The 55,986-nt window shown below is 63.9% G+C and carries 53 protein-coding genes and 1 other RNA gene (1 of these 54 cut by a window edge); 30 read left to right on the plus strand and 24 right to left on the minus strand.

Annotation, left to right across the window (positions count from 1 at the left end; all coding sequences use genetic code 11):
* Window positions 1-559 carry the 3' portion of an MFS transporter gene (locus LB551_RS15855; RefSeq protein ID WP_224627263.1) on the plus strand. It extends 650 nt beyond the left edge of the window, so 559 of the gene's 1,209 nt are visible here — the last part of the coding sequence; the start codon falls outside the window, past its left edge; it ends in the stop codon at window positions 557-559.
* 12 nt (window positions 560-571) lie between these two features.
* Here LB551_RS15855 and LB551_RS15860 read toward each other — a convergent pair whose 3' ends face one another.
* Complete coding sequence (locus tag LB551_RS15860; protein WP_224627265.1) at window positions 572-2,044, minus strand: MATE family efflux transporter; 1,473 nt, start codon at window positions 2,042-2,044, stop codon at window positions 572-574.
* A 168-nt stretch (window positions 2,045-2,212) separates the two neighbouring features.
* Entirely contained in the window at window positions 2,213-3,703 is a 1,491-nt protein-coding gene (locus LB551_RS15865) for an esterase-like activity of phytase family protein (protein ID WP_224659793.1), read from the minus strand.
* Between the two features lie 309 nt (window positions 3,704-4,012).
* On the opposite strand from LB551_RS15865, the gene LB551_RS15870 reads away from it, so the two are divergent.
* From LB551_RS15870 to LB551_RS15880, 3 genes are all read left to right on the plus strand, one after another.
* The gene (locus tag LB551_RS15870) at window positions 4,013-6,424 is read left to right on the plus strand and encodes an FAD-dependent oxidoreductase (protein WP_224659794.1); all 2,412 of its coding nucleotides are present in this window, start codon (window positions 4,013-4,015) and stop codon (window positions 6,422-6,424) included.
* Between the two features lie 12 nt (window positions 6,425-6,436).
* Window positions 6,437-7,990 (plus strand): trimethylamine methyltransferase family protein, encoded by a 1,554-nt coding sequence (locus LB551_RS15875; RefSeq protein ID WP_224627269.1) that lies wholly within the window; start codon window positions 6,437-6,439, stop codon window positions 7,988-7,990.
* 123 nt (window positions 7,991-8,113) lie between these two features.
* Window positions 8,114-8,428, plus strand: coding sequence for a hypothetical protein (locus tag LB551_RS15880; protein WP_140553149.1), 315 nt, complete (start codon window positions 8,114-8,116; stop codon window positions 8,426-8,428).
* Between the two features lie 39 nt (window positions 8,429-8,467).
* On the opposite strand, the gene LB551_RS15885 is transcribed toward LB551_RS15880, so the two are convergent.
* Complete coding sequence (locus LB551_RS15885) at window positions 8,468-11,128, minus strand: ATP-dependent helicase (RefSeq protein WP_224659795.1); 2,661 nt, start codon at window positions 11,126-11,128, stop codon at window positions 8,468-8,470.
* 182 nt (window positions 11,129-11,310) lie between these two features.
* Between LB551_RS15885 and LB551_RS15890 the strand changes: the two genes are divergently transcribed.
* Window positions 11,311-13,626, plus strand: coding sequence for a glucose/quinate/shikimate family membrane-bound PQQ-dependent dehydrogenase (locus LB551_RS15890; RefSeq protein WP_224659796.1), 2,316 nt, complete (start codon window positions 11,311-11,313; stop codon window positions 13,624-13,626).
* A gap of 31 nt (window positions 13,627-13,657) precedes the next feature.
* On the opposite strand, the gene LB551_RS15895 is transcribed toward LB551_RS15890, so the two are convergent.
* Both LB551_RS15895 and LB551_RS15900 read right to left on the minus strand, forming a co-directional pair.
* Window positions 13,658-14,092: a hypothetical protein gene (locus LB551_RS15895; RefSeq protein ID WP_140553153.1), complete on the minus strand. Its 435-nt coding sequence runs from the start codon at window positions 14,090-14,092 to the stop codon at window positions 13,658-13,660.
* A gap of 9 nt (window positions 14,093-14,101) precedes the next feature.
* Window positions 14,102-14,251, minus strand: a complete 150-nt coding sequence (locus LB551_RS15900) for a hypothetical protein (RefSeq protein WP_224659797.1) — start codon at window positions 14,249-14,251, stop codon at window positions 14,102-14,104.
* Window positions 14,252-14,491: 240 nt separating this feature from the next.
* Here LB551_RS15900 and LB551_RS15905 point away from each other — a divergent pair, with 240 nt between their 5' ends.
* A complete protein-coding gene (locus LB551_RS15905) occupies window positions 14,492-15,391 on the plus strand; it encodes a dienelactone hydrolase family protein (RefSeq protein WP_224659798.1) in 900 nt (299 codons plus the stop codon).
* 8 nt (window positions 15,392-15,399) lie between these two features.
* Here the strand turns inward: LB551_RS15905 and LB551_RS15910 are convergent, their stop codons facing one another.
* Entirely contained in the window at window positions 15,400-16,302 is a 903-nt protein-coding gene (locus tag LB551_RS15910) for an EamA family transporter (protein WP_224659799.1), read from the minus strand.
* An 88-nt stretch (window positions 16,303-16,390) separates the two neighbouring features.
* Between LB551_RS15910 and LB551_RS15915 the strand changes: the two genes are divergently transcribed.
* Entirely contained in the window at window positions 16,391-16,897 is a 507-nt protein-coding gene (locus tag LB551_RS15915; protein WP_224659800.1) for an Lrp/AsnC family transcriptional regulator, read from the plus strand.
* Between the two features lie 27 nt (window positions 16,898-16,924).
* Here the strand turns inward: LB551_RS15915 and LB551_RS15920 are convergent, their stop codons facing one another.
* Together LB551_RS15920 and LB551_RS15925 are read right to left on the minus strand one after the other, a co-directional pair.
* Window positions 16,925-17,122: a hypothetical protein gene (locus LB551_RS15920; RefSeq protein WP_013894716.1), complete on the minus strand. Its 198-nt coding sequence runs from the start codon at window positions 17,120-17,122 to the stop codon at window positions 16,925-16,927.
* A 254-nt stretch (window positions 17,123-17,376) separates the two neighbouring features.
* Window positions 17,377-17,856, minus strand: a complete 480-nt coding sequence (locus tag LB551_RS15925) for a thioesterase family protein (RefSeq protein ID WP_224659801.1) — start codon at window positions 17,854-17,856, stop codon at window positions 17,377-17,379.
* 221 nt (window positions 17,857-18,077) lie between these two features.
* Here LB551_RS15925 and LB551_RS15930 point away from each other — a divergent pair, with 221 nt between their 5' ends.
* From LB551_RS15930 to LB551_RS15940, 3 genes are all read left to right on the plus strand, one after another.
* Window positions 18,078-19,493, plus strand: a complete 1,416-nt coding sequence (locus LB551_RS15930) for an FAD-binding oxidoreductase (protein WP_224659802.1) — start codon at window positions 18,078-18,080, stop codon at window positions 19,491-19,493.
* Window positions 19,494-19,691: 198 nt separating this feature from the next.
* Window positions 19,692-20,321 (plus strand): glutathione S-transferase family protein, encoded by a 630-nt coding sequence (locus LB551_RS15935; protein ID WP_224659803.1) that lies wholly within the window; start codon window positions 19,692-19,694, stop codon window positions 20,319-20,321.
* A 107-nt stretch (window positions 20,322-20,428) separates the two neighbouring features.
* Window positions 20,429-20,950 (plus strand): hypothetical protein, encoded by a 522-nt coding sequence (locus LB551_RS15940; protein ID WP_224627301.1) that lies wholly within the window; start codon window positions 20,429-20,431, stop codon window positions 20,948-20,950.
* A gap of 111 nt (window positions 20,951-21,061) precedes the next feature.
* Here LB551_RS15940 and LB551_RS15945 read toward each other — a convergent pair whose 3' ends face one another.
* On the minus strand, window positions 21,062-22,045 hold the full coding sequence (locus tag LB551_RS15945) for a Dyp-type peroxidase (RefSeq protein ID WP_224659804.1): 984 nt from the start codon (window positions 22,043-22,045) through the stop codon (window positions 21,062-21,064).
* A 224-nt stretch (window positions 22,046-22,269) separates the two neighbouring features.
* On the opposite strand from LB551_RS15945, the gene LB551_RS15950 reads away from it, so the two are divergent.
* A complete protein-coding gene (locus tag LB551_RS15950) occupies window positions 22,270-26,142 on the plus strand; it encodes an AsmA family protein (RefSeq protein WP_224659805.1) in 3,873 nt (1,290 codons plus the stop codon).
* A gap of 38 nt (window positions 26,143-26,180) precedes the next feature.
* Here the strand turns inward: LB551_RS15950 and LB551_RS15955 are convergent, their stop codons facing one another.
* The 4 genes from LB551_RS15955 to LB551_RS15970 all read right to left on the minus strand — a co-directional run bounded on the left by LB551_RS15955 (window position 26,181) and on the right by LB551_RS15970 (window position 28,400).
* Entirely contained in the window at window positions 26,181-27,068 is an 888-nt protein-coding gene (locus tag LB551_RS15955; protein WP_224659806.1) for a sigma-70 family RNA polymerase sigma factor, read from the minus strand.
* 31 nt (window positions 27,069-27,099) lie between these two features.
* Entirely contained in the window at window positions 27,100-27,405 is a 306-nt protein-coding gene (locus tag LB551_RS15960; protein ID WP_140554435.1) for a hypothetical protein, read from the minus strand.
* A 263-nt stretch (window positions 27,406-27,668) separates the two neighbouring features.
* Entirely contained in the window at window positions 27,669-27,914 is a 246-nt protein-coding gene (locus LB551_RS15965; RefSeq protein WP_140554437.1) for a DUF982 domain-containing protein, read from the minus strand.
* Between the two features lie 33 nt (window positions 27,915-27,947).
* Window positions 27,948-28,400: a MarR family winged helix-turn-helix transcriptional regulator gene (locus tag LB551_RS15970; RefSeq protein ID WP_140554438.1), complete on the minus strand. Its 453-nt coding sequence runs from the start codon at window positions 28,398-28,400 to the stop codon at window positions 27,948-27,950.
* Between the two features lie 148 nt (window positions 28,401-28,548).
* On the opposite strand from LB551_RS15970, the gene LB551_RS15975 reads away from it, so the two are divergent.
* Window positions 28,549-30,342 (plus strand): chloride channel protein, encoded by a 1,794-nt coding sequence (locus tag LB551_RS15975; protein WP_140554440.1) that lies wholly within the window; start codon window positions 28,549-28,551, stop codon window positions 30,340-30,342.
* 12 nt (window positions 30,343-30,354) lie between these two features.
* Here the strand turns inward: LB551_RS15975 and LB551_RS15980 are convergent, their stop codons facing one another.
* The 4 genes from LB551_RS15980 to LB551_RS15995 all read right to left on the minus strand — a co-directional run bounded on the left by LB551_RS15980 (window position 30,355) and on the right by LB551_RS15995 (window position 32,156).
* Entirely contained in the window at window positions 30,355-30,576 is a 222-nt protein-coding gene (locus LB551_RS15980) for a ribbon-helix-helix domain-containing protein (RefSeq protein WP_140648729.1), read from the minus strand.
* Between the two features lie 7 nt (window positions 30,577-30,583).
* Window positions 30,584-30,781, minus strand: a complete 198-nt coding sequence (locus LB551_RS15985; RefSeq protein WP_140639163.1) for a DUF4169 family protein — start codon at window positions 30,779-30,781, stop codon at window positions 30,584-30,586.
* A gap of 18 nt (window positions 30,782-30,799) precedes the next feature.
* Window positions 30,800-31,333: an SspB family protein gene (locus tag LB551_RS15990; RefSeq protein ID WP_140554444.1), complete on the minus strand. Its 534-nt coding sequence runs from the start codon at window positions 31,331-31,333 to the stop codon at window positions 30,800-30,802.
* 133 nt (window positions 31,334-31,466) lie between these two features.
* A complete protein-coding gene (locus tag LB551_RS15995; RefSeq protein ID WP_224659807.1) occupies window positions 31,467-32,156 on the minus strand; it encodes a TetR/AcrR family transcriptional regulator in 690 nt (229 codons plus the stop codon).
* A gap of 187 nt (window positions 32,157-32,343) precedes the next feature.
* Here LB551_RS15995 and LB551_RS16000 point away from each other — a divergent pair, with 187 nt between their 5' ends.
* On the plus strand, window positions 32,344-33,549 hold the full coding sequence (locus LB551_RS16000) for a multidrug effflux MFS transporter (RefSeq protein WP_224659808.1): 1,206 nt from the start codon (window positions 32,344-32,346) through the stop codon (window positions 33,547-33,549).
* 47 nt (window positions 33,550-33,596) lie between these two features.
* On the opposite strand, the gene LB551_RS16005 is transcribed toward LB551_RS16000, so the two are convergent.
* Together LB551_RS16005 and ssrA are read right to left on the minus strand one after the other, a co-directional pair.
* Window positions 33,597-34,148 (minus strand): AAA family ATPase, encoded by a 552-nt coding sequence (locus LB551_RS16005; protein ID WP_224659809.1) that lies wholly within the window; start codon window positions 34,146-34,148, stop codon window positions 33,597-33,599.
* A gap of 115 nt (window positions 34,149-34,263) precedes the next feature.
* Window positions 34,264-34,624: a transfer-messenger RNA gene (ssrA, locus tag LB551_RS16010) on the minus strand.
* 168 nt (window positions 34,625-34,792) lie between these two features.
* On the opposite strand from ssrA, the gene LB551_RS16015 reads away from it, so the two are divergent.
* The 6 genes from LB551_RS16015 (at window position 34,793) to LB551_RS16040 (ending at window position 39,974) form a co-directional block, all read left to right on the plus strand.
* A complete protein-coding gene (locus LB551_RS16015) occupies window positions 34,793-35,104 on the plus strand; it encodes a DUF2853 family protein (RefSeq protein WP_140554449.1) in 312 nt (103 codons plus the stop codon).
* Window positions 35,105-35,441: 337 nt separating this feature from the next.
* Window positions 35,442-36,236, plus strand: a complete 795-nt coding sequence (locus LB551_RS16020; protein WP_224659810.1) for a thymidylate synthase — start codon at window positions 35,442-35,444, stop codon at window positions 36,234-36,236.
* 680 nt (window positions 36,237-36,916) lie between these two features.
* Entirely contained in the window at window positions 36,917-37,711 is a 795-nt protein-coding gene (gene modA, locus LB551_RS16025) for a molybdate ABC transporter substrate-binding protein (protein ID WP_224659811.1), read from the plus strand.
* A 15-nt stretch (window positions 37,712-37,726) separates the two neighbouring features.
* Window positions 37,727-38,431 (plus strand): molybdate ABC transporter permease subunit, encoded by a 705-nt coding sequence (gene modB, locus LB551_RS16030; protein WP_224659812.1) that lies wholly within the window; start codon window positions 37,727-37,729, stop codon window positions 38,429-38,431.
* Window positions 38,428-39,540: a molybdenum ABC transporter ATP-binding protein gene (modC, locus tag LB551_RS16035; RefSeq protein WP_224659813.1), complete on the plus strand. Its 1,113-nt coding sequence runs from the start codon at window positions 38,428-38,430 to the stop codon at window positions 39,538-39,540. Before modB ends, modC begins: the two co-directional genes overlap by 4 nt.
* Window positions 39,541-39,632: 92 nt before the next feature.
* Window positions 39,633-39,974, plus strand: a complete 342-nt coding sequence (locus tag LB551_RS16040; RefSeq protein WP_140554456.1) for a winged helix-turn-helix domain-containing protein — start codon at window positions 39,633-39,635, stop codon at window positions 39,972-39,974.
* Window positions 39,975-40,040: 66 nt separating this feature from the next.
* Here LB551_RS16040 and cobF read toward each other — a convergent pair whose 3' ends face one another.
* Window positions 40,041-40,805, minus strand: coding sequence for a precorrin-6A synthase (deacetylating) (gene cobF / locus LB551_RS16045; RefSeq protein ID WP_140553534.1), 765 nt, complete (start codon window positions 40,803-40,805; stop codon window positions 40,041-40,043).
* A gap of 124 nt (window positions 40,806-40,929) precedes the next feature.
* Here cobF and LB551_RS16050 point away from each other — a divergent pair, with 124 nt between their 5' ends.
* From LB551_RS16050 to LB551_RS16075, 6 genes are all read left to right on the plus strand, one after another.
* Complete coding sequence (locus LB551_RS16050) at window positions 40,930-41,940, plus strand: DUF4424 domain-containing protein (RefSeq protein WP_224659814.1); 1,011 nt, start codon at window positions 40,930-40,932, stop codon at window positions 41,938-41,940.
* On the plus strand, window positions 41,940-42,458 hold the full coding sequence (locus LB551_RS16055; protein WP_224659815.1) for a dihydrofolate reductase: 519 nt from the start codon (window positions 41,940-41,942) through the stop codon (window positions 42,456-42,458). Before LB551_RS16050 ends, LB551_RS16055 begins: the two co-directional genes overlap by 1 nt.
* Before the next feature lie 166 nt (window positions 42,459-42,624).
* Window positions 42,625-43,746: an FtsH protease activity modulator HflK gene (hflK, locus tag LB551_RS16060; RefSeq protein WP_140495337.1), complete on the plus strand. Its 1,122-nt coding sequence runs from the start codon at window positions 42,625-42,627 to the stop codon at window positions 43,744-43,746.
* Window positions 43,746-44,711, plus strand: coding sequence for a protease modulator HflC (gene hflC / locus LB551_RS16065; RefSeq protein ID WP_224659816.1), 966 nt, complete (start codon window positions 43,746-43,748; stop codon window positions 44,709-44,711). The genes hflK and hflC overlap by 1 nt, the downstream gene beginning before the upstream one ends.
* A 6-nt stretch (window positions 44,712-44,717) precedes the next feature.
* The gene (locus LB551_RS16070) at window positions 44,718-44,906 is read left to right on the plus strand and encodes a DUF2065 domain-containing protein (protein ID WP_224659817.1); all 189 of its coding nucleotides are present in this window, start codon (window positions 44,718-44,720) and stop codon (window positions 44,904-44,906) included.
* Window positions 44,907-45,050: 144 nt separating this feature from the next.
* The gene (locus LB551_RS16075; protein WP_140495341.1) at window positions 45,051-46,565 is read left to right on the plus strand and encodes a DegQ family serine endoprotease; all 1,515 of its coding nucleotides are present in this window, start codon (window positions 45,051-45,053) and stop codon (window positions 46,563-46,565) included.
* A gap of 39 nt (window positions 46,566-46,604) precedes the next feature.
* Here LB551_RS16075 and LB551_RS16080 read toward each other — a convergent pair whose 3' ends face one another.
* Together LB551_RS16080 and serB are read right to left on the minus strand one after the other, a co-directional pair.
* The gene (locus LB551_RS16080; protein ID WP_224659818.1) at window positions 46,605-47,177 is read right to left on the minus strand and encodes a GNAT family N-acetyltransferase; all 573 of its coding nucleotides are present in this window, start codon (window positions 47,175-47,177) and stop codon (window positions 46,605-46,607) included.
* Complete coding sequence (gene serB, locus LB551_RS16085) at window positions 47,174-48,061, minus strand: phosphoserine phosphatase SerB (RefSeq protein WP_224627365.1); 888 nt, start codon at window positions 48,059-48,061, stop codon at window positions 47,174-47,176. Before serB ends, LB551_RS16080 begins: the two co-directional genes overlap by 4 nt.
* Here serB and miaA point away from each other — a divergent pair.
* A complete protein-coding gene (gene miaA / locus LB551_RS16090) occupies window positions 48,045-49,016 on the plus strand; it encodes a tRNA (adenosine(37)-N6)-dimethylallyltransferase MiaA (protein ID WP_224659819.1) in 972 nt (323 codons plus the stop codon). The two genes, serB and miaA, sit on opposite strands and share 17 nt — an antisense overlap.
* Window positions 49,017-49,122: 106 nt before the next feature.
* Window positions 49,123-49,914, plus strand: a complete 792-nt coding sequence (locus tag LB551_RS16095) for a GGDEF domain-containing protein (protein WP_224659820.1) — start codon at window positions 49,123-49,125, stop codon at window positions 49,912-49,914.
* Between the two features lie 222 nt (window positions 49,915-50,136).
* Here LB551_RS16095 and LB551_RS16100 read toward each other — a convergent pair whose 3' ends face one another.
* The gene (locus tag LB551_RS16100) at window positions 50,137-51,969 is read right to left on the minus strand and encodes an ATP-binding protein (protein WP_140553686.1); all 1,833 of its coding nucleotides are present in this window, start codon (window positions 51,967-51,969) and stop codon (window positions 50,137-50,139) included.
* Window positions 51,970-52,123: 154 nt separating this feature from the next.
* Here LB551_RS16100 and LB551_RS16105 point away from each other — a divergent pair, with 154 nt between their 5' ends.
* From LB551_RS16105 to LB551_RS16115, 3 genes are read left to right on the plus strand one after another with little or no spacing between them, the layout of a single operon-like run.
* A complete protein-coding gene (locus tag LB551_RS16105; RefSeq protein ID WP_224659821.1) occupies window positions 52,124-52,687 on the plus strand; it encodes an XRE family transcriptional regulator in 564 nt (187 codons plus the stop codon).
* A 4-nt stretch (window positions 52,688-52,691) separates the two neighbouring features.
* On the plus strand, window positions 52,692-53,003 hold the full coding sequence (locus LB551_RS16110) for a hypothetical protein (protein ID WP_140553552.1): 312 nt from the start codon (window positions 52,692-52,694) through the stop codon (window positions 53,001-53,003).
* Window positions 53,004-53,052: 49 nt separating this feature from the next.
* Window positions 53,053-53,574 (plus strand): GNAT family N-acetyltransferase, encoded by a 522-nt coding sequence (locus tag LB551_RS16115; RefSeq protein WP_224627373.1) that lies wholly within the window; start codon window positions 53,053-53,055, stop codon window positions 53,572-53,574.
* 174 nt (window positions 53,575-53,748) lie between these two features.
* On the opposite strand, the gene LB551_RS16125 is transcribed toward LB551_RS16115, so the two are convergent.
* Complete coding sequence (locus LB551_RS16125) at window positions 53,749-55,551, minus strand: NAD(P)/FAD-dependent oxidoreductase (RefSeq protein ID WP_224659822.1); 1,803 nt, start codon at window positions 55,549-55,551, stop codon at window positions 53,749-53,751.
* Window positions 55,552-55,986: the final 435 nt, after the last annotated feature.

The following is a 55,986-nucleotide window of genomic DNA, read 5'->3' on the forward strand; positions in this document are numbered from 1 at the left end:
TGAAATCCGCGCGCGCTTCGTCGCGCCGGCGGTGACCGGTTTCGGCGCCATGGCGCTTGTCGGCTTCTATGCAGCGGTGGCGCCAAGCATCCTTGCGCAGCAACTGCATGAGACGAACCATGCTGTCGCCGGTGCGCTGTTCTTCGAATTGGCGATCGTCACCGCGCTCAGCATCGTAGCGTTGAAGCAAATGCAGAGCGGCAAGGCCATGCTGGCCGCGCTGGCGTTGATGATTCCCAGCATCCTCATGGTGGTGGCGGCGCAGATGCTGGCGTCGATGGCGCTGATGATTGCAGCCACCGCCTGCTGCGGCCTGACGGCCGCACTCGGCTATCGTGGCAGCCTGCAGGTGGTGAACGAGATCGCACCGGAGGATCGCCGCGCGGAAGTGGTATCCAGCTTCTTCATCTGCTGCTTTATCGGCAATGCCTTGCCCGTCATCGGCATTGGCATCATCTCGACCTATGCCAGCCCCATCGCGGCCAGCCTGGCGTTCGCCGCGATGATCATCGTGTTTGCGCTGGTCGCGCTGGGCTTTGGGTTGAAAAACAGGCCTTGAGAGCGGCCAGCTTCAGCCGTTCGGCGTCTCGGGGGAAAGATGCGCGCGTTGGCGCGGCACGCCGAGCCCGGTGTCGGGCGGCTCGCCGGCGGCCGGCCTGTTCTCCATCATATGCAAGGTGCGCCAGCCGCCGAAGCGGTAATAGCCCGCGGCCAGCAGCAGGGAGGTGATCGAGCCGGCGGGGAAACTCCACCACAGCGCTTCCTCGCCGATCACATCCCGCATGAAATAGGCAAAGCCGGTGCGCACGACCAGTACCGAGATGATCAGGATGACCAGCGGCGGCATCACGGCGCCCGTGGCGCGTACCGTGGCGAACAGCACGATGGTGATGCCGAACAGGATGAATGACCAGGACGCGACGTTGTTGATGTGAGCGGCGATGTCTATCGCCGCGCTGTCGCGGCTCAGGAACAGACTGAGGATCGAGCGGTCGAAGAACCATAGAAGTGCCACGAGAGCGCCGGTCAGCACCAGGTTGAAGCCGACGCCTGACGCTGCGATGCGGCTGATGCGGTCCCAGCGGCCGGCACCGACATTCTGCGCCGCCATCGAGGACACGGCCGCGCCGATGGCAAGCGCGGGCATCTGGATGTAGGTCCATAACTGCGCGGCGATGCCGTAGGCGGCGGCCACCTGCGAGCCGTAGGAGTTGACGATGCCCATCACCGTCAGGGCCGCGGCCGAAATCACGATCATCTGCAAACCCATCGGCACCCCCTTGAAGACGACGACGCGCAGCAAGGCGGGATCCGGCCGCAGCAGCGCCAGATTGGCGCCGGCCAGACGCAACGGGTGCTTGCGGACATAGAGCACGATCAGGATGGCAATGACGCTCACTGTCTGGCCCACAAGCGTCGAGATTGCCGAGCCTGCGATGCCGAACTCGGGGAACGGCCCGATGCCGCGGATGAGCAGTGGGTTCAAGATGATGTCGAGCACGACGGCGAGCGCCATGAAAAAGAACGGCGTGCGCGAATCGCCGGCCCCGCGCAGCACCGTCATGACAAAGGACAGAAGGTTCATCATCGGCACGGCCACGAAGATGATGCGCAAATAGGAGCGCGCCAGCGGCAAGGCGTCGGGCGGTGTGCCGAGCGCGCCCAGAATGGCGTCGACCCAGATCCAGCCGCAGACGGCGAACAGCATCGAGACGAAGAAGAAGAAGGTGGCGCTGGTGCCGACGATGCGGCGCGCCTCGGGCAGGTCGCGGGCGCCGACCGATTGCGCCACCAGTATGGTGGCCGCCATGCCTATGCCGAACACCGTGCCGAGGATGAGGAACAGCACCAGGTTGGCATTGGAGGTGGCGGTGAGCGCGGATTCGCCGAGGAAGCGGCCGACCCAGACGGCGTTGACCGAGCCGTTGAGCGATTGCAGCACATTGGAGCCGAGCACCGGCAGGGCGAACAGCAGGAGCGTGCGCGGAATGGGGCCGCTGGTCAGGTCACCGGTGCGCCGGCGCGCGGGCATCTTTTCATCCATGGCGGGCAATCCGGCAAAGCTGGTTCTTTTGAGTCCGGCACGCAGGATACCGCAGGGCCGACCGGGATGCACTTTTGCGAAAGGAGCGACGGCGGGCAAGGCATGCCGTCGTGCATCCGATCATGCTTGTCGGGCCGGAGGCGCCGCCTGGCGCCTCCGGTAAGATGCTTACTTCCTGGCGAGGTCGGGAAGCGTGACTTGATAGACAAGGAACATGGTGTCGACATCGGCGCCGTCCTCTGCCTTGTAGGGCGCGCCGACCTGGAAGCCGTCCTGTGCAAGGAAGTCGTTGTCGTTGGCGACGAACAGGAAATAGTCGTCGGGCAGCTTCGGATCGAGCACGCTCGCCAGCGACATCGCTTCCCACTTCTCCGAGAGGTTATCCTTGTCGTTGGGCGCGCCATTGTGCAGGCCGAAGCGGGCAAGCTCGGCCTTGTCGTTGATGTCGATGAACGGCGTCAGCCTTGCCGGCGTCACCGACGGATCGAGCACGCCCTTGGGCGCCACCGGCTTGTCGGCGGCATCGAAGGGACCGCCGGCGATGTCGGTCGCGCCGGAAAGGTCGACAATGTCGATCTTGCGATACAGCGACTCCTCGCCCTTCAGGCCCTGGCCGTTGCCGCTGTCGCGCGCCAGCATCAGGAAAGCGGTATCCGACAGCGCCACGATCTCGCTTTGCGCAGCCACCTTGGTCTTGCCCTTGGCGTCCTTGAACACCGGCAGCGGCACGACGTATTCGTGCGCCAGCTTGAGATGGGCAAGATCGGAGGCGTCATAGACCAGCGCCCTGGTGTTCTGGCGTGTCGAGGCCGAATCGCCGCCATCCTGCCGTGTTGCCGACTGCAAAACCGCGATCAGGAACTTGCCGTCTGGCGTCATTGCCATGCCTTCGAGGCCCTGATTGTTCTGGCGGCCGGTCTCGGGATCCTTTGGATCGGGTTCGGCAGCACCTGGGCCCGGATTGTCGGAAACAAAATTGGCCGTGCCGTGGCGCATCGGCACGAGCGCGGCCGGGGGCTGGGTCGCCGACATCAGACGGCCGTCGGCGGAGAAGCGGTAGATGTCGGGACCGTATTCGTCCGAGACAAGCATAGTGCCGTCAGGCAGCCGCACAATCGCCTCGTTGTCGAGCGCGAGCTTGCCGTTGTCGGCCTGCGGCAGGACAGGCATGTCGCCAGCGGCGGGACGCACGCCGTTCAGCGGGTCGAGACCGCTGGCGTCGGCGCCTTTGTCGTCAGTCAGGAGCATGGTGTCGGCGAGCGTCGCCTTGAGACCGGTCTGCTCCTGGCCGGCTGTGGGCGCGGCACCTGGCGCCGTCGGGGCGAATTCGATGTTGATGGTGTTGAGGCGCGGCCGGTAGTCGGTGGTGCCGACGACGTTATAACCGCGGTCGGGCAGCAGCCACAGCGAGCCCTTGTAGGTGCCGGCATCATGTCTCCAGCCCGCGGTGTCGATTGACATGCCGGAACCGGAGCCGAAGGTCTCGCCGAACCTGTCGCGCTGGCCGGCCGGGATGCGGCCAACCCCCACCAGCCCCTTGTTGACGAAACTGGCACCGCCGACGCTGGCCGTGCTGTCGGCGAAGGCAGGCAGCGAAACGGCCGAGGCCGCCAGCGCGGCGGCCAGCAGCCGCAACGAGAATGAGCGTAGATGCGTCATGGATATCCCCTTGATGACGAAGCGCCGGGACGGCGGAATTCTGAGGCTGCCTGGGGGCGGCGAGGCTGCCGCCCTGGAGGGCCGCTTTTGCCCTCGCCAAGCGGTCTAAGGCGCGAACATGATGCTTGCATGACAGTTGGTGACGCATTCGCGTCGGCCCGCCGCGACGCTGCTGGGGAAGTGGGGCCGCGCCGAAAAATCGATCGTTCCGACACAGGTTCGACAGCGTCCAGGAGCTGTTCGCAGTACTAGACACTTATGTACAGTACATATATGGTGCCCGTTTCGGACAGTCCGGGGAGGGAAGCCTTGAGGTCTCATTACCGCGCAGTCGTCATCGGGGGAGGAGTGGTGGGCGCTTCGGTGCTTTATCACCTGGCGCGGTTCGGCTGGTCGGATGTGGCGCTGATCGAGCGCGCCGAATTGACGGCGGGCTCGACCTGGCATGCGGCGGCGGGGTTCCACGCGCTCAACGCCGATCCCAATGTCGCCGCGCTGCAGGATTACACCATCAACCTTTACCGCGAGATCGAGGCTGAATCCGGCCAGGACGTCGGCCTGCACATGACCGGCGGCGTCAACATCGCCAGCGATCCGGCGCGCTGGGAGTGGCTGAAATCGGCCTGGGCGGTATTCCAGTCGGTCGGCATCGAGACCGCCCGGCTGGTGACGCCGGACGAGATCAAGGCCATCTGCCCGATCGTCGATGTCACCGGGGTGCTCGGCGGCCTCTACGATTCCAACGAGGGCCATCTAGACCCCTACGGCACGACGCATGCATATGTCGGTGCGGCCAAGAAGCGCGGCGCCGACGTCATCCTGCGCAACCGCGTGGTCGAGCTGAAGGCGCGGGCCGATGGCCATTGGGGCGTGGTCACCGAGCAAGGCACCGTCACCGCCGAGCATGTCGTGAATGCCGGGGGGCTGTGGGCCAAGCAACTCGGCCGCTTGGCCGGGGTTGAGCTCCCGGTGACGCCGATGGAGCACCATTATTTCGTCACCGAGGACATTCCGGAAGTCGCTGCCCTCGACAAGGAGCTCGGCCTGGCCGTCGATCTCGACGGCTTTTCCTATCTGCGGCAGGAGCGCAAGGGCGTGCTGCTTGGCGTCTACGAGCAGAACCCGAAGCATTGGAACATGGACGGCGCGCCTTGGGACTACGGCATCGAGCTTATCCCCGAAGACATCGACCGCATCAGCCCGGAACTTGCCAAGGCGCATGAGCGCTTCCCTTGCCTGGCGACGGCAGGCATCCGCAAATGGGTCAACGGCGCCTTCACCTTCACCCCGGACGGCAATCCGATCGTCGGGCCGGTGCGCGGCCTGAAGAATTACTGGGTCGCCTGCGGCGTCATGGCCGGCTTCAGCCAGGGCGGTGGCGTCGGCAAATCGCTGGCCGAGTGGATGATTTACGGCGAGCCGCAGGCCGACATCTTCGGCATGGACATCGCCCGCTACGGCGCCTTCGCCGCCAACCGGGAATATCTCAGGCAGACCACGCGCCAGTTCTATTCTCGCCGTTTCGTCATGACCTTTCCCAACGAGCGGCTGCCGGCGGGCCGGCCGCTGAAGCGCCCCGGCGCCTATGACGGCATGAGTGCGGCCGGCTGCGAATGGACGGCCTCCTGGGGGCTGGAAATCCCCGCCTATTTCGCGCCGATGGGATTCCGCGAGGAGACGACGCTCGGGCGCTCCAACGCCTTCGACATCATCGGCGACGAGGCGCTGCAAGTCCGGCGCGCCGCCGGCCTCATCGATATCTCGGCCTATGCGCGCTACGCGATCTCAGGATCGGGCGCGGAGGCCTGGCTCGATAGGCTTCTGGTTTGCAGGCTGCCGAAGGTGGGACAGGCGAGACTGGCGCCGATGCTCGGGCCGGACGGGCGGCTGAAGGGCGATCTTACCGTCTTCAACTGGGGCAATGGCGACTACTGGCTGATGGGCTCCTACTATCTGCGCGAATTCCACATGCGCTGGTTCGAAGCGCATATGGCTGAAGGCGTTTGCGTCACCGATATTTCAGATGCGATGTCCGGCTTCCTGATCACTGGCCCCAATGCCAGAAAGATCGTCGAGCGCACGACGCACCAGGACATCTCCGCCAAAGCCTTGCCATTCATGGCATGCGGCGAATTCGACATCGGCATGGTGGGGGCGCGGGTGGCTCGCCTTTCGATCGCCGGCGAGCTCGGCTTCGAGATCAACTGCCCGGCCACCATGCATGCCACATTGCGCGAAACGCTGCTTGCCGCCGGTGAGGATCTCGGCCTCGCCGAAGTTGGCTATTACGCACTCAACGCGCTTCGGCTGGAAAAGAGCTTCGGCATCTGGTCGCGCGAATTCACGCAAGGCTACACGCCCGGCCAGACAGGGCTCGACCGCTTCATCGCTTTCGACAAGGGCGATTTCGTTGGCCGCGAGGCGGCGCTGAAGGAACGCAAGCCGGATGTTGGACGACGCATCGTGACGCTGGAAGTCGATGCCGTCGACGCGGACGCCAGCGGCTTCGAACCGGTCTGGCACGGCGCTCGGCGCGTTGGCTTCGTCACCTCCGGCGGCTTTGGCTACACGATCGGCAAAAGCGTCGCGCTGGCGTTGGTGGATGACGATTTTGCCGAGGAAGGAACGGCGCTTTGCGTGCACATTGTCGGCATCGAGCGGCCGGCGCGTGTCATTCCGGCTTCGCCTTACGATCCCTTGGGCAAGGCGATGCGGCAATGAGGAGGTTTCCGGATGATCGATGACGCAGCACGCGAAAGCAGGCGCGAGCGCCGACGGGGACGCATCGGCGAGGCCGGCAGCGAGAGCAGCCGCCGGCCCAATTACCGCTTGCTGAAGAACCCGTTCCTGCCGCAGCCGATCTTTTCGGACGACCACGTCGCCTCGATCCACGACACGGCGCTGCGCGTGCTGGAAGAGCTGGGCATCAAGGTTCTGCTGCCGCAGGCGCGCGACCTGCTCGCCCGCGCCGGCGCCCTGGTCGACCCCGATACCGACATGGTGCGGATCGGCCGCGACATGGTGGCGGCCGCGCTGGCCTCGGCGCCGCGATCGATCCACGCCCATGCCGGCGCACGTGCCCGCGACCTGCAGCTCGAACTCGGCTCGATGACCTTCCTGGCGGGCTCCGGCGCGCCGAACGTCACCGATCTCGAGCGCGGCCGGCGGCCCGGAACGCTGGCCGCCTTCGAGGAACTCATCAGGCTGGTGCAGCATTTTGACGTCCTGCATATGCTGGGACCCTGCATCGAGCCGCAGGACATCGACAACCGCTTCCGTCATTACGCCGTCAACCGGGCGCAACTGACCCTTTCGGACAAGTTCCCGTTCGTGTTCGCGCGCGGCACGCCGCAGGTCGACGACAGCTTCGAGATGATCAGGCTGGCCCGCGGGCTGTCCGAAGACGAGTTTCGCTCGGGCGCCCATTGCTACACCGTCATCAACACCAATTCGCCGCGCCAGCTCGACATCCCGATGGCGCAAGGCATCATTGACTTCGCCAGAGCCGGGCAGGTCCTGATCATCACGCCCTTCTGCCTGGCGGGTGCGATGGCGCCGATCACGGTGGCCGGCGCGCTGACTTTGCAGCATGCCGAGGCGCTGGCCGGATTGACGCTGGCGCAGATCGTGCGGCCGGGCGCGCCTGTCGTCTACGGCTCCTTCTCCTCCAATGTCGACATGAAATCAGGCGCGCCGGCCTTCGGCACGCCGGAGCATATCAAGGCGACGCTGGGGGCCGGCCAACTGGCGCGCTTCACCGGCCTGCCGTGGCGTTCGGGCGGCGGCAGCGCGGCCAACATCTCCGATGCGCAGGCGGCGCATGAGACGCAGTTTGCGCTGTGGGGCTCGGTGCTGGCGGGCGCTACCGTGTGCATCCATGCCGCCGGCTGGCTGGAGGGGGGGCTGAGCGTTTCCTTCGAAAAGCTGGTCACCGACATCGAGGCGTTGCAGACGGTGGCTGAACTGTGCGTCGCCACGCCCGGCGACGACGATGCCATCGGCTTCGAGGCGATCGCCGAAGTGCAGCCGGGCGGCCATTTCTTCTCGGCAGGTCACACCATGGCGCGCTACCGCACCGCCTTCTATGAGCCGCTGGTGGCCGACTGGTCGAATTTCGGCAACTGGACGCAGACCGGTTCCAAGACCGCAACCGAACGCGCCACCGGTATCTGGAAGCGCATCCTCGCCGATTTCGAGCCGCCGGCGACGGCCATTGCCACATCAGCTGCGCTCGATGATTTCATCGCGCGCCGCACGGAACAGGGCGGGGCGGCGCCGGTGTCGTGAGATAGCTTGTTCCTCTCATCGTCCTGAATTGTGGGTGCGATCCGGAACCTGCTGCGCCTCTCATGCATTCATGGCACGGCCGGTGCCTGCTCGCATTGTGAGCCATTGAGGGAGGACGACCACATGGGTTTCGACCAGTATCACGAACCGCCCGAAGAATTGTCGCAGGAGGTGCGGACCTTCGCCCGCATGATCACCTCGCTGATCGAGGAAGCGGAAGCGATCAGCTGGTACGAACAGCGCATGTCGGTGGAGAAGGACCCACAGGCCCGCGCCATCATGAAGAACGCGCAAGGCGAGGAGTTCAAGCATTTCGGCATGGACCTCGAATTCCTGCTGCGCCAGAAGACGGACTGGCGCGCGGAACTGAAGGAAATCCTGTTTACGACGGGCGATATCGTCAAGGCTGGCGAGGCCGGCGAGAAGAAGGTGGATTGAGGGCTTCGCCAATTCTACGGAAGAGCAGAAAGGCGTCTCTCACACGGCCGCGACAAACCCGTCCAGCACGCGTTTCTGGCCGGCCTTGTCGAAGTCGATGGTCAGCTTGTTGCCCTCGATGGCCGCGATATTGCCATTGCCGAATTTCTGGTGGAAGACGCGGTCGCCGACGTTGAAGGGGGACGGCGTGTCGGCGACGGATTTCGCGACCAGCTCGCCATCGATGGTGCGGCCCTTGATGCTCGTGCGGCCGGCGCCGTAGCCGCTGTCGGTCTCGCCATAGCCGATACGCTCGACCTGGTGGCCGGAGCGCGAGCCCCAGTTGCGATCGGTCGCTTCGGTGCGGTTCTGCTGCGCCCGCTGCCAGCCCGGCGTGGCGTAGCTGTTGGAGAAGGCGCCGGATTTTTCGGCACCGACATTGTCGAAGCGCGAGGCGCCATAGGGGTTCTGGCGGCCACCTCGGCCGGAAGCGAACGAACCGCCGCCATAGGAATTGCCGTAGCCGCCATAGGAGTTGCCGCTTTCGGCGACTTCGACATGAGTTTCAGGCAGTTCATCGAGGAAGCGGGAAGGAATCGTCGATTGCCACAGGCCGTGGATGCGGCGGTTGGAGACGAACCAGATGTGCAGGTTCTTCTTGGCGCGGGTGACGCCGACATAGGCCAGCCGGCGCTCTTCCTCCAGGCCGGAACGACCTCCTTCGTCCAGCGCGCGCTGGTGCGGGAACAGGCCTTCCTCCCAGCCCGGGAGAAAAACGGTCTCGAATTCGAGGCCTTTGGCCGAATGCAGCGTCATGATGTTGACGGCGTCGAGTTCGGCGTTCTGCTCGGCATCCATGACCAGGGCGACATGTTCGAGAAAGGAGCGCAGCGATTCATACTCCTCCATGGAGCGGATCAGCTCCTTGAGGTTCTCCAGCCGGCCGGGCGCCTCGACCGAACGGTCGTTCTTCCACATGTCGGTGTAGCCGCTCTCTTCCAGGATGGTCTCGGCGAGCTCGGTGTGCGGCGTGGTTTCCAGCGCCTTCTGCCAGCGTTCGAAATTGGCGGCGACCTCGCGCAATGCGGCGCGCGGCTTGGGCTTCAACTCGTCGCTCTCGGCGAGCTTGGCGGCGGCTTCCAACATCGGCACGCGCAGCGCGCGGGCCGTGTCGTGGATCTGACGGATGGTGGTTTCGCCGAGGCCGCGCTTGGGCACATTGACGATGCGCTCGAAGGCGAGATCGTCGGCGCCTTGAGCGACGACGCGGAAGAAGGCAAGCGCGTCGCGGATCTCCATGCGCTCATAGAAGCGCGGGCCGCCGATGACACGGTAATTGAGACCGAGCGTGACGAAACGGTCCTCGAACTCGCGCATCTGGAAGGACGCGCGCACCAGGATCGCCATGTCGTTGAGGTTGTGCTTCTGGCGCTGGTAGGCCTCGATGGTCTCGCCGACCGCGCGCGCTTCCTCCTCGGAATCCCAGGCGGCATGGACGTTGACCTTGCCGTCCTCGGGATCGTTGCGATCGGTGAACAGCGTCTTGCCGAAGCGGCCCTCATTGTGGGCGATGAGGTGCGAAGCGGCGCCGAGGATATGCGCGGTGGAACGATAATTGCGCTCCAGCCGGATGATGGTGGCGCCGGGAAAATCCTTGTCGAAGCGCAGGATGTTGTCGACCTCCGCGCCGCGCCAGCCATAGATCGACTGGTCATCGTCGCCGACGCAGCAGATGTTGACTTTGTTTTCGCTCACGGGCTGTTCCGCGCCTGCCGGCGCGGGCCCTCCGCGCGGGCCTCGCAAAGGCTCGGACGCCCGGTCGGGCTTGCGGCCTTCGGCCGATCGCAGATCGGTCGATGTTAACGTCGACGAACGCCCAGCGTCCGGCCGCTGCGCCAGCAAGCGCAGCCACATGTATTGCGCGGTGTTGGTGTCCTGGTACTCGTCGACGAGGATGTATCTGAACCGCTTGTGATACTCCTTCAGCACGTCCGGATTGGCGCGGAAGATGCGGATCGGATGGCAGAGCAGATCGCCGAAATCGCAGGCGTTCAGCGTCTGCAGGCGCTCCTGATAGGCCCTGTAGAGCTCGCGGCCCTTGCCGTTGGCGAAACTGCGCGCATCGCCTTCGGCGATATCGGCCGGGCCTTGTCCCTTGTTCTTCCAGCCGTCGATCATCTGCGCGAACTGCTTGGCCGGCCAGCGCTTGTCGTCGAGGCCCTCTGCCTGGATCAATTGCTTGATCAGCCGCACGACGTCGTCGGTGTCGAGAATGGTGAAGTCGGATTTCAGCCCGGCAAGCTCGGCGTGCCTGCGCAGGAGCTTGACGCCGATCGAGTGGAAGGTGCCGAGCCAAGGCATGCCCTCGACATTGCCTTCGCCGATCAGGATGCCTATGCGCTGCTTCATCTCGCGCGCGGCCTTGTTGGTGAAGGTCACGGCCAGGATCTGCGAGGGGAAGGCTTTTCCGGTCGCCAGGATGTGGGCGATGCGGGTGGTCAAGACGCGCGTCTTGCCGGTGCCGGCACCGGCCAGCACCAGAACCGGCCCTTCGGTGGTTTCCACCGCCAGCCGCTGCTCGGGGTTCAATCCCTTGAGATAGTCGGGCGCGTTGTTGTGGCCGCTGCGGGCAGCCATGGCGCGCGCGGCGATACCCGACGGGGCGGTAGGCCGCGCATCGGGTTCATCGAAAAAGGGCATGTCTTCGGAAAAGCCGGACATCGCCCCCGAATGTAGTGATTCGGTGGAGAAAGACCAGAACTGTCTACGTTTTGTTCCACCCCTGATTGTTCCCGGCCTGCTTGACAGGCAGGGCGGGTGGGAGAAAGCTGGGCAAAGGGCAGGGAGGGGATCCTGTTGCCCATGGCCGCCTCGAGGCGCGCAACAGTCGAAGGAGTATCATCTTGGCTGTCACCATCACCTCCCTCATTCTCCTCCTCATCGGCCTCGCGCTTGGCGCCGGCGGCATCTGGTTGGCTTCACTGGGAGGTAGCTGGTACTACATCATATCAGGCATCGCCTTCCTCATCGCCGCATGGCTGCTCTACCGGCGCAGATCCACCGCGCTCTGGCTCTACGCCGCGATCGTGCTGGGCACGCTTGCCTGGGCGGTCTGGGAAATCGGCTTCGACTGGTGGGAACTCGGGCCGCGCGGCGGCATCATCGTGCTCGTCGCGTTGTGGCTGCTGACGCCGTGGGCGAGGCGGGGCCTTGTTGGTCCCGATGGCCGCGCGCCGCTCATTCTCGCGGTGTTGGCGTCGCTGGCGGTCGCCGGCTATTCAATGACGACCGATCCCAAGGATATTGCCGGCAATCTCAACACCGACAAGGTGACCCCGGCGGCCGATCTCGGCGGCGACGTACCTGCCGGCGAATGGCACTTCTACGGCCGCACGCCCTATGGCCAGCGCTATTCGCCGCTCGACCAGATCACGCCGGAGAATGTCGCCAACCTGCAGCCGGCCTGGATTTATCGCACCGGCGACGTGAAGGGTCCTGACGATGTCGGCGAGACCACCTATCAGGTGACGCCGCTGAAGATCGCCGATACGCTCTACATCTGCACGCCGCACAATTTCGCCATCGCCATCGACGCCGCCACGGGCAAGGAGAAGTGGCGCTACGATCCCCAGGTCAAGCTCGACAAGGACCGCCAGCACCAGACCTGCCGCGGCGTCTCCTATTACGCCGACGCCAAGATCGCCGCCGGGCAGCCTTGCGCCGCGCGTGTCTACCTGCCGACTTCGGATGCGCGGCTGATCGCGCTCGACGCCGCCAACGGTCAGGTCTGTCCGTCCTTTGCCGAAGGCGGCACGCTGAACCTTTTGACCGGCATGCCTTATCCCAAGTCCGGCTATTACTATTCGACCTCGGCGCCGCTGATATCGGGCGGCAAGATCATCGTCGGAGGCGCGGTCAACGACAATTATTCCACGCAGGAGCCCTCCGGCGTCATCCGCGCCTTCGATGCCTCCACGGGCGCACTGATCTGGAACTGGGATTCCGGCAATCCCGACCAGACCACGCCGCTCGCGGCAGGCCAGACCTACACCGCCAATTCGCCCAACATGTGGTCGACGCCGAGTGCCGACGAAAAGCTCGGCCTGCTCTACATACCGCTCGGCAACCAGACGCCTGACCAGCTCGGCGCCGGCCGCAGCGCCAATGTCGAGAAATTCTCCTCCTCGATCACCGCGCTCGACCTCAATACCGGGCAATTGAAATGGGTGCGCCAGACCGTGCACCATGACCTGTGGGACATGGACGTGCCGGCGCAGCCGAGCCTTGTCGACATCACCAAGGCCGACGGCACGGTCGTGCCGGCGCTGGTGGGGCCGACCAAGCAGGGCGATCTCTATGTGCTCGACCGGCGCACCGGTGAGCCGGTCATCCCGGTCAAGGAAGTGCCGGCGCCCGGCGGCGCCATCGAAGGCGACCACACATCGCCCACGCAGCCGGTGTCGGACCTTTCCTTCAATCCGCCGCCGCTGACCGATGCCGACATGTGGGGCATCACCATGTTCGACCAGCTGGCGTGCCGGATCGCGTTGCACAGGCTGCGCTACGAGGGCCGCTACACGCCGCCGTCGTTGCAGGGCACGCTGGTCTATCCCGGCAATTTCGGCGTCTTCAACTGGGGCGGCGTGGCGGTCGATCCGGTCCGGCAGGTGCTGTTCGGCATGCCGACCTATCTCGCCTTCACCTCCAGGCTTGTGCCCCGTGCGGAGGTGCCGCCGCCAGGCGACGCCAAAGGCAGCGAGCAGGGGCTGAACCGCAATGACGGCGCCCCCTATGCGGTGGTGATGGGACCGTTCCTGTCTCCGCTCGGCATTCCGTGCCAGGCGCCGCCATGGGGCTATGTCGCCGGCGCCGATCTCAGGACCGGCCAGATCGTCTACAAGCACAGGAACGGCACGGTCTACGACATGACGCCGCTGCCTTTGCCGTTCAAGGTCGGCGTGCCCGGCATTGGCGGGCCGATGATCACCGCCGGCGGGGTAGCTTTCCTCGGCGCCGCGGTCGACGACTACCTGCGCGCCTACGATCTGACCTCAGGCAGGCAGCTCTGGCAGGCGCGCCTGCCAGCCGGCGGACAATCTACGCCGATGACCTATACGGTGGCTGACGGGCGCCAGTTCGTGGTCATAGTCGCCGGCGGCCATGGCTCGGTCGGCACCAAGCCGGGCGATTATGTGATGGCGTACGCGCTGCCGAAGTAGGAATGGCGCGCGGTCCCCGCAGGACCGCGGCCTAGCTGATTCCGAGATGGCTCTTCAGGCTGGGCACCGAGCCGAGCACTTCATTGGTGAGGTCAGGGCCGGCGGCGGCTTCGGCCTGCTGGATCAGCGTGGCGCCGGCCTGCCTGATCTGCGCCATGTCGAGGCCGGAGGCCTTGAGCGCGGCGACGCCGTTGATCAGTGCGCCGGCCTTTTCGCCGAGAACACCGCCCAGCGCGCCCTGCAACGAGGACAGCAGGCCGCCACCGCCGGCCGCGCCGGCGGCCATGACGTCGTATTGGCGGGCGAGATCGTCTGCGCCGGGAATCTTGGCGAAGAAACCCGAGACGTTGGTGCCTTCCGCCTCGTGCTCCAGCACCGAGAAGATGGTGCCGACGACTTTCTCTGTCGTTGCGTGGTCGAGGCCCGCCTTTTGCGAGACGGTGTTGACGATATCCTGGACGTTCATGGTCTCACCTCAAATTTGGGATTTCGGGTCCGTGTGGCGATCCTTGCCGATGCGAAGCTCGATCATCGACCGCCTGCCTGCGTCCACAAGCCTGAAGCGTAATGCCTGAGCGGCAGCCAGGGCAAGGACGAACGCGCTGGTGAGGATCGGTATGGTCATCGGCGGCGCTCCTTCTGGTCGGGACGGGATGGCACGGCGCATCGGTAGCACGCAGCTTCCCTTACTATTGTGGCAGTGCCTGCAGGATTTATCGGCGATGACCAAAATGTGATGTGGCGGCGGCATCGCCGGCTTCACCGGCAGCGGGCAATGCCTACCGCTGCGCCCATCCAGGCTGGACCGGGCCAACCGCGCTCCTATGTAGCTCCGGTATTGAAGCTTGAAGCCGAGGAATGCGCCATGACCAAAGCAGCCGCCGCGACACCAGCAAAGCCTGGGATCACCCAGGCGATGATCGACGCCTATGACGAATACACGCATCTGACACTCGATCGCCGCCGCTTCATGGAGCAACTGACCCGGCTTGCGGGGTCAGGGGCGGCGGCCGCGGCGATCGCGCCGATGCTGGCGGCGAATTCCGCCCAGGCGGCCATCGTCGCCGAGAACGATCCCCGCGTGAGAGGCCAGGATATCACCTATCCCGGGGCCGGCGGCGAGATGAAGGGCTATCTGGTCAGGCCGGCGGATCAGGCGGGCAAGCTCGGCGCCGTCGTCGTCATCCACGAGAACAGAGGACTCAACCCGCATATACGCGACATCGCCCGGCGTGTGGCGCTGGAGGGGTTCGTGGCGCTCGCTCCGGATTTCCTGTCGCCGCTCGGCGGCACGCCCGCCGATGAGGACAAGGCGCGCGACATGTTCACCAAGCTGGATCCGGCGCGGACCGTTGCCAATGGCGTCGCGACGGTGGCTTTCCTCAAGGCCGACAAGGACGGCAACGGCAAGGTCGGCGCCGTCGGCTTCTGCTGGGGCGGCGGCACGGCCAACATGCTTGCCGTCAACGCGCCTGATCTGGCGGCAAGCGTCGCCTATTACGGCATGCAGCCGAAGGCCGCGGATGTGTCCAAGATAAAGGCGGCGCTGCTGCTGCACTATGCCGGGTTGGACGAACGCACCAATGCCGGCATCGCCGCCTTCAAGAAGGAACTCGATGCCGCGCATGTCGAATACACGGTCTATGTCTATGAAGGCGCCAATCACGCCTTCAACAACGACACTTCGGCAGCGCGCTATGACAAGAAGGCGGCTGATCTCGCCTGGGGCCGGACCGTCGCCTTCCTGAAGGAGAAACTGGCTTAGCGCAGGATCTACTGCGTGCTCGCCGGCCTGTGCAAGGCGACGCCGGCCACCACCAGCGCAATGCCGATGCAGTCGCTGATGCCGGGGATCTGGCGCAGCACGAGGATGCCGATCAGCGTCGCCGTGACGGGCAGCAGCGACAGCATCAACGCGAAGCTCGACCGCGGCAGCCGCGCCATGGCGAGCTGGTCGCAGATATAGGGGATGACCGAGGAGCAGATGCCGACGCCGATGGCCGCCAGCAGCAGCGGCGCCGAGAAAAAGGCGGGCAACGCGTCGGTGAAGCCGATCGGCAGCACGGCCAGGAAGGCCACGGCCATGGCGGCGCCGAGCCCGGCAATGCCGCCGCCGGCGCCTGAAGCGGCGACGCGGTGGCCAAGCACGATATAGCCCACAAAGAGCGCGCCATTGAGGAAGGCCCAGAACAAACCGATGGGATCGCTGGACCATTTGACGTCGATCAGCAGCAAGGTGCCGGCCACGGCGACAACAAGGGCAGCGAGATTGCGCGCGCTTCGGAGGCCGACCAGCGCGACGCCGATGGTGCCGACGAATTCGATCGCGGCCACCAACGAAATCGGCAGGCGGTCGAGCGCCAGATAAAAGGAGCAGTTCATCACTGCCAGACAGGCGCCGAAGGCGAGCAGCAGCAGCCGTGTCGACCGATCGGCCTGGGCGAAGGTTCGCCACGGACGCGTCAGCGGCGCGAAGATCAACGCGGCGGTGGCGATGCGCAGCCAGGCCATGCCAAGCACGCCGATCTGCGCAAACAAAAGCACGGCGAAGGCAGGGCCGAGATAGTGGAAGACGGCGCTGACGCAGAACCAGACATGCGGCGGCAGCGATGTCGCCAGGCTGGTAAAGGCCGCACCTGCGGTGCGCGTGGTTTGGACTTGCGCCTGATCGTTCATCGGATCAGTATCGCAGGTAATTTTTTCGGTTTATATGACTTGAGACCGTTCAAAAATCTCGTTCACTTTCGATGTGAAAGGATTTTCGATGAAGCGCCTTCGAAGCGAAAATATTGATCTCGATGCGGTCGACCTGAAGATCCTGCGCCTGCTGGAAAAAGATGCACGCGCCAGCACGGCGGAACTGGCGCGCGCCGTCGGGCTGTCGGCGCCGAGCGTAGCCGAGCGCATCAAGCAGCTTCAGGAGAACGGCGTCATCGAAGCCTATTGCGTGCGGATCAATCCGGCGGCGCTTGGCCTGAACCTGTCGGCATGGCTGCGCATCAGGCCGGTGCCGGGGCAGCTCGCCGTCGTGGCCGAGATCATCCGCGACCTGCCCGAGATCGCGCAATGCGACCGGGTAACCGGCGAGGACTGTTTCATCGCGCTGGCGCATGTCGGCTCGGTGGCCGAACTCGAGCGGGTGATCGACCGCATCATTCCCTACGCGATGACCAACACGGCGATCATCCAGTCATCCCCGGTGGCGGCGCGCTCGCCGCTGGCGGGGATCAGGCGGCTGGATGACCGCAATAGATCAATTGCCCGGCAGTGAAGCAGGTGGCCGCTCGACTTGCCGCCGTCAGGCGTGGCCGCGCTTCAGGCGAGCGCGCTTCAAGATGCTGCGCCAGCGGATCATGTCAAAGGGGATCGGCTCGTTGTTGTTGGCGATGTGGAAGATCTCGTTGTCGACGTTCTTCAGCGAACGCCAGAAATCATAGTCCGTTATGCGTGGATCCGCGGCTAGCCTGTCCACCTCGACCTTGATGTCGGTTTTCATGCACTTACCTCGAATCGGCTTCGCCCCGCCGCCCGTAGAACGACCCTGTGCGGACGTTTTCGAACGCTCCGCTGAGTCGTTCAACGGCTCAAATGGCTTGTTCCCGTTAAAACCTCGGTAAGGTTAACGCGGGCAGGAGGCTGCTTCAACCACTGGCGCTCGCCGATTTGAAGGTTCGACGATTTTGGCTTGTCGGTGTGGCTTTGAAGCCCAGGTCCGGTCCGTCCGGGAACGAGGTGGACGTCGATTTCGGCCTATTTGCGCCTGATGCCGATCGAGCGGCCGGCGCGTTCGGGCATCGGCAAGGCTGCGTGAGCGGCGCGCATCGCTTCGATCTTGGCCAGCACGTCGGCGGGGAAGGAGGCTACCTTGGGCCCGGACATGTCGACATGCAGTGCAAGCTGCTCGGACGTGGCGGCGAGCCAGCCGTCGGCATGGCGGATTTCCTGATAAAACCGCAACCGCTTCTCGTCATGGTCGATGAGCTGGAACGAGACTGTGACCTTGTGGTCGAGATGCAGTTCCTGCACGTAGCAGACATGGACTTCGGCGGTGTAGATGGTGAGGCGGCGGTTCTTGACATAGTCCAGCCCCATGCCCATCGCCTCGAAGGCTTCATCCGAACAGCGGTCGAACAGGACGTTGTAGTAGGCCATGTTGAGATGGCCGTTATAGTCGATCCAGTCCTTCTCGATAGCCATTGGCTGAGAAACAAAAGGGGCGGGGATCGGCATGGCAACTTCCTTGTTCTGGTGCTGGATAGAGCGTGGTTGTAAGAGCGGTTCATCGTTTCACGGAAACGCCGGACCGCCTCTTCTTGTCTGACACAATTCCCTAGGGAATGCGCTAGGCGCTTTTCCCGGGAAAACCGCTTCACACTTTTCCTGGAATTGCGTTAGGCATCATCCATAAATGCATGACAAGGATGGACACTGGTCCATTCGCGGAGGAATTCATGGCCCTGAGCGACCTCAATCCGGTCGAGCGCAACGAAGAAGGCATCGCCGCCGTGCTCGGCATCCTCAAGCAGCGATTTGGCGAGCGCTTTCAGACCGGCGAGGCGGTCCGCTCCCAGCATGCGCATACGACCACCTACATCCCGACGCAGGCGCCGGACGGCGTCGTCTTCCCGGAAACGACCGCCGAGGTGCAGGAGATCGTGCGCGCCTGCGCGGCGCACCGCGTGCCGGTGATCGCCTTCGGCGTCGGCTCTTCGCTCGAAGGCCACACCAACGCGCCGGGCGGCGGCATCTCGGTCGACACGTCGCGGATGAACAGGATTCTTTCGGTCAACCCGCAGGATCTCGACTGCACGGTCGAGCCCGGGGTGACGCGCGAGGATCTCAACCGGCATCTGCGCGACACCGGTCTGTTCTTCCCGATCGATCCCGGCGCCAATGCCTCGCTGGGTGGCATGGCGGCGACACGGGCCTCAGGCACCAACGCTGTGCGCTACGGCACGATGCGCGAGAACGTGCTGTCGCTGACGGCCGTCATGGCCGATGGCGAGGCGGTGACCACCGGCAAACGGGCGAAAAAAAGCTCCGCCGGCTACGATCTGACGCGGCTGCTGGTCGGTTCGGAAGGCACGCTCGGCGTCATCACCTCACTGACATTAAGGCTGCAAGGCATTCCGCAGGCGATTTCCGGTGGTGTCTGTCCGTTTCAGAGCGTCGAAGCGGCCTGCAACGCCGTCATAGCGACGATCCAGATGGGAATTCCGGTGGCGCGCATCGAACTGGTCAATGCGCTGCAGATGCGGGCGATGAAGACTTACTCCAAGCTCGATTACCCGGAAAGCCCGTGCCTGTTCGTGGAGTTCCATGGCAGCGATGCAGGCGTTGCCGAACAGGCCGAGACCTTCGGCATGATCGCCGAGGAAAATGGCGGCGGACCCTTCCTGTGGACCAGCGTCGCCGAGGAGCGCACCAAACTTTGGAAGGCCAGGCATGACGCCTATTGGTCGTCGCTGACGCTACGGCCAGGCGCCAAGGGCCTGTCGACCGACGTCTGCGTTCCGATCTCGCGTTTTGCCGAATGCGTCACCGAAACCGAGGCCGACATCGCCGAAATGGGGCTTGTCGCGCCGATCGTCGGCCATGCCGGCGACGGCAATTTCCACGTCCTGGTGCTGATGGACGTGAACGACCCGAAGGAAATCGCGCTGTCGGAAAAGTTCGTGGCGCGGCTCAATATGCGGGCCATCGCCATGGAGGGCACCTGCACCGGCGAGCATGGCATCGGCCAGGGCAAGATCGGCTTCCTGCGCCATGAGCTTGGCCATGGCGTCGACATCATGCGCACGATCAAGCAGGCGCTCGATCCGCTTGATATCATGAACCCGGGTAAGATCCTGCCGGCCGCGGGATAGGGACGAGTTTCGGCAAAAGTGGACCGCAGACATCGGTCGAGTTGCCGACGAATTGCCTAAAGGATCGCAGGCCTGCCGTTTGACGTGCGTGACCAGGTCTCATTTTCCCGCCCTTCCAGCGAATGCGCAAGAATCGGAATGCGCTTGTCGCGGACAAGGTGCAGAACACGATCCTCTCATCGGGGAAAGGGATCACCCATGCTGACGCTTTATGACTATCTGCCTTCGCAGAATGGCTGGAAGGTGCGTGTTCTGCTCGGGCTGCTCAAAATCCCGCATGAGACGCGCATCGTCTCGATTTTCGAGGGCGAGAGCCGCACCGACGCCTTCCTTGATCTCAACCCGGCTGGGGCCGTTCCCGTTCTCCAGCTCGAGGACGGTCGCACCATCGCCGAGTCGAATGCGATCCTCGCCTATCTCGCCGAAGGTACGCGCTTTCTTCCAGCGGACGGGTATGAGCGCGCGAAGGTCATGCAGTGGCTGTTCTTCGAGCAATATCATGTCGAGCCGGTCATCGGCTCTCTGCGCTTCTGGACATTGACCGGGCGGCTCGAACGCAACCAGGGCATGGTCGCGGCAAAACGGGAAGCCGGCACCCGCGCGCTCGCCGCGCTGGACCGCAGCCTCGCCGAGACCGCATTTCTTGTCGGGAAGCAGCTGTCGATCGCCGATATCGCGGTTTATGCGTACGGCCATCGGGCCGAGGATTGCGGTTTTTCGCTCACAGATTACCCGGCATTCGAGGCGTGGCTGGGGCGCGTACGAGCTGCCATCGGTGAGGACTATCCCGTGTATTCCTACAGTGTCGATGCCCATTCCGGTGCCTGAGAGGGAGCCGCCAGCGCAGATCGTCTTGACCGCGCCGGCATTCGGGCCGAGACTCCGTGCGCGGGAGGTCTGAACGAGACGGGCAACCCAAGCGGAGGAGTGGTGTCATGGCGATCTCACGCAAGGAAGAAGCGCGCGCGCTGAGTGCCGACGAACACGAACTGGTGGAGAAATCGCACCATCCGGCGGTCCAGGACCTTTCCGACGCGGATCTGTCCGGCCTCGTCAAACGCCTGCGGGAGCGGCGCGACAAGGCGCAGACCGAGGCGCATCGTCGCCGGCGCGAAATCCGGGGCAAGGGCACACCGAAAGGGGCTGTCGCTTCAAAGGCCGACGGCGGCTCGCAGGTGAAGCTTGCGGTGCTGGCGATGGCCATGCGGCGGCTGAATGGCGAGGCCGAACGGCGCCGCCAGTTGACGGCGCGCATTTCATTGGTCGACAGCGCGCGCAAGGCGCTGGCCCTGAAACAGAAAGCGCCGACGGACGGTCCAGCGTTCAACGCGCGCACCGCGCATAAGGGCATGCGGGCCGTGCCAAACCAGAGGACGCCGAATCTGGTTCGGCCGGCCGAGCTCGGCCGACAACGCAAGGCGGCCAAGGTGGCGCAGGCAAAGCGCGACGCGCGTTGAATTCGCACTGATGACGCCGATGATCGCGTGCTGGTCTCCCCAGCACGCCGAAGCACGGCAGACGCTTCTCGGCCGACACCTGTCGACAGGCTTTGACGCTGCGTGTGCCGTCTACCGACTGGCCAACTTCTCTGGCGCTGCTTCGGCAAGCACCTGCAGCATCGGCCGTGTCGGCGCGAAGAATGTCGTGCCGGTGTGAGGGGTGGAGAAATCAAGCAGCCGGTCGTAGGCGCCGGGCGGGTCGCCGACATACATGCGCTGCAGCATCTTCTCGATCACCCAGAGATACCTCGAATAGCCGATGAAGTAAGTGCCGAATTCCCGTTGCCCCGGCCGGCCGAACGGCATGTTGTCGCGCAATATGTCATGTTCGTTGCCGTCGGCATCCTCGATGGTGGCGAGCGACTTGTGCGATTTGCGCGGCGCTTCGTCATCATCGATTTCGATGTTGTCGATCTTGGTTCGGCCGATGATCGCCTCCTGCACGGGCGTGGGGATTCGCGCCCACGCCTGTAGATCGTGCAGATATTTTTGAACGACGACATAGCTGCCGCCGGTAAAATCAGGATCTTCGTCGCCAACGAGCGCCGAGGCGGGCAGATCGAGGCCGGTTGGGTTGGCTGTGCCGTCGACGAAACCGAGCAGGTCGCGGGCATCGAAATAACGGAAGCCCGAGACTTCGTCGACGACGGTCACGCCGGGACCAAGCCTGTCCAGCAGGATACGCTCGAACTCGAAGCACATGTCGGGCCGCTCGGAGCGGATATGGAAGAGAAGGTCGCCGGGCGTCGTCGGCGCGGCGTGAACCGCTCCCTTGATCGGTGCGAACGGCTTCAACTCCGCCGGCCGCCGGCCGGGGCTGAGCCGATCCCAGAGATCGCGGCCGATCCCGGCAATGCACGACAGGCGGCCGCCGAGGTCGCGGAACCCGACAGTCTTGACTAGGTCATCAAGGTCGCCGAGCACGGAACAAACCCCGGCGAGAACCGGCTGTTCATCGGCTATGGTGACGACAAGGAAAATCGCCGATTGCGAAAGCGGCGCGTCGACGCTCTGCGCATCGATCGGCACACGGTCCCAGTTCTTCCCCGACATCCCCAATTCTCCGCTTTTCCAGGATTCTTTCAGACGACCCCGGATCGGAAAACGCCGCGGCCGGAACAGGACGAGCACGCCCAAAGCAGGGTATCGCGACTACGAGCGACCGCGCAAGATCGAGCGCCGTCCATGGTTGTCGCCGCCGACGATCGAATTGCCTCTTTATCGACACGCGGATGCGGGTAGAGTGCGGCTGATTTCAACCAAACCGTTCGGAGCTGATGCTCGCACGCCTGTTCGTGATCTTCGGTGGCCTGTTCGTGCTGGTGCTGTGCGCGGCGCTGGTGGGGCCGTATTTTGTCGACTGGTCCGGCTATCGGGCGCAGTTCGAGCGCGAAGCGAGCGCCATTCTCGGCCGCAAGGTGACCGTGCAGGGCGCCGCCACGGCGCGCTTGTTGCCGTTTCCATCGGTAACCTTCTCCAATGTCGCCGTTGCCGGCGGCCCCGCCGGCCAGCCGGCGATGACGGTCGAGACGTTTTCGATGGATGCGGAACTGGCGCCGTTCCTGCGTGGCGAGGTGCTGATCTTCGACATGCGGCTGGTGCGGCCGAAAGCGACAATCGACATCGCCGCCAATGGCACTGTCGACTGGGCGATGCGGCCGTCCTCGCCCTTCAACCTCAACCAGATCTCGATCGAGAAGCTCACGGTGACGGAAGGGCAGATCGAGTTGCGTCATGCCGCCGGCGGACGCAGCCACATCATGTCCGAGATCAATTCGACCATCTCGGCCAAATCGCTGGCGGGCCCGTGGCGCATGGATGGCACGCTGAGGTTCGACGGCCTGCGCACGACGGTTGCCGCCACCACCGGCAAGGTCGAAGGCAATGGCCAGATGCGGTTTCGGCTGAAGGCCGATCCCGACGCCTATCCGCTGGTCATCGAAACCGACGGCAATGCCGGCATCGTCAACGGCGCCGCCGTCTACTCCGGACAGTTCAAGATTTCCGGCGCCGACAAGAACTCGGCCCAGTTGCGTGGCACCGATGGCGAGACGGTGAAGGTCGCCACCGGCAAGTCCGATCCCGGCTTTCGGGTCAACGGCAAATTCGCGCTCGATCACCAGAAGCTCGGCATCGATGAATTCCGCTTCGAGACCGGGCCGCTCGACAACCCCTATACCGCCGACGGCAAGGCCTCGGTCGATCTCGGCCAGAAGCCGAGCTTCGCCATCGAGGCCAATGGCGCGCAGGTGCAGTTCGACGAGGCCGTGGGTGCGGCGGCGGGCGCCGGCTTGACACTGGATCAGCGCATTGCCGGACTGGAACAGGCCTTGCTCGACCTGCCCAAGCCGACCATTCCCGGAACGGTCGAGGTCAGGTTGCCGGCCGTGGTGGCCGGCGACACCACGGTTCGCGACGTTCATCTTTCCGCCGAGCCGGTCGATGGCGGCTGGTCGGTGAAATCACTCGCCGCGACACTGCCCGGCCGCGCCACGCTGGAAGCCGACGGCCTGCTCAGCGTCGAGAACCATTTCGGCTTCACCGGTTCGCTGCTGCTGGCCGTGGCGCAGCCTTCCGGCTTCGCCGCCTGGTTGTCGAAGGACGTCGACGAGGCGATCCGGCGCCTGCCCGCCGCCGGCTTCCGGGCCAAGGTCGATCTCTCCGAAAAGCGCCAAGCCTTCAGCGATCTCGAACTGGTCCTGGGCAAGGCGACGTTTTCCGGCCGCATCGACTCCAGCCAACCCGACGACGCCAGGCCCTCGGTGCTGATGCGGCTGGAAGGTGGCGATCTCGATGTCGACGGGCTGGCGGCCTTCGTCTCGATCTTCATCAGCGACAAGGGCGCCAACCGATTTGCCGACCGCGATCTCGATTTCCAGATCAAGGCGGGACCGGTCAGCGCCGGAGGCTTGACCGCCGATACGGTTGACACAGCGCTCAGGCTGCGCGACGGGCTGCTTGAGATCGACCGACTGTCGGTGGGCGGGCTGGCTGGCGCGTCGATCAGCGCCACCGGCCGGATCAAGGATTTTCCGGCGAGTCCGACCGGCAAGCTTGACGCCTCCGTGGTCGCCGTAGACCTGAAGCCACTGATCGACGTGGCGGCGCAGCACTATGCCGACAATGCCGTGCTCAAGGGACTGGCAAGCCGCGCCGCTGCCTATCCCGACCTGTTCCAGGATTCACGCGTCGATCTTGTGGTGAGTGCCGCCGACAATGGCGACGGCACAACGGGGCTTGCGGTGAGCGGGCAAGGCAAGGCCGGCGGATCGTCCTTTTCCGCCTCACTGTCGGGGAAGGGAGCGGTCGACAAGCTTCTTGAAGCGCCTGTGGCGCTGACCTTCAATGCCAGGAACCCCGACGCCACCGCGCTGCTGGCACTTTACGGCTTGCCGGCGCTGCCGCTCGGCATGCTCGGCGAGGCAAGCACCGACATCCAGGCCAAGGGCACGCTGGGCGGCGGCCTGGCGACGAGCTTCAGCCTTGCCGGCAACGACTTTAACGCCGGTTTCGACGGCACCGTAGCCGACACACCGCAAGGTCCGGTCGCAAAGGGCAAGGTCAGCCTCGATGCGGCCGACATCGAGCCCTGGTTGATGACATCAGGCATGGGCCTGCCAGGCATGGGAACAGGCATGTCGACGTCGCTCACCGCGCAGGCCGATTACGGCAACGGCCTACTGGTGCTCTCAGGCCTCAATGCCGCCATCAACGAAGCTGCGGTTTCGGGTGACGTGAATATCGACGTCAAGGAGGGGATCGACGGCAAGGATGGCGTGCCGCATCTGGCCGGCGCGCTGTCGCTCGACGAACTCGATCTCGACCCGATGGCGGTGGCGCTGTTCGGCGATTCCGCGTTCACGGACAAGAGCGGAGACAATAAAGGCGGTGTGTGGCCGACGGCTCCGTTCAGCCAGAAATCCAGCCTTCCGTTCACGGCCGATCTCGACTTGACCACGGCTTCCCTTGCCGCAGGACCATTCGCCACCGCCTATGACGCAGCCTTGTCGCTGAAGCTCGACCAGGAAGGCATCCGCGTGTCCGATCTCAAGGCCAAGTTCCTTGGGGGTGCGCTTACCGGCCTGTTCGAATTGAAGAACAATGACGGCACCGGGCTTTTTACCGGCCAGATGAAGCTCGCGGACGCCGATCTGCCAGCCGTGCTGCCGGATGCCGGCATCGATGGCAAGGGGGATGTCTCGGCGGCGTTTTCGACAAGCGGCAAATCGGTCGACGCGATGATCGCCGCTCTGTCGGGTTCGGGCACGGCGGCGCTGAAGGGCGTCACGGTCGCCGGCGTCAATCCCGATGCGTTCAGCACCTTCCTCGCCAAGGCGGACGCGATCGGGCGCGATATCGATGCAGCCAAGGTAGCCGGCTTCGCCCCTGCTATCGCGGCAGATGGCAGTTTCGCGGCAAAGGATGCCGACATCGCCTTCACCATTGCGGGGGGCACGCTGCGGGCGCCGCCGATCAGCCTCGAAAATCCTTCGGCGACCTTGTCCGCCGACATCACGGCGGATCTCAACGCCGACGCGGTCTCCGCCAAGGGTGCGGTCACCTACCGGCCCGGCGACGAAGCGCTCGTCGGTTCCGAACCGGCGATGAATTTCAGCGCCCAGGGGCCGTTCGGCGCCGTCAAACGGCAGTTCGACAGCGAACCGCTGGCGCAGTTCCTGACACAGCGCGCGCTGGAGAAGGAGCAGCAGCGGGTCGAGGCGATGCAGGCCGCGTTGCTGGAGAAGCAGCGGCTGCGGCGCGAGGTGCGCTACTACGCTGCGTTGCAGGACCAGCGCGACAAGGCGGCCGAGGAGCTGCGACGGCAGCAGGAGGCGGCGCGCCTGAAGGCCGAGGCCGACGCAAAGGCGAAAGCCGAGGCGGAAGCTCAGGCGCAGGCCGAAGCAGAGGCCAAGGCCAAGGCGGATGCCGAGGCAAAAGCCAAAGCCGAGGCGGATGCCAAGGCAAAGGCCGAAGAGGCGATGCGGACCGCCTCGCAGGAGAAGGCAAGGATGGAAGCGGAGCGCAAGGGCACCGAGCAGGCGCCGACGCCGGAACCGGCGGCACCGCCGGTGGCCAATGACAATCCGTCTCCGGCCAAACCGCAGTTCAATCCGTCTACGATCGACAATTTGCTGAAGTCTTTGCAGTAGGGCAGTAGGGCAGTAGGGAGGGGATTTCCCTCAATTGCTCAAAGAACGAGCAGCTCGGCGCTTTCGGCGACGTAGCGGGCGTGACGAAAATCGCGGATGGCGGCAAGCTTGCCCTCCTGCCAGACGAGCAGGATGAAATAGGCTGGTCGCGCAGCCGGATCGTTGCCGTCGTGAACGAGGACCACCGGCCTGTCCTCGACGAATCCCGGCACGAAACGCCAATCGTGGACGCGGGAATAGTTGTGGAAATAGGTGGCCACTTCCTTGGGTCCGGTAAACCGCGTCCTGGCCACCAGCTCGAGGCGAACTTCATCGGCGAGCATGTCGCGCACGGCGTCGAAATCGCGGGCGTTGAAGCGATCGATATAGGCTTCGAGCAACAGGCGTTCGGAGACGCTAAGCCTGGGAACCGGCCGATCCTCGGGCTCGTCGGCGAGCTGGCGCAAACGGCCCCGGCCACGATGCAGCGCCGCCTTGACGGCGGGGATGCTGGTGTCCAGCGCGGTGCTGATCTCTTGCAGGGAATAACCCAGAACGTCCATCATGATGACGCTGCTGCGCTGCGCGACGGGCAGGCGCATGAAGGTGTGCAGGCCGGCGGCAGCGGCCTGACGGTCGAAGGTGGCGTTGGCCGGGTCGACGATCATGTCCGGATCCTCATCGGAAAAGGCCTTTTCGCGGGCTCGCCGGCGCAGGAAATCGAGTGCCGTGTTGTGCGCGATGCGAAACAGCCAGCCCTCCGGATTTGCGATCTGGCCGGCGTTCGGCAAAGCCTCGAACGCCTTGGCCAGCGCTTCCTGCAACACGTCCTCGCCGTCGAAGACGGAACCTGTCATGCGCGCACAATAGCGGTGCAGCTTTGGGCGCAATTCCCCAAACAGGCGTTCGATGAGCGCGCGGTGCTCGCCAGGAATGAGGATGTTCATACGCCCGCCGTTCTCTACATCGCTTGACCGCCTACTGGTCCAGCATCCGGTAACTGCCCACCACCGTCATCGCCTCGCGATGCGGAGGGTCGATGCAGCGATCCCTGATGCCGTTCTGAAAAGTCTCGAACGCCGCCAGCCCGGGAAGGGTGCCGGCCTGCTCCTCGGTTGCCGCTTCGACCAGATGGAAGAAGGTACCGTCGCTGGACCGCCATGTCATGTAGCGGAACCCTTCGGGCGATTTATCCCGCAATTCCTGGAACACGGCCTTGACCAGCCTCTCGTTCTCGTCGGCCAACTCGGGTTTCGTCCTGTAACGTATCAAATGGTGTTTCATCTTGTCCGGTCCTCTGGCGGCGCTGCACCTTGCAGGTCGCTCATGTCCAAGACGAAGCGGCGGAGCCAAAGGATTCGGGGGTTCCGGAATTTCTTATGCGCCCGTCATGCCCTTTCTTCCCGGTGGTAGTCGGGCTTCGCAAGTTAAATGGACGACGGCGCGTTGCTGACGGCTGTCGCGATCTATCGTGCGCTCTCCGTCGATTGACGACGGTATGTCATGCGTCCGGTTGCGCCGAGAAGGCCACAGGCCATGCGCGGCAGTTATTCGACCAGAATGCGCGCTTCCCTCGCGGCTTCGACAAAAGCATCCCTGGCGATGTCGGCCGATACGCCGCCGTTCATTGCCTGCCGGCACGCCCGCAGCGCAGCCTTGTGCTTGATGCTTCCCGCATCGCGCCAGTGATTGGCAAGAAGGTCGAGAGCTTGTTCGGCATTGGACAGATTGCGAACGTCGCCAGTAACGCCTGTGGAAACCGGGACTGCCTTGGAAAACCAGATGTTGTACATGGCATAGCCTCCATTCAGCTAGGTTACGAAAACTTATTTCTGGAGCGTATCTCGATCCTTTCGGGCGAGCACGCTCCTCAGCATGGGTTCGATGCGCGAAAGCTCGTCGAGATGCGCGGCCGACAAGTCGGCGAGGCAGGCGTCGGCCCGCTCGGTCAGTTGCAGCAGCACCTTACGCTGGTCGTCCTTGTCCTGATCCCTGACGACCAGACCGGCCTCGCACAGGCGGTTGACGAGTTCGACGGCGCTATGGTGGCGGATTCGCAAGCGTTCGGCGAGGTCGCCTATGGCTACCGGGCCTCCGCCCGGAAAACCCTTGATGGCGAGCAGCGCCTGATGTTGGCGCGGCGTCAAACCGGCGTCTTCGGCCTGTAGCTGGCTGAATTCCAGGAAGCGGCGGATCAGATAGCGGAACTCCGACAGCCGCTGGTAGTCGGCCTGGCTGATGGCGGGGCGGGGTTTTTGCGGATGCGACATATCAGACATGTGTTGCCGTTTCGGCCAAAGCTCAAACGATTTCGAGCCAGGTCCGCTTGAATATTTATATCGTATTACGATACATAGCCGCCGGCAAAGCCGTTTTGAAGGTTTGCCGATCCTCCAACAGCGACACGCCACGGAAAGCAGGCAGGCAATGAAGACCGAACAGGGCAGTCCCGGACATCTGCGCGATTTCACCACCGACGCCAGGGTGTTGCTGATCGCGGGCATCGCGGTGGTGGTGGCGACGGCCGGGCTGTTTGCCGGCATCATTCTGCTGAAATTGATCCGGCTCGCCACCAACGTCGCCTATTTCGGTCAGTTCACGCTCGCCGATCTGAAGCTGGAGGACACGCCGCTCGGTTATGCCGCCGTCGCAGTGCCGGTGATCGGCGCACTCATCATCGGCCTGATGGCGCGCTACGGCAGCGAGAAGATCCGTGGCCACGGCATTCCCGAAGCGATCGAAGCGATCCTGCTCGGGCGCTCGCGCCTGGACGCCAAGGTCGCAGTGCTGAAGCCGCTGTCGTCGGCGATCTCGATCGGCTCCGGCGGACCATTCGGCGCCGAGGGCCCGATCATTATGACCGGCGGCGCCATCGGCTCGCTGATCGCGCAGATGCTGCCGGTCAGCGACAATGAGCGCAAGACGCTGCTGGTGGCGGGCGCCGCTGCGGGCATGACCACCGTGTTCGGAACGCCGATCGCCGCCATTATGCTGGCAGTGGAGCTGCTTCTGTTCGAATGGACGCCGCGCAGCTTCATTCCGGTGGCGGTCGCTGCCATCGTGGCGGAGGTCGAGCGCACCATGCTGCACATGCCGGGACCGATCTTTCCGTTTCAGGGCGGCATGGCGATTTCCTTTGCCGGTCTTGGCGGCTGGGTTCTGATCGGCGTTGCCGCCGGCCTCCTGTCTGCCTTGCTGACGCAGATGGTCTATGCCTGCGAGGACGGTTTCCAGAAGCTGCCGATCCACTGGATGTGGTGGCCGATGCTCGGCGGCCTCGTCGTCGGCATTGGCGGCCTGATCGAGCCGCAGGCGCTCGGCGTCGGCTACGATAACATATCCAACATGCTGGACGGCCGTACGATCGCGACGGCGGCACTCCTCCTGTTGGTCGTTAAGGCCGTCATCTGGTCGGTGGCGCTGGGCTCGGGAACCTCGGGCGGCGTGCTGGCGCCACTGCTGATCATGGGCGGCGCGATGGGCGCGGTGCTGGCCGGCTTCCTGCCGGCGGCCGATCCCGGCTTCTGGGCGCTGCTGGCGATGGCGGCGACCATGGGCGGCACGATGCGCGCGCCGCTGACGGCGACCTTCTTCGCGGTCGAATTGACCGGCAACACGCATGTGCTGGTACCGCTGATCGCGGCCTGCGCCGCCGCCCATGCGGTGACGGTGTTGTTGATGAAACGTTCCATCCTGACCGAGAAGATCGCCAGGCGAGGGCATCATCTGGTGCGCGAATACCGGGTCGATCCGTTCGCGCTGACCAGGGTGAACGAAGTGATGACCACGCAAGTCCAGAGCGTGCCGGCGACGATGACGCTGCATGGCGCAGCGGCGTTCCTGACCGCGCCGGAGACGCGTCATCCGAGCTTCCCGGTCATTGACGGCAACAGGCAGGTGCTCGGCCTCATCGATCCGCCGGCGATCCTGCGCTGGCGGCGCGCCGGCAAGCACCGCACGACGACGCTTGGCGACTTGCTGGCCGGTAGCAAGGTGACGCTTGCCTATCCCGATGAATATCTGGAAGGCTTGTCGGACAAGCTCTTGATGGCCAACGTGTCGCATCTGCCGGTCGTGGCGCGCGACGACGGAACGCTGGTCGGTTACGTCGGCTGGAAGGACCTGATGCGCGTCAGGTCCAGAAAGCAGGCGGAAGAGCGCGATCGCACGGCCCTGCTGGGGTTCGGCACCCGCCGCGGGAAACAGGAAAGCGCTGTCTGACGGAGCCTGGCATCAGGCGCGGCCGCGCTTCGCCCAGGCCAGTACATGGATCCGGAGCGCCGAGGACAGATTGGTGTCGCGCGGCCGGTTTTCGTCGACTTCCGCGACCAGCGCGGCAAGGGTCAGATTGCGCGCGACGGCGATGGCGACAAGGTCGTCAAAAAAAGGCTTTTCGAGCGAATAGCTGGTGCGGTGGCCCCGGATCGTCACCGAGCGTTTTTCGACCGGGCTCACCTGAAGCTCATTTGGGGTCCGGATCGGGCGACGGTTGACGCCGATGGCCCGCGACGAAAGACTCGGCCTTCTCGGCAACCAGGCGGTCGCGTTCCTTCTCTGCCCCGGAGCGGCCGTACAGGGCGCGGTTCTGGCTGGCAGTGCGCTCCTTCTCCAGCCTTGCCTTCTGCTTGCGGGCCTGGCGCAGATTGACGATGTCGGCCATGACGTGCGACCCGAAGGCTTATTTCTTGCGGAAGGCGTCGAGCGAGACGACTTCGGCGCCCTTGGCGGCATCGGCATCGGCCGCCTTCTTCTCGGGTTCGGCGGTCTTCTTCTCCGCCTTCGGCTTCTTCTCGGTGACGATGGCGAGCGGTTCGGGTGCCGGTTGGGAAGCCAGCTCGTCATCTGACTGGCCTTCGGTCTTGACGTCGAATTCGAGTTCGAAGTTGACCGACGGATCGTAGAAGCCGCGCACGGCCGAGAACGGGATTTCGAGTTTTTCCGGCACGTCCGAGAAGGAGAGCCCGACCTCGAAACCGGTCTCGGTGACCTTCAGGTCCCAATACTGGAACTGGATGACGATGGTCATCTGCTCCGGATAGCGCTCGCGCAGCCGCGACGACACGCGCACGCCCGGCGCGCCGGTCAGGAAAGTGATGAAGAAATGATGGTTGCCGGGGAGGCCGGTGCGCGCGACCTCGGCCAGGACCTTGCGCATGACGCCGCGCAACGCCTCCTGGGCCAGAATGTCGTAGCGGATGTGGTCGTCGGCCATGTGGCGGTCGGGTTCCGTTGAATCGTCCGCATAGCTGTAATCAAGCTTGAGCGCGGCGTAAACCGCATATAGACCGCCGCCGCGAGGAAGCGAGGACGATTGCCGAGATTTGATCGCGCGTCACCCGCAAATGTCACGCGTTCGCAAGCGCGGCGTGTTTCTTGACGCTGGCCGCGGAGGGGCGCTTGCCGAAAGCGCGCAGGAAGGTGCGCACGCCATTTGTCGCCGATTGCACAACCTCGTCCTCGGCCGGAGTGCCGCCGAGCATGAAGGTTGTCTGCAATTCAGCATTGACGAGGCCGAGGAACTGCCGCGCCGCGACGTCGGGATCGTCGATCGCGAGGTAACCGCCATAGGCAAGGCGGGCGAAGCGGGCGGCGATTGCCGGCCAGGTCCGCCCCGGGCCCTGTTCGCGCCATTCGGCGAACAGTTCGGGATAGCGTTCGCCTTCGGTCTGGATCAGTTTGCGCAGGAATTTTCCGTCGCGATTGCAGATGCAGTTCTGGTTCAGTCGCACGGCAAAACCGATGAGATCCGCTTCCAGATCGCTGGGCTGATCCGGGAACGTGGCGATGGTGGCGAAGATGCCGGCATTGCAGCGCTCGGTGAGATCGCGGACCACGGCGATGAAGAGCTTCTCCTTGTCGCCATGGTGGTTATAGACGGTCTGGCGCGAGACACCCGCCTCGGCAGCAATCAGGTCGATGTTGGCGCCGGCAAAGCCCTCGCGGCAGAACACGGAAGCGGCGGCGTCGACCACCGAGATGCGCTTGGCCTCGTGGCTGCGTGGCGGGAAACTGTCAGGAGAAACGCCCGGTCTCATGAAAATCTATATAGAGGCGATTGACGATTTAGACAAGACTGTCTAAATTTGTGGACACAGTATAAGGGGTTCACCTCTGGACAGGCGAACAATTCGCTCTCGGAGAGTCGGAATCCCACGGGATGGAACGTCCTGGGGTCAGACGTCGCCGTTGCGGCGGCAACCAGATTCGAAAGAAGCCTTTATCATGAGTCCCAAATTCCTCCGCATCGCGGTCGTGCTCGGCCTGTTGTCCGCCATCGGCCCTTTCGCCATCGATATGTATCTGCCCGCATTGCCCTCGATCGGCGCGGATCTCAACGCCGGCACCGCCGCGGTGCAGATGAGCCTGTTGATCTTCTTCCTGTCGATGGGCTTCGGCCAGATCGTCGTCGGGCCGATCTCCGATATGGTCGGACGCAAGCTGCCGCTCTACGGCGGTCTTGCGCTGTTCATGGTCGGCGGCATCGGTTCGGCATTGGCGCCGACCATCGAATGGCTGATCGCCTTCCGTTTCCTGCAGGGCCTTGGCGCCAGCGCCGGCATGGCCATTCCGCGCGCGATCGTGCGCGACCTGCACACCGGCAATGAAGCAGCCAAGCTGATGTCGTTGCTGATGCTGGTGTTCTCGGTGTCGCCGATCCTGGCGCCGCTGACCGGCAGCCAGATCATCGAGAGTTTCGGCTGGCGCGCCGTGTTCTGGACCGTGACGGCCGCGGCGGTGCTCGCAACCATCCTGCTCGCGACCTCGCTCAAAGAGACGCGGCCGGTTGAGGAACGCGCCGGCTCTTCCTTCGGCACCGCCCTTGCAGGCTACCGTTTCCTGATGGGCGACCGCAATTTCCTCGGCCTGGTGGCGATCGCGGGCTTCGGCATTGCGAGCTTCTTCGTCTATCTGTCGAGCTCGTCCTTCATCCTGATCGACCATTACGGCCTGTCGCCTTCGGTCTATAGCGTGTTCTTCTCGATCAATGCCGTCGCCTTCATCGGCATGTCGCAGCTCACAGGCGTGCTTTCGGAGCGTTTCGGGCTCAAGCGCGTGGTGTGGGTGGCGGTGACCGGCTACGCCACGACGATGGTGGCACTGTTCGCGATCATGGCTTCCGGCGTGGACCGGCTGGATGTGATGGCGGCGCTGCTGTTCGTCGGCTACGGCTTCCTCGGCCTGGTCATTCCGACCACCTCGGTGCTGGCCATGGAAGAGCATGGCGAGATCGCCGGCACGGCTTCGGCGCTGATGGGCACGCTGCACTTCGCCATCGGTGCGCTCGCCATGGGTGTCGCGGGCATCTTCTTCGACGGCACGCCGCTGCCGATGGTCGCCGGCATCACGCTCTGCGCGGTGATTTCGTTCACGCTGGCCAAGGTCACGCTCGGCCGCTCGCGCGGGGCAGTCGAGGCGCCGGCGGAGTAATCGATCGTCAACAGAATGAAAAAAGGCCGGGTCGATCCCGGCCTTTTTCACGCCAATCGCGTTTCGGCCAGCACGAATTTCAGCCTGGCGTCGACCGGTGCCAGAGGCAGCGGTACCAGTTCATAGCCGAGTTCGGTGTAGACGCCGACCAGTGCCCGATAGGTGCGCTCGGCTTCGTCCAGGGTTTGCTTGCGCTCTTCATCCTGAGCGAAGATTTCGGGCCAGGGCGGGGCAACGAAGACACGGGGGTTGTAGCGGAAGCGCTTCGCTGCAAGGCCGACGTGCCCGGGCACGGGCAGGCCGCTGAGGCGGAGATAGCCCAGCGTGTCGGGCACGCCACGATCGAAGAAGACCGGTCCTTCCTGTTCGATCGCGGCTTGGTACGAGCGCATCTCCCAGGACAGCATCAATTCGGCAAACAATGTGCGATCGTTCCAGGGCAAGGCGGGGCCGCCAATGGCGGACTGGTCGCGGATGATGCCGCGTCCGGCCTCGATCGAGGTGGCGAAGCCTTTTTGCCGCAAGGCTTCGATCAAGGTGGTCTTGCCGGAGCCCGGACCGCCGGTCAGCACGAAGAATCGGTCGGAATTGTTTTGCATTTTTTACCCGTGTCGAAGGAGGCACGCGGCTCCGCTGCGTCGCCTCCCACGGGCCGAACGAAGTCCGGCCGGCGCGACGGTGCCGTTGCGCGTGATGCAGATGAAACAGGGGAGAAGTGGAGGTTTCTGTTGCCAGGTACCTCCGAACCCCGCCTAGAAGTGCGAACCCCTAGGGCTTGATTTGAAGCTATCGCACTGCATTAAGCAGCGAGACGTGCTTCCGCATAGTTGTCGTTGGCAACTATAAGTTTAGCCCGATGACGGTGGTACAATGCCGGGCAAAAGTACGATCTTTACACCTTCGTCGATCCTATTTCGCCCCCAGCAAAAGCCGCTCCGTCTTTCAGAGCGGTTTTTGGTGGAGGCGCCGGGTACCGCCCCCGGGTCCGAACGGCTTATTTCATCGCCAGTTTATCGCCATAGTCGGTCAAGCCGACCAAGCGAATATAGGGGGCCATCGCCAGAAATGAAAGACCGCAATCGTGCTTTGTCCCTGTGTCAAAATGCGACGCGGCAGGGTTGACTTGGGAACGGTCTCAACCGAAGCTTTGCCGCGGTGAGGAGTTACCGACCGAGCGCACGAGTTGCGGAGCGCGCCACAGCCCTCATCGACCGGATCCGTGGCGCCGACGAGGGGAATTTTGATGGCCGACTATCTTGCAGACGTGAAGAAATACGACGCCGCGGCGAGTGCCGAAACTGTCGAGAAGATCGTCAAGCATCTGGGCATCGCGCTCAGGAACCGCGATTCCTCGCTGGTGTCCTGCACCGATCCCAAGGAGCTCGAGCGCGTCCGGGAAAACTGGGTCGGCAAGAAGCTCGGCGTCGCCGATGCGGCGAAGGCAGATGCCGCGATCGAGAAGACCTGCAAGGCGATGGCCGCAGACAACACCAAGAATCGGGTGACTTTTTACTACCTCGTTGCCAAGGACCTGGGAAAGCTCGGTTCGCTCTGACGGGTCGCTGCGATTTGCAAGGCTGGCAGCAGGCGGTCTGATTTTTAACTTGCCGGCGTCGGCGCCGCCCGTCATTGCCCTGCATGGCATTTCTCCCCGTATCGGGAGAAAGGGGCAGCCACAGCACTGGCGCTAATCTCGCAACGCTGGCGATTGGCGAATCGTCCACGACGGCACTCCTCTCCCCGGCATGCGGGGAGAGGACGCCGGCACGCAGGTGACGGGCAGCGCCAACGGCCGGAAGGGTGGTAGGGCAAGCAACGTTCGCGCCGCTTTGTGGTATTCGGTCACCTGTGTATCGGTTATGATGACGAAATAACCGAATCGAGCCGAACCGATGCGCCAGTATCTCGACCTTTTGCAGCACGTGCTGGACCACGGCGCCGACCGCGGCGACCGCACCGGCACGGGAACGCGCTCCGTCTTCGGCTACCAGATGCGCTTCGACCTGGCGCGCGGCTTTCCCGTCACCACCACAAAGAAGCTGCACCTAAAGTCGATCATTCATGAGCTGCTGTGGTTCCTGGCCGGCGAAACCAATATCAAATATCTTACCGACCATGGCGTTTCCATCTGGGACGAGTGGGCTGACGAGAATGGCGATCTTGGCCCCGTCTACGGCAAGCAGTGGCGTTCCTGGCCGGACGGCCATGGCGGGTCGATCGACCAGATAACCAATCTTCTGAAGGAGATACGCCGCAATCCTCAATCGCGGCGGCTAATCGTTTCGGCCTGGAATCCGGCCGAGGTGGAGGCGATGGCGCTGCCGCCATGCCATTGCCTGTTCCAGTTCTACGTCTCGGAAGGCCGGCTTTCCTGCCAGCTTTACCAGCGTTCGGGCGACATCTTCCTCGGCGTGCCGTTCAACATCGCCTCCTACGCCCTGCTGACGCTGATGGTGGCGCAGGTGACTGGCCTGAAGCCCGGCGACTTCGTCCATACGCTCGGCGACGCGCATCTTTATTCGAATCATTTCGAGCAGGCACGCGAGCAGTTGCGGCGCACGCCGAGAGCGCTGCCGACCATGTGGATCAACCCTGAAGTGAAGGATCTCTTCGCCTTCCGCTTCGAGGATTTCCGGCTGGAAAACTATGTCGCCGACGCGACGATCAAGGCGCCGATCGCGGTCTGAACCGCCGGCGCAGTGGTTGCCGGCCTGATCTCTCGCGGCCGTGGCGATGGCCTCGCCGATACGTCGTTTTGATATCTTTTCGACGAGATCGGTCGACCTTACCCTCACGGCAGGAGATTTCCGGGGGAGGCGTCCATGCGATTGCCAGCAGCGGTATTTGCGCTCGTCTTTGTCTTCGCTTTCAATGCCCACGCATTTGCCGAGTGCGGGTGTGAATGCATCAACAACAGCATGAAGCCGTTCTGCGATGATCCAGCTGCTAAGCTACCACACTGTCCGCGCGCGACTTGCAAGCCCGCTGACGCAGAGGGGAATGACCTTCCCGCAAGCGCCATATCAAGCGAGACGCGGTATGTCTGCAAAGTGCGGATGGTGAAGACGCCGGAAGGCTTGTTTCGACACACACTTATCTGCATTTAGACATTGCCTCGCCTCTCCCAATAGATCGCGGCGGCGACAGCTTTGAAGGCACAGTCTACACGCCGATCAATCGTACCAATGCATGTCGCCCAAAGGTCTTCTTCTGCCTTCGCTGTATCCGTGCTGGTCTATCGCAGGTCGCGATGACGCCGCGCATTCAATGGCGACGCTGAGCGAAAAACCTTTCCTTGTTATATTCATATGGATATATCGGATGGCAGACTTCGAGCCGGGCCGAATGTCAACTCAGGGAGAGTTTCATGACGCGCAACGGTTTTGCAGTGACGGCGGTCGCCATTGGCGGCTTCGCGGCGGCGTGGACGGCGGCAGTGTCGGCGGCTCGCGCGCAAGGCCAGGTGGTGGTGTTTGCGGCCGCCAGCCTCAAGGACGCGCTCGACGCGGTCAACAAAGCCTGCGCGGCTGATGTCGGCGAAGCGGCGACCATCTCCTACGCGGCGAGTTCGGCGCTCGCCAAACAGATCGAAAGCGGCGCGCCGGCGGACGTCTTCATCTCGGCCGATCTCGACTGGATGAAGTATCTTTCCGACAGGAAGCTGACCAAGCCCGATACCGAAGTGAAGCTGCTCGGCAACCAGATCGTGCTGGTGGCGCCGAAGGATTCGGCCGTTGAAGCCAAGATCGAAAAGGGTTTTGATCTGGCCAGGCTGGTCGGCGACGGCAAGCTCGCCATGGGCGACTTCAAGGCTGTGCCGGCCGGCAAATACGGCAAGGCCGCCCTTGAATCGCTCGGCGTCTGGTCCTCGGTCGAGGGCAAGGTGGCGCAGGCCGAGAATGTGCGTGCGGCACTCAAGCTGGTCTCGACGGGCGAAGCGGCTCTCGGCATCGTCTACGCCACGGACGCGCATGCCGAAAAGGGCGTCAAGGTCGTTGGTGTTTTCCCCGAGGATTCGCATCCGCCGATCATCTATCCGGTTGCCCAGACCGCGGATTCGAAGGACAAGGACACGCCTGCCTTCCTGAAGTGCCTGCGGACGGCAAAGGCATCGGATCTATTCAAGGAGCAGGGTTTCACGGTCCTTGCGCCCGTCAACTAGGATAGCCACCTGCGCATGAACTGGCTGCTGGACCTCACTCCCGACGAATGGAATGCGGTCCGGCTGTCCATCAAGGTGGCGACAGTGGCGATGATCGCTAGCCTGCCGCCGGGCATAGCGATAGCGCTGCTCCTGGCGCGGGGCCGTTTCTGGGGCAAGACGCTGCTCAACGGGCTGGTGCATTTGCCGCTGATCCTGCCGCCCGTGGTGACCGGCTATCTCCTGCTTCTGACCTTCGGCAAGCGCGGGCCGGCCGGCGCATTCCTGGCCGAGCATTTCGGCATCGTCTTTTCCTTTCGCTGGACGGGTGCGGCTCTTGCCTGCGGCGTCATGGGTTTTCCGCTGATGGTGCGGGCGATCCGATTGTCGATCGAGGCCGTCGACCGCAAGATGGAGGCGGCGGCCGGAACGCTCGGCGCCAGCCCGCCATGGGTGTTCGGCACCATCACCTTGCCGCTGATCCTGCCCGGGCTGATTGCCGGCGCCATCCTCTCCTTCGCCAAGGCGATGGGCGAGTTCGGAGCGACGATCACCTTCGTCTCCAACATCCCGAACGAGACGCAGACGCTGCCGTCGGCAATCTACACGTTCACCCAGGTGCCGGGCGGCGATGCCGGCGCGCTTCGGCTGACGCTGATCTCGATCGTCATCTCGATGACCGCCCTGGTGGCCTCGGAAGTGTTGGCGCGGCGCGTCGGCCGGCGGATGGACATCGAATGACGGTCCTTGTCGACACCCGCCATCGGCTCGGCGATTTCCATCTCGACATTCGCTTCGAGAGCGCCGGGCGGCTGACGGCGCTGTTCGGGCCCTCCGGTTCGGGCAAGACCACGCTGATCAATATGATTGCCGGGCTGATCCGGCCCGACCAGGGACGCATAGAAGTCGATGGCCGTGTGCTGGTCGACACGGCCAAGGGTGTTTTCGTGCCGAAGCACAGGCGCCGGATCGGCATGGTGTTCCAGGACGCGCGCCTGTTTCCGCATATGAGCGTGGCGAGCAATTTGCGTTATGGCCGCTGGTTCACGCCGGCGGCGGAGCGTTATGTTGAGATCGACGCCGTCGTCGAATTGCTTGGCATCGAGCCGCTGCTGCCGCGGCGGCCGGCAAAGCTCTCGGGCGGCGAGAGACAGCGCGTCGCGATCGGCCGGGCGCTGCTCGCCAGCCCCCGGCTGTTGCTGATGGACGAGCCGCTGGCCTCGCTCGACGAGGCGCGCAAGGCCGAAATCCTGCCCTATGTCGAGCGGCTGCGCGACGAGACGAAGATCCCGATCGTCTATGTCAGCCATTCGATCGCCGAGGTGGCGCGGTTGGCGAGCGACGTGGTGATGCTGGCGCAAGGCAAGCTTGCCGCCAGTGGCCCGACCACGACTGTCATGCAAAGGCCGGACCTTCTGCCGGCGGAGGAGCGCGGCGAGGGCGGCGCGGTGCTGGACACCAGCGTACTTCATCATGACGAGGTTTTCGGCATGACGGTGCTTGGCTCGAATGCCGGCGAGATACGCGTGCCCAAGCTGGCGGCGATGGTGGGCGCGCCGGTGCGTATCCGCGTCCGCGCCCGCGACGTTATGATCGCCACCGAACGGCCGTCAGGTCTCAGCGCGCTCAACATCCTGGCCGGCACGATCGTCGCGATCAGGCCGGGCGAGGGGCCGACGGTCGAGATCGGCATCGACTGCAACGGCGCGACCGTGCTGGCACGGGTCACCGAACAGTCGCGGCAGGTTCTGAAGCTGCGGCTCGGCGGACAGGTCTTCGCCGTGATCAAGACGGTGAGTTTCGACCAGGCAAACACCGGGGGCGGGCTCCCCGCGCAGGCGGACGGCTGAAACGACGAGCGGGTCTCTGCGCTATATCGATTTGGAATAGCGAGGCCGCCAGGGACGCTCTAACATGGCGGGCGTGATCGCGGAGGAAGAAAATGCCGTCGCTAAGCTTGCGGATAAACCTCGACCCCGACGGGCGCATCGGGCCAGGCAAGATCGAATTACTAGAGCAAATCGCCGCCTTCGGTTCGATCTCGGCCGCCGCGCGCGGCATGGAGATGTCCTACAAGCATGCCTGGGACCTGGTCGAGGACATGAACCGGGTGTTCGGCAAGCCGCTGGTGGCCGCGCAGACCGGCGGCCGCAAGGGCGGCGGCGCGCAACTGACGGCGGTGGGCCTGGCCGTGGTCAGCCGTTTCCGCGCCATCGAACGCGCGGCGGCTTCGGCTGCCGCCACACATATGGAGGCGTTGCAGGCGGAGATTGAGGCGGGGTAGAGAGTAAGGCAGTAGGGCAGTAGGGCAGTAGGGCAGTAGGGCAGACCAACTCGGCGCGTTGGAATTTTACTCCCCTCCCTTCCGCAGCAAATAGGTGTCCATGATCCAGCCCTTCTTCCGGCGGGCTTCCTCGCGGATTCTTTCGATTTCGGCGCCGACATCGCCGAGGCGGCCGGAGACGATGATTTCGTCCGGCGTGCCGAGATAGGCGCCCCATTGGATGAAAAGGTCCCGGTCGGCGAGCGTGTTGAAGGCGCATTTGCCGTCGAGCAGGACGACAGCGCTGCCGGCATTCTGCGGCATGCCTTCATCCGTCAGCCGGCGGCCGGTGGTGATGAGGATCGAATCGCCAATACGGTTCAACGCCGTCGCGTGGCTGGCGGCGAGCGCTTGGATGGCCGTGATGCCGGGAATAACTTCCAGTTCAAAGGCGACGTTGCCCCTGAGGCGCACGCGCTCCAGGATGCGCAGCGCGCTGTCGTAGAGCGAGGGGTCGCCCCAGATCAGGAAGGCGCCGCAGCCGTCCTCGGCGATCTCGTCGCGGATCAGGTCTTCATAGATGGCCGCGATCGCCTCGTGCCAGTCATCGACAGTCGAGCGATAGGAAGGCGCTGGTTCGGCCCGCACGGGCACGTCGAATTCCACGCGGCGGGAATTCGGGTTGGTGACGAAACGGTCGCAGATGTGACGGCGCAGTTCGGCAAGATCGTTCTTCTTCGCACCCTTGTCGGGGATGAACAGCACGTCGGCCCGATTGAGGCCTGATATGGCCTGCACGGTCATATGGTCGGGATTGCCGGCGCCGATGCCGATGACGAGAAGCTTGCGCATGACGCGAACTCCTGCCCGATCGCAACCCTTTAGTCCAGACTGGCGTGGCGCGGATGCGGAAGGGCTTTGAAACGCCACGTTGAAACCGCTAGGGTCATCGCGACATTCTCGCCGAGGGGCTTTCATGTTGCGATATGTTCTGACCACGGTGCTGGCCTTGTCGGCCGCACCCGCGTTCGCCAATGATTCTGTTGCCGAGCTCGGCACCGGCGGCTTGGTCCTGTCGCGCAGCGATGCCGTGGCGATGCAGAGCGAGGAGCTCTTCATCTCGCCGGAAAAGGTGACCGTGGACTACGTCTTCCACAACAACACCGACAAGGACGTCGACGCGATCGTCGCCTTCCCAATGCCCGACATCTCCGGCGATCCCGAGGAGATGCCGGCGATCCCCGAAAACCAGAGCGACAATTTCCTCGGCTTCGAGGTGACGATCGATGGCGTGGCAGCAAAGCCTGAGCTCGAGCAGAAGGCGTTCGCGCTCGGCATCGACATCGGTGCCGACCTGAAGGCGCAGAACGTGCCTTTCAACCCATTTGGTGAAGCGGCAAAGGCGGCGCTCGCGAAACTGCCGCAAACGGTGGCCGACGATTGGGTCACCCGCGGCATCATCATCGAGGACACTGTCGATGACAGCGCTGGCGCGAAACCCAATTATGCACCGTTCTGGCAATTGCGCCCGACCTATTGGTGGCGCTCGACCTTTCCGGCCAACAAGGACGTCCATGTCTCGCACCGCTACAAACCGAGCGTCGGCGGCACCTCGTCGGTCAGCTTCTTCTACGACGGCAAGTTCCAGGGGCAGTACGCTACCTACAAGACCCGCTACTGCATGGATGACACGTTCGAGAGCGCGGTGCGCAAGGCTGCCAAGAACGATCCCGACGGCTACCCCAAATATTACGAAAGCCGCATCGCCTATATCCTGACCACCGGCGGCAACTGGGCGGCGGGCAGCATCGGCAAGTTCAAGCTGACCGTCGACAAGGGCAACCCCAAAGCGCTGGTCTCGTTCTGCGGCGACAATGTCAGGAAGGTCGGGCCGACGAGCTTCGAGATGACGGCTGAGGATTTCTATCCCGAGCGCGACATCGACATCCTCATCCTCGATCCAACGGACAACGGGAACGGCAACTGATGCACGTGGCAATCTATGTCGCCATCGCCGAGAACGGCGTCATCGGGCGGGACGGAGGGCTGCCCTGGCGGCTTTCCACCGATCTCAAGCGCTTCAAGGCAGACACGATGGGCAAGCCCATCATCATGGGCCGCAAGACCTATGAAGGCATCGGCCGGCCGCTGCCGGGCAGGCTCAACATCGTCGTAACCCGCGACCAGGCCTGGCGCGCTGACGGCGTGGAAGTGGCGCATACGCTTGAGAACGCGATCCAACTGGCCGATGTGCGTGGGCGTTGCATGAGCGGGGTGGATGAGGTCTGCGTCATCGGCGGCGGCGAGATTTATGCGCAAGCGCTGCCGCTGGCCGACCGGCTGCACGTCACCCATGTGCTGGCCGCTGTCGACGGCGATGCGCATTTCCCGCCGATCGATCCGAAACGCTGGCGCGAAGTCAGTTCGCAGGAGATCCCGGCCGGCGAAAAGGACAGCCACGCGACGCGCTATACGGTTTACGAGCGACGCCGCGAGAGCCATTGAAAGAAAAAACGCGTTTTAAGACGACAAAGGGTCGCGACGGGTCCAAAACCGATGATGCCGGCAGAGCATCGCGTTGAAAGCGCACGGTGGCGTCCCTATAGAAGAACAAGACTGGATTTGCGCCACAGCACCGGCGCTTGAGGGAATTCCAAGCGAAAGGACATTCATGCCCTGGAACGACAAAGGTGGCGGTGGCGGCGGCCCATGGGGCGGCGGCGGCAACAATCAGGGGCCCTGGGGGCAGGGACCGAAGGGGCCAAGCGGCCCGCAAGGCTCGCCTCCCGACCTCGAGGACATCATCCGCCGTGGCCAGGACAGGCTGCGGCGCGCGCTGCCCGGCGGTGGCGGCGCCAGTCCGGCCATATTCGGGCTGATCGGCGCGGCGCTGGTCGTGCTGTGGGCGTTCCAGGCAGTCTATACCGTGCAGCCCGACGAGGTCGCGGTCGAGCTGCGCTTCGGCAAGCCGAAGGCCGAACTGTCGCAGCCCGGCCTGCATTTCCACTGGTGGCCGCTCGAAACCGTAGAAACGGCCAAGATTTCCGAGCAGCTCGTCGACATTGGCGGTGGCGCGTCCAGCGGCAACACGTCAGGGCTGATGCTTTCGGGCGACCAGAACATCGTCAACGTGCAGTTCTCGGTCGCCTATCAGGTCTCCGATCCCCGCGCCTATCTGTTCGACGTCTCCGACCCGGACGGCATGCTGCGGCAGGTCGCCGAAAGCGCGATGCGCGAGGCCGTCGGCCGCAGGCCGGCGCAGGACATCTTCCGTGACGACCGCCAGGGCATAGCGGCTTCGGTGCGCGAGATCATCCAGACCACGCTCGACGGCTACAAGGCCGGGCTCCAGGTCAACGCCATCTCGATCGAGGACGCGGCGCCGCCGCGTGAGGTCGCCGACGCCTTCGACGAGGTGCAGCGCGCCGAGCAAGACGAGGATAAGTTTGTCGAGCAGGCCAACCAGTACTCCAACCAGAAGCTCGGCCAGGCTCGCGGCGAGGCCGCACAGGTCCGCGAAGACGCGGCCGCCTACAAGAACCGGGTGGTGCAGGAGGCCGAAGGTGAGGCCCAGCGCTTCATCTCCGTCTATGACGAATATGCCAAGGCGCCCGATGTGACGCGCAAGCGGCTTTACCTGGAAACGATGGAGAAGGTGCTGAAGGACTCCGGTAAGGTGATCGTCGAGCAAGGCAACGGGCAGGGGGTTGTCCCCTATCTGCCGCTGCCGGCATTGCAGCAGAAAGCGCCGGCTCCGGCCCCCCTTGGCGCGACGACGGGAGGTAACCAGTGATGGCCAACCGTCTCCCTGTCATCGTCGTCATCGCGGCGGTCATCCTGTTCCTCATCTATTCGTCGGTCTTCGTGGTCAATGCGCGCCAGCAGGCGCTGGTGCTGAGGTTCGGCGAGATTGTCGACGTCAAGACCGAACCCGGCATCTACTTCAAGGCGCCGTTCTCGTTCTTCGACGCCGACACGGTGCAGCTGATCGAGAACCGGGTGCTGCGCTTCGACCTCGACAACATCCGCGTCCAGGTCTCGGGCGGCAAGTTCTATGAGGTCGATGCCTTCATCGCATACCGAATCTCGGATCCGCGTGTCTTCCGTGCCGCCGTTTCCGGCCAGATCGAGCTCGCCGAAGCGCGGCTGAGGACGCGTCTCGACGCTGCCTTGCGCCGGGTCTACGGTCTGCGCGACTTCGAGGCCGCCCTTTCGGAGGAGCGCGCGGTAATGATGCGCGAAGTGCGCGATCAGCTACGGCCCGACGCCACCTCGCTCGGCCTGCAGATCGAGGATGTCCGCATCCGCCGCACCGACCTCACCGCCGAAGTCTCGCAGCAGACCTTCGATCGCATGAAGGCCGAACGTCTGGCCGAGGCCGAAAGGCTGAGGGCGCGCGGCAACGAGGCGGCGCAGCGCATCAAGGCCCGCGCCGACCGTGAGGTGGTCGAGATCATCGCGGAAGCGCAGAAGGAGTCCGAAATCCTGCGCGGCGAGGGCGAGGCGCAGCGCAGCGCCACCTTCGCCGAGGCCTATCAGCGCGATCCGGCGTTCTTCGACTTCTACCGGTCGATGAACGCCTATGGCACGGCGCTGGACAACACCGGCACGACAATGGTGCTGTCGCCGAATTGGGAGTTCTTCCGTTTCTTCCGCGACCCTGACGGCAAGGAGGCGCCGGCAAAGCCGGCGGCTCCGCAGCCGGCACCTGCCGCGCCGGCGACGGCGCCCGCGGTATCGCCCAGCACCGGCCAGTAGCGGCCGGTGCAGGATTTCTTCGCGGCAATAGGCCTGGTCCTCGTCATCGAGGGCCTGGTCTATGGCGGCTTTCCCGGCTTCGCCAGGAAGCTGGCGGGCGAGGTGCTGTCATTGCCGGAGAATGCATTGCGGATTGCCGGGCTGGTGGCGATCGGAGCCGGCGTCGGCGTCGTCTGGCTGGTTCGCGGCGGATAGGAGCGGCGGTTTGCGCAATAACGCGGGATTTACACTCTGCCGATAGCCACAGCCGCAAACGTGCCTTATTTCTTGCCATCATGGCGCGACACGGCGTTTTCGTCGAAGCGCTTTTCTCTTTCAGAAATGCCGGGAGGCTTCTCGATGACATCCAACACCCTTTTGCGCGCGGCTCGACGCACTTTCGTCGCCGGCGCGGCAGCGCTTCTTCTGGGCACCGTGGCCGTTCCAGCCTTCGTGACGCCGACAATGGCCGCCGATGGGCCTGCTTCGGTGGCCGACCTGGCGCAAGGCCTGCTCGGCGCGGTGGTCAACATCTCGACCTCGCAGACGGTGAAGGGCACGGAAGGTCCGGGCGCGGTGCCGATGCCGCAGCTCCCCGAAGGCTCGCCATTCCAGGATTTCTTCGACGATTTCTTCAAGAACCGCGGCGGCGACAAGGACAATGGCTCGCAGAAAGTGCAGTCGCTCGGCTCCGGTTTCGTCATCGACGCCGAGCAGGGCATCGTCGTCACCAACAACCATGTCATCGCCGATGCCGACGATATCGAGGTCAATTTCTCCGATGGAGTCACGCTGAAGGCGACGTTGGTCGGCACCGACACCAAGACCGATGTCGCGGTGCTCAAGGTTGATCCGAAGGGCCACAAGCTGACGGCGGTGAAGTTCGGCGATTCCACCAAGATGCGCGTCGGCGACTGGGTGATGGCGATCGGCAATCCGTTCGGCCTCGGCGGCACGGTCACGGTCGGCATCGTCTCGGCGCGTAACCGCGACATCAATTCAGGCCCCTATGACGACTTCATCCAGACCGATGCTGCGATCAACCGCGGCAATTCGGGCGGGCCGCTGTTCAACAGCGCCGGCGAGGTCATCGGCATCAACACGGCGATCATTTCGCCGTCCGGCGGCTCGATCGGCATCGGCTTCTCCATCCCCTCGCAGCTCGCATCGGGCGTTGTCGAGCAACTGCGCCAATATGGCGAAACGCGGCGCGGCTGGCTTGGCGTGCGCATCCAGCCGGTGACCGACGATATTGCCGAGAGCCTCGGCATGGCGACCGCCAAGGGCGCGCTGGTCGCCGGCGTCATCAAGGGTGGACCGGTCGACAACGGCACCATCCAGGCCGGCGACGTCATCATCAAGTTCGACGGCAAGGACATCCACGAAATGCGCGACCTGCCGCGTGTGGTCGCGGAGAGCCCGGTCGGCAAGGCGGTCGACGTGCTGATCGTGCGCAAGGGTGTCGAGCAGACGGTGAAGGTGACACTCGGCCGGCTCGAGGACAGCGAGAAGCTCGCCAGCGGCGAAAACGGCAACACCGACCAGGACAAGGGCGACAAGGCGCCGGCGGTTTCGACGGCCTCGGTGCTCGGCATGACCGTCGGCGAACTGAACGACGATACGCGCAAGAAGTTCAGCATCGCCGCCGATGTTTCGGGCGTCGTCATCACCGATGTTGCCAAGGACTCGGCCGCGGCTGAACGCGGCATCCAGCCGGGCGAGGTGATCACCGAAATCGCGCAGGAATCGGTCGCCACGCCCAAGGATGTGATGGATCGGATCGGCGCGCTGAAGGAGCAGGGACGCAAGAACGCACTGCTGATGCTGGCGTCCAAGACCGGTGAGCTGAGGTTTGTGACCATCCGGATGGATTGAATCCGGCACAGCCTGCAACAATCTGATTGAGGAGGGCGGTTAGCGAACCGCCCTTTTTCTTGCCCGCCAATCCTTGTTCGTCAGCCTGTAGAACACATGCCGCTTGAGCGCGGGGTGGCTGTCGGGAGTGTCGGGATAGTCGAAATCGGCGGATGGATCGGCTGTCATGCCGAGGCGCTCCATGACGGCGGTCGAGCGGTGGTTGTTCGCGACCGCGAAGGAGACGATCTCGCCAAGGCCGAGTTTTTCGAAGCCGTAGGCCAGCCATGCCTCGGCAGCTTCCGTGACATAGCCCTTGCCCCAGAATTCGGGCGCCAGCCGCCAGCCGATCTCGACGGTGCCGGCGGGTAGAAATGGCAGATGGTCGGTCCCGGTGATCCCGACAAAGCCGATGCATTGACCTGACGCGGCGATCTCGGCGGCGGCGAAGCCATAGCCGTCCCGATCGATGATGGCCCGCAATTCGTCCATCTTGGCGTCGGCTGCGGCACGGTCGCGACGGAAGGGGAAGAACTCCATCACGCGTTCGTCGGAATTGATGCGGTGGAACAGCTCGCGGTCGCGATCCTCCCAGTTGCGCAGGATCAGGCGTTCGGTGCGCATAGGCTTCATTGCACGAATTCTTCCTGCCTATAGCCTTGCAGATAGAGCAATGCGGTCAGGTCGCCATGGTCGATGCGAACCTTTGCCTGTGCGGCCACCATCGGTTTGGCATGCAGCGCAACACCGGTGCCGGCAAGGCGGATCATGTCGAGATCATTGGCCCCGTCGCCGACGGCAATGGCATCGGCCGGGGTGAGGCCGAGACGCGCCGTGATCTCGATCAGCGCCTCGGCCTTGGCGGCGCGGCCGAGGATCGGCTCGCCGACCAGCCCGGCAAAGAAGCCATCCTGTTCGAGCAGGCGGTTGGCGCGGTTTTCATGGAAGCCGAGCATGGCGGCGATGCGTGAGGTGAAGACCTCGAAGCCGCCCGAGACCAGTGCGGTCCAGGCGCCGTTGGCCCGCATCGTCTGCACTAGCGCGCGGCCGCCGGAGGCCAATGTCAACCGGTTGGCAACGATCAGATCGACCACGGCCGCATCGAGCCCCTTGAGCAACGCCACGCGCTCGCGCAGGGCGGGCTCGAAGGCGATCTCGCCATTCATCGATCGTGCGGTGATCGCCGCGACGTGCTCCTTGACGCCGATCTCGTCGGCCAACTCGTCGATGCATTCCTGGTCGATCATGGTCGAATCCATATCGGCGATGAGGATCTTCTTGCGGCGCGTTGCCGACTGCTGGACGATCACGTCGATCGGCTCGGCGGCCAGCGCCGCGCGCAGACCGGCGGTCGCCTCGTCGGCTTGCGTACTCGCCGGCAGTGCGAGATCGCAGGCAATGTCTTCGGCCAGCCAGCGAACAGTGCTTGCGCCCACCGACCGTGAGGCCATATTCGCAAGCGATGGCGACAAGGCACGATCGGCGGGATGGGAAACAAGCGTGGCAACAAGCGGCATCGATAATTCCGGTGCGGATGCGGGCGAAGGCCGCGTGAAGAACGCGATCCTGATAGCCGGGCCGACCGCCAGCGGCAAGTCGGCGCTGGCGCTCGATGTGGCCGAACGTGCCGGCGGCGTGATCGTCAACACCGATTCCATGCAGGCCTATTCGGTTCTCGACGTGTTGACCGCCCGACCGGAGGCGGCCGACCTCGCTCGGGCACCGCATTATCTCTATGGGCATGTCCATCCCGGCATCGCCTACTCGACCGGCGCGTGGCTGCGCGACGTGACGAAGCTGATCGAAGACGGCGCGCTCTCGCGGCGACCGATCTTCGTCGGCGGCACCGGCCTTTACTTTCGCGCGCTGGCCGAGGGCATTTCGGAAATGCCCGACATTCCGCGGCAGGTGCGCGACCGTTGGCGCTACGAGTTGAAGGAGCAAGGCGCCGTCAAACTGCATGGCATCCTGCTGCGAGAGGATTCCAGGGCCGCCACCCAGTTGAAGCCGACCGACAGCCAGCGCATCGTGCGGGCGCTCGAAGTGCTCGACGCTTCCGGCCGCTCCATCCTGGACTGGCAGGCCGCGCGGGGCCGTCCGCTCATCGACAGACAGACGGCTCGCTTCTTCGTCATCGAGCCGGACCGGGCCGCGCTGGTCGGACGCATCGAAAGGCGTTTCGACCAGATGCTGGCCAAGGGCGCGCTGGACGAAGTCAGGGAACTCGCATCGCTTCGTCTCGATCCGCAATTGCCGGCGATGAAGGCGATCGGCGTTCGTGAACTGCAAGCGGCAATGGCCGGACAATCTGGTTTTCCCGAGGCGATCGAGCGCGCCAAGATCGCAACCAGGCAATATGCCAAGCGGCAGACGACCTGGTTTCGGCACCAGCTAGGACCGGAATGGCAAAGATTGCACCCTGGTGACGATATCGAAACCACGATCCAAACGCTTGTTGCTAATGCAACCTAGAAAGCTGATCCTTCACGGAAAGGGTCTCGTTGTGGTTGTCGAAATTAACCCTCCGTAAGGCTCGCCATGCCATAAGGTCGACGGGCATTTTTCCATCGGGGAGCAGATGCGTTTCCACAAGGCGGAATCGGCGTTTTTCGTCTTTATCTTCGTGATCCTGGCCGCCGGCCTGGTGACGCTGCATGCCTATGGACTGCTGCAATCCTTTGTCACCGAACTGCACACGGCCGCCGGCCTGGACAAGGTCATCTACCTCAACAAGCTGCTTTTCGCGACGGGCGTGCTGCTCGCGACCGCGCTGTTCTTCGGCATCTTCTTCATCTACCCGCTGATCCGCAAGCAGGCGACGGAGGAAGGCAAGCTGCGCGCCATGACCGTGTCGCTGAGCGCCCGCTCCGAGACGTTCGAACATGCGGCGCTGACAGACAGCCTGACCGGCATGCAGAACCGGCGCTATTTCGACGACGCGCTGAAGGAATATCTCGAAGAGTTCAAACGCATCGAGAAACCCGTCGGGCTGATGATCCTCGACCTCGATCATTTCAAGCAGGTCAACGATACACATGGCCACGACGTCGGCGACGAGGTACTCAAGGCCGTCGCCAGCTGTCTCAAGGACATGACGCGCTACCATGACGTGGTGGCGCGATTGGGCGGTGAGGAATTCGCCGTGGTCACACCCAACATGGAGGCGGAATTATTGTCGAAATTCGCCGAGCGCATCCGCAAGGCGATCGCCAACATGTCGGTTCTCTCGGGCAATGTCCGGCTCAAGATCACCACCAGCGTCGGCCTTGCCGTCTGGGACCGCAAAGAGACGGCGGAAGAATTCTATCGCCGCGCCGACCGCCAGCTCTACGAGGCCAAGAGGCAGGGCCGCAACCGCGTCTGCGCCTGAAATCCCGAAGAAGAATTCATGAGGCCGGTTGCCTGACGCGGCTTTCTCGACTTCCGGCGCTCACGGACTGAATGTCCGCTCCGCTCCGGCTTCCCGAAAACCACGCCATCCAATCCGGCCTGATGAATTCCCTTTCGGGATTTAACCAAGCTGGTTCGATGATGTGAAGCCCTTGGAAGCTTGTGTGCGGCTTCCCGGCCGGTCGTCAGAGAGCTTGCAGGCTCAATCGTTCTGGGGGCGCATGCCGAATGTGGCGGGCTTGAGGCCGTAGCGCATGTCGAAATCATCGTCCGATTGCACGCGTGCGGCCGGCGGCTTGCGGTAGTCGGGATCGCCAGCCTGGCGGCCAGAATCGACCACTTCGGCAAAGGCCATCGCCTGCTGCTGCGGCTTTGGAACGTTGCGAAGCCGTTCCACGATCGTCACCAGATCGACATCGTCGCCGGTTTTCGACGACATGGCTTGTTCGCGCTTGGCCGTGCCGGGGATCAGTTCAGCCGGCAGTCTCTCGAACTTCAGCCGCATCGTCGTCGCCACGCCTTCGCCGAAGGCGATCGCTTCGCGCTGGCCCATGGACGACAGGAAAGCAAGCGTGGAGGCGGACGAGTCGGCGATGGCCGAGCGGATGATCGCCTGGTCCTGCTCATTGGCGAGCCGCATGGCGAAAAAGGTCGAGCACTGCGACAGGATGGTCGGGTCGAGTTCGCCCGGGCGCTGGGTGACGACGCCGAGATAGCAGCCATATTTGCGGCCTTCCTTGGCAATGCGCGACAGCGCGTGCCTTGTCGGCGCGAAGCCGAGGCGTGCATCGGCCGGCATGTAGCGGTGCGCTTCTTCGCACAGCAATAGGAGCTGCAGCTTGCCCTCGCTCCACAGCGCAAGGTCGAACGCCAGGCGCGCCAGCACCGAACAGACGGAATTGACCACTTCGGACGGCATGCCGGCCATTTCGAAACAGGTCACCGGGCGGCCGTTATGCGGCACGCGGAAGATGTTGCCGATCGTCTCGTGGATGGTGTCCTCGATCAGGCGCGAGTTGAACATGAAACGGTAGCGCGGATCGGCTGCCGCCGATTCGATGCGCGTCTTCAGCGATTTGAGCGTCGGGCGCTCGTTCTTGCTTTCGAGCATGCCCATACGCTCGTCAATCTGCTTGAGCAGATCGGCAATGCGGTAGGGCACTGGCGTATCGGCGGTCAGCGCATCGCTGCCGCGCCTGAGATAGGCACCGGAATTGGGGTTCCGATAGAGGTTTTTGGCGAGCGGAATGAGATCGCGCAGCGCATCGATCTCGTCGGGCACGGTCTCTCGGCCGCGAAACAGAACCTCGGCGAATTCCTCGAGCCGGAACATCCAGAACGGAAGGTCGAGCGTCTTGGAATCGACCTTGACGCAATATTCGGGCAGCGACGCGGCGAATTCATTGTGCGGATCGAGGATCAGGATGCGCAGATCCGGCCGCGCCGCGATCGATTTGCGCAGCAGCAGCGAAACAGCGGTGGACTTGCCGACGCCGGTGGTGCCGACAATGGCAAAGTGGCGCGCCAGCGTGTCGTCGATGGCGATGTTGGCAGCGATCGCCTCATCCTGCGACAGCGAGCCGATGGTGATCGAATGACGTCCGGCCAGATCGTAGACGGCCTGCAGGTCACGGCTGCGGATGCGGTGCGCGATGGCGCCGATATGGGGATAGGTGGTGATGCCGCGGTCGAAGATCGGCTTGGAGCCGGGTTCGGCGCCGTCGCGCACTTCGCCGATCAGCTCGATGCTGACTTCGATGGCGTTCTGGCCTTCGCTGTTCCAGGCGCGATCCGACTTGCCGATCGCATAGACCAGGCCGACGGTGCGCGTCGTGCCGAGATTGACCGAGATCATCTTGCCGACCGTCCACAGGCCGGTCACCGCGCCGTCGACGTCATCCGCAAAGGCGCTGATGGTGGCCCGCGCGCCGTCGCATTGCACGACATTGCCCAGGATGCGCCTGTCGTTCTGTTCGGCGTTGCGGCGCTCCTGCGATGTCGGTTCTCCGACGGAGGCTTCGCGTTCGACATACATGGACAGGCCAATCCCCATTTTCCCTCACGTCGAAGCCTACGGGAACGGGGTTAAGGTCGAGTGTGGCCGGATGGTGTAGGGAGGATTAAGAAGCCGGCGAAAATTGTCGCGACAAGGCTCTTTTCCAGCGATCGGTTTTCGCTATAATAGACGGATGGATGATATAGCGAACGACATCTCCTCGACAATCGGCAGACGGATACACGCCGAGAGGACGATACGGGACTGGTCCCTGGCCGAGCTCGCCGAGCGCTCCGGCGTCTCCAAAGCCATGCTGAGCACGATCGAGCGCGGCATGACCAGCCCGACGGCAGCCCTCCTGGTGCGGATCGCCGCGGCCTTCGGCATGACGCTGTCGACCCTTATCGCACGCGCGGAATTGCAGGGTGGGGGCTTGCTGCGGGCTGACGCGCAGCCCGTCTGGCGCGATCCCGACACGGGCTATGTCAGGCGGCATCTTTCGCCGGCCGGCGACATGCCGCTCGAACTGATCAGGGTTCATCTGCCGGCGGACGCCAAGGTCAGCCTGCCCGCGGCGTCCTACGCTTTCATCAAACAGCAGATATGGCTGATCTCCGGACGGCTCGAATTCACCGAGGGCGATCTGGTGCACAGGCTCGAGCCCGGCGACTGTCTGGCGCTCGGCGCGCCGTCGGACTGCACCTTCCATGCACTCGAGGCGGGCGCCGACTACCTCGTCGCGCTGGTCAGGGGCTGACATCATGGCCGCGACACGTCCGAAGCGCTCCCACAATGGGGGACCGCCGCTCGACGACTACAAGGGGCCGCCATGGGGCAAGGGCGATCCTTATGTTTTCCTGGCCTGGCAGGCCGCGCATGCCAAGGCGTGGAAAGCACCGAGCCGCGACGTCATGCTGATGCGCGTGGACAAGGCGGAACGGCTGGGACTCACCTATGAGGAATACACGCTCGAACTCCTCGAGCGTGGACGCCACCTTCAGGAAGAGGACACCGAACGCATCGCCGCGATCAAGGCGGCACGCAAGCGAAGGCGATTCAGCGCTTTCGATTGACGCCAGTTCGACCATATCGATCCTTCCATCTCAGCCAGGCAGAACGAGCATGCATTCCATCGAGATCAGAATGTTGACGCAGGACGCGCGAACACAGGCGTTGCTTGGCGATCTTCTGGTCGAAACGGTTGCCGCGGGCGGGTCGGTGAGCTTCATGCATCCGCTGGCGCCGGAAACCGCCCGCAGGTTCTGGGACACGTCGCTGACGGCGGCCGCAAGAGGCGAGCGGGTGGTGCTTGGGGCGTGGGAGGCAGACACGCTGGTCGGCACGGTCACGCTGCTGCTCGACTGTCCGCCCAACCAGCCGCACCGGGCCGAGATCGCCAAGCTGATGACGCGCCTCGATCGTCGAGGCAAAGGCGTGGCGACCCGCCTGATGCAAGTGGCCGAGTCCCTTGCGGTGGAGAGGGGCCGCACACTTCTGGTTCTGGATACGGCGACCGAAGAGGGGGCGTCCGGGCTCTATGAGAGGCTGGGCTTCACGCTGACCGGGGAAATACCGGACTATGCATTGAAGCCCCATGGCGGGCTGACCGGCACGCTCATCTACTGGAAGCGCATCGGCCGGTGACCCTCATGCCGGAGACGGCTCGCCGAGGCGCGACAGCAGCCATTGGCGGAAATCCTGCTCGGCACCGGTCAGTCGCGCGATCGGTGCCTTGGTCAGAAAATGCCCCGATGTGCTCGGGAAAGGGAGGTGCGGTCCAAACCGCGCCTCCCTCGGCTGTTTGCCGCCACAACGGGCTTATGCCTTGTGGTGAACCTGCTGCAGCCCATAGACGGGCGTCGCAATGCCTTCGTGCCTCGCCTTCAACTGCAGCGACAGGAACTGCGAATAATGGCGTGATTGGTGCAGGTTGCCGCCATGGAACCAGAGCGCCTCCTGCTGCGTCGGCTTCCACATGTTGCGCTGCTCACCTTCCCATGGGCCGGGGTCCTTGGTGGTGTTCGAGCCGAGCCCCCAGCATTTGCCGACCTTGTCGGCAACCTCCTTTGAGATCAACTCGGCCGCCCAGCCATTCATCGAGCCGTAGCCGGTGGCGTAGACGATGACGTCCGCCGGCAGTTCGGTGCCATCGCTGAGCAGGATGGAATGTTCTTTGATCTCGGCCACATCGACGCCGCTCTTGAGTTTGATGGCGCCATCGATGATCAGCTGCGAAGCGCCGATATCGATGTAGTAGCCGGAGCCACGCCTGAGATATTTCATGAACAGGCCGGAGCCGTCGTCGCCCCAGTCGAGCATGAAGCCGGCCTTTTCCAGGCCCTTGTAGAATGCCGCGTCGCGCTCCTTCATCTTCTCATAAAGCGGAATCTGGAACTCGTGCAGGATCTTGTAGGGCAGGGAGGCGAAGATAAGGTCGGCCTTGGCGGTGGTCATACCGTTCTGCACCGCCTGCTCCGAGTAGAGAGCGCCAAGCCCAATATCCATCAGCGTGTCGGATCTGACTATGTGGGTGGTCGACCGCTGCACCATGGTGACGTCGACGCCGGCTTCCCACAGTGCCGCGCAAATGTCGTGCGCGGAATTGTTCGAGCCGATGACGACGACCTTCTTGCCGGCGTATTGGTCGGGGCCGGGGTGCTTCGAGGAGTGGTGCTGATCGCCCTTGAAATTCTCCATGCCCTTGAACTTCGGCAGGTTGGGACGGCCGGACATGCCGGTCGCCAGCACCAGCTGCTTCGGCTTCAGCGTGATGTCCTTGCCGTCGCGGCGGACGACAACCGTCCATTCCTTCTTTTCCTCGTCATAGGAAGCGCTCTTGGCCTCGGTGGAGGACCAGTAATTCAGTTCCATCACCTTGGTGTACATTTCCAGCCAGTCGCCGATCTTGTCCTTGGGCGAGAACACCGGCCAGGTCCGGGGAAAATCGATGTAGGGCAAATGATCGTACCAGACCGGATCGTGCAGGCAGAGCGACTTGTAGCGCTTGCGCCAGCTGTCGCCGGCACGTTCATTCTTCTCGATGATGATCGTCGGCACGCCGAGTTGCCGGAGCCGCGCGCCAAGCGCGATGCCGCCCTGGCCGCCGCCGATGATGACCGTATAGGGCTGCGTCTTGAAGCCAAGCTCGGCCGCTTCCTTTTCGCGCTCTTCCTTCCAGGTCGGGCGGTTCTTGCCGGAGCCGTGCTTGGCGCCCATCGGCCGGGCGAAGCCGGCCGGCTCTTCATGCCCTTTCAGTTCGACCATTGTGGTCAGCAGCGTCCAGATCTTGCCGTCCTTCAACCTGATATGGCCGAAGCCGCGCGCCACGTCGGTCTCGAAGCTGATCCAGCCGTCGATCACCCCGTTCGCCTCGGTCGCGTCCTCGCCCCTGGCGATCGCGAAATGCGAGGGCTTCGTCTTCGACAGCTGGCTTTCCAGCATGTCACGCACCTGATCGCGGCCTTCCATGGTCTTGATGTTCCAGGTGAAGGTGACGAGGTCGCGCCAATAACAATCTTCCTGGAAGCATTCGACCGCCTTGTCGATGTCGCCGGCGGCGAGGGCCGCGCCAAATCGTTCTAGAAGGTCTGAAAGCTTCCTGTTCGGGGCCTTGTCGAGCATCAGTTTCCTCCGCGTTTTTGTTGATCGGCCTCGTTGCGAGCTGCCTTTGCCGAGCTTGGGGTCCGGCCTCGGGCAGTATCGCGGCAAACCATGGGCCGCGTCACGTCGCCAAATAGTTCGCTTTGTTTTCAGGGGCTTGACCAGCGACCCGGCGTCGAGCCGGGTCTAAATGACGGCGTGTGCGTGCTTCGTGCCATGCACCGGCAAGCCGCCATGAAAGCGGAATCGACCCCATTGACGAACAGCCGCTTTCACCCTTATGGTTCGCCACCATGAAGAAGGCACTCATTCTCGTAGGAAGGCGCGTGGGCAAGGCGGTGTAACCGCCGGGCGAAAACCTCCCATGCGCAACACACAGGCTCCCTCGGGGGCCTTTTTTATTGCCTGAAACACGATTAAACGACCAGCAAATCGCCAGATGGCGGACAGTACGGG

This window comes from Mesorhizobium sp. BR1-1-2 (assembly GCF_020165435.1).
Taxonomy (GTDB): Bacteria; Pseudomonadota; Alphaproteobacteria; order Rhizobiales; family Rhizobiaceae; genus Mesorhizobium.

Bases quoted from the DNA above. Each gene is read 5' to 3' on its own strand.
- LB551_RS15935 (WP_224659803.1), top strand. From the start codon at position 19,692: ATGCTGACGCTTTATGACTATCTGCCTTCGCAGAATGGCTGGAAGGTG.
- hflK (WP_140495337.1), top strand. From the start codon at position 42,625: ATGCCCTGGAACGACAAAGGTGGCGGTGGCGGCGGCCCATGGGGCGGC.
- LB551_RS16110 (WP_140553552.1), top strand. From the start codon at position 52,692: ATGGCCGCGACACGTCCGAAGCGCTCCCACAATGGGGGACCGCCGCTC.
- LB551_RS16000 (WP_224659808.1), top strand. From the start codon at position 32,344: ATGAGTCCCAAATTCCTCCGCATCGCGGTCGTGCTCGGCCTGTTGTCC.
- hflC (WP_224659816.1), top strand. From the start codon at position 43,746: ATGGCCAACCGTCTCCCTGTCATCGTCGTCATCGCGGCGGTCATCCTG.
- LB551_RS16115 (WP_224627373.1), top strand. From the start codon at position 53,053: ATGCATTCCATCGAGATCAGAATGTTGACGCAGGACGCGCGAACACAG.
- LB551_RS15915 (WP_224659800.1), top strand. From the start codon at position 16,391: ATGAAGCGCCTTCGAAGCGAAAATATTGATCTCGATGCGGTCGACCTG.
- LB551_RS16005 (WP_224659809.1), bottom strand. From the start codon at position 34,148: ATGCAAAACAATTCCGACCGATTCTTCGTGCTGACCGGCGGTCCGGGC.
- LB551_RS15970 (WP_140554438.1), bottom strand. From the start codon at position 28,400: ATGTCTGATATGTCGCATCCGCAAAAACCCCGCCCCGCCATCAGCCAG.
- LB551_RS15885 (WP_224659795.1), bottom strand. From the start codon at position 11,128: ATGTCCGGCTTTTCCGAAGACATGCCCTTTTTCGATGAACCCGATGCG.
- LB551_RS16050 (WP_224659814.1), top strand. From the start codon at position 40,930: ATGTTGCGATATGTTCTGACCACGGTGCTGGCCTTGTCGGCCGCACCC.
- LB551_RS15990 (WP_140554444.1), bottom strand. From the start codon at position 31,333: ATGGCCGACGACCACATCCGCTACGACATTCTGGCCCAGGAGGCGTTG.
- LB551_RS15950 (WP_224659805.1), top strand. From the start codon at position 22,270: ATGCTCGCACGCCTGTTCGTGATCTTCGGTGGCCTGTTCGTGCTGGTG.
- LB551_RS16055 (WP_224659815.1), top strand. From the start codon at position 41,940: ATGCACGTGGCAATCTATGTCGCCATCGCCGAGAACGGCGTCATCGGG.
- LB551_RS15940 (WP_224627301.1), top strand. From the start codon at position 20,429: ATGGCGATCTCACGCAAGGAAGAAGCGCGCGCGCTGAGTGCCGACGAA.
- LB551_RS15875 (WP_224627269.1), top strand. From the start codon at position 6,437: ATGATCGATGACGCAGCACGCGAAAGCAGGCGCGAGCGCCGACGGGGA.
- LB551_RS15985 (WP_140639163.1), bottom strand. From the start codon at position 30,781: ATGGCCGACATCGTCAATCTGCGCCAGGCCCGCAAGCAGAAGGCAAGG.
- LB551_RS16040 (WP_140554456.1), top strand. From the start codon at position 39,633: ATGCCGTCGCTAAGCTTGCGGATAAACCTCGACCCCGACGGGCGCATC.
- LB551_RS15880 (WP_140553149.1), top strand. From the start codon at position 8,114: ATGGGTTTCGACCAGTATCACGAACCGCCCGAAGAATTGTCGCAGGAG.
- modC (WP_224659813.1), top strand. From the start codon at position 38,428: ATGACGGTCCTTGTCGACACCCGCCATCGGCTCGGCGATTTCCATCTC.
- LB551_RS16075 (WP_140495341.1), top strand. From the start codon at position 45,051: ATGACATCCAACACCCTTTTGCGCGCGGCTCGACGCACTTTCGTCGCC.
- LB551_RS15995 (WP_224659807.1), bottom strand. From the start codon at position 32,156: ATGAGACCGGGCGTTTCTCCTGACAGTTTCCCGCCACGCAGCCACGAG.
- modA (WP_224659811.1), top strand. From the start codon at position 36,917: ATGACGCGCAACGGTTTTGCAGTGACGGCGGTCGCCATTGGCGGCTTC.
- cobF (WP_140553534.1), bottom strand. From the start codon at position 40,805: ATGCGCAAGCTTCTCGTCATCGGCATCGGCGCCGGCAATCCCGACCAT.
- LB551_RS15925 (WP_224659801.1), bottom strand. From the start codon at position 17,856: ATGCCGATCCCCGCCCCTTTTGTTTCTCAGCCAATGGCTATCGAGAAG.
- LB551_RS16015 (WP_140554449.1), top strand. From the start codon at position 34,793: ATGGCCGACTATCTTGCAGACGTGAAGAAATACGACGCCGCGGCGAGT.
- LB551_RS15895 (WP_140553153.1), bottom strand. From the start codon at position 14,092: ATGAACGTCCAGGATATCGTCAACACCGTCTCGCAAAAGGCGGGCCTC.
- LB551_RS15960 (WP_140554435.1), bottom strand. From the start codon at position 27,405: ATGAAACACCATTTGATACGTTACAGGACGAAACCCGAGTTGGCCGAC.
- LB551_RS16105 (WP_224659821.1), top strand. From the start codon at position 52,124: ATGGATGATATAGCGAACGACATCTCCTCGACAATCGGCAGACGGATA.
- LB551_RS15865 (WP_224659793.1), bottom strand. From the start codon at position 3,703: ATGACGCATCTACGCTCATTCTCGTTGCGGCTGCTGGCCGCCGCGCTG.
- LB551_RS16095 (WP_224659820.1), top strand. From the start codon at position 49,123: ATGCGTTTCCACAAGGCGGAATCGGCGTTTTTCGTCTTTATCTTCGTG.
- LB551_RS16020 (WP_224659810.1), top strand. From the start codon at position 35,442: ATGCGCCAGTATCTCGACCTTTTGCAGCACGTGCTGGACCACGGCGCC.
- modB (WP_224659812.1), top strand. From the start codon at position 37,727: ATGAACTGGCTGCTGGACCTCACTCCCGACGAATGGAATGCGGTCCGG.
- LB551_RS15900 (WP_224659797.1), bottom strand. From the start codon at position 14,251: ATGACCATACCGATCCTCACCAGCGCGTTCGTCCTTGCCCTGGCTGCC.
- LB551_RS15910 (WP_224659799.1), bottom strand. From the start codon at position 16,302: ATGAACGATCAGGCGCAAGTCCAAACCACGCGCACCGCAGGTGCGGCC.
- LB551_RS16100 (WP_140553686.1), bottom strand. From the start codon at position 51,969: ATGTATGTCGAACGCGAAGCCTCCGTCGGAGAACCGACATCGCAGGAG.
- LB551_RS15945 (WP_224659804.1), bottom strand. From the start codon at position 22,045: ATGTCGGGGAAGAACTGGGACCGTGTGCCGATCGATGCGCAGAGCGTC.
- serB (WP_224627365.1), bottom strand. From the start codon at position 48,061: ATGCCGCTTGTTGCCACGCTTGTTTCCCATCCCGCCGATCGTGCCTTG.
- LB551_RS15930 (WP_224659802.1), top strand. From the start codon at position 18,078: ATGGCCCTGAGCGACCTCAATCCGGTCGAGCGCAACGAAGAAGGCATC.
- LB551_RS15860 (WP_224627265.1), bottom strand. From the start codon at position 2,044: ATGGATGAAAAGATGCCCGCGCGCCGGCGCACCGGTGACCTGACCAGC.
- LB551_RS15905 (WP_224659798.1), top strand. From the start codon at position 14,492: ATGACCAAAGCAGCCGCCGCGACACCAGCAAAGCCTGGGATCACCCAG.
- LB551_RS15975 (WP_140554440.1), top strand. From the start codon at position 28,549: ATGAAGACCGAACAGGGCAGTCCCGGACATCTGCGCGATTTCACCACC.
- LB551_RS15920 (WP_013894716.1), bottom strand. From the start codon at position 17,122: ATGAAAACCGACATCAAGGTCGAGGTGGACAGGCTAGCCGCGGATCCA.
- LB551_RS16125 (WP_224659822.1), bottom strand. From the start codon at position 55,551: ATGCTCGACAAGGCCCCGAACAGGAAGCTTTCAGACCTTCTAGAACGA.
- LB551_RS16080 (WP_224659818.1), bottom strand. From the start codon at position 47,177: ATGAAGCCTATGCGCACCGAACGCCTGATCCTGCGCAACTGGGAGGAT.
- LB551_RS15965 (WP_140554437.1), bottom strand. From the start codon at position 27,914: ATGTACAACATCTGGTTTTCCAAGGCAGTCCCGGTTTCCACAGGCGTT.
- LB551_RS15955 (WP_224659806.1), bottom strand. From the start codon at position 27,068: ATGAACATCCTCATTCCTGGCGAGCACCGCGCGCTCATCGAACGCCTG.